The 56,465-nt window shown below is 72.3% G+C and carries 50 protein-coding genes (2 of these 50 only partly in view); 26 read left to right on the forward strand and 24 right to left on the reverse strand.

Features of this window, described 5'->3' with window-relative positions:
• Positions 1 to 462: the 5' portion of a beta-propeller fold lactonase family protein gene (locus ABT354_RS01390; RefSeq protein WP_351487340.1), read on the reverse strand. It extends 957 nt beyond the left edge of the window; 462 of the gene's 1,419 nt are visible here — the first part of the coding sequence; it begins with the start codon at positions 460 to 462; the stop codon falls past the left edge of the window.
• A gap of 748 nt (positions 463 to 1,210) precedes the next feature.
• Here ABT354_RS01390 and ABT354_RS01395 point away from each other — a divergent pair.
• The 6 genes from ABT354_RS01395 (at position 1,211) to ABT354_RS01420 (ending at position 7,011) form a co-directional block, all read left to right on the forward strand.
• A complete protein-coding gene (locus tag ABT354_RS01395) occupies positions 1,211 to 1,951 on the forward strand; it encodes a DUF1684 domain-containing protein (RefSeq protein ID WP_351487343.1) in 741 nt (246 codons plus the stop codon).
• Positions 1,952 to 2,056: 105 nt separating this feature from the next.
• A complete protein-coding gene (locus ABT354_RS01400; protein ID WP_351487346.1) occupies positions 2,057 to 3,580 on the forward strand; it encodes an ABC transporter substrate-binding protein in 1,524 nt (507 codons plus the stop codon).
• On the forward strand, positions 3,580 to 4,545 hold the full coding sequence (locus tag ABT354_RS01405) for an ABC transporter permease (RefSeq protein WP_351487348.1): 966 nt from the start codon (positions 3,580 to 3,582) through the stop codon (positions 4,543 to 4,545). Before ABT354_RS01400 ends, ABT354_RS01405 begins: the two co-directional genes overlap by 1 nt.
• On the forward strand, positions 4,542 to 5,438 hold the full coding sequence (locus ABT354_RS01410; protein ID WP_351487351.1) for an ABC transporter permease: 897 nt from the start codon (positions 4,542 to 4,544) through the stop codon (positions 5,436 to 5,438). The genes ABT354_RS01405 and ABT354_RS01410 overlap by 4 nt, the downstream gene beginning before the upstream one ends.
• Positions 5,435 to 6,235, forward strand: a complete 801-nt coding sequence (locus ABT354_RS01415; RefSeq protein WP_351487354.1) for an ATP-binding cassette domain-containing protein — start codon at positions 5,435 to 5,437, stop codon at positions 6,233 to 6,235. Before ABT354_RS01410 ends, ABT354_RS01415 begins: the two co-directional genes overlap by 4 nt.
• Positions 6,232 to 7,011: an ABC transporter ATP-binding protein gene (locus tag ABT354_RS01420; RefSeq protein ID WP_351487357.1), complete on the forward strand. Its 780-nt coding sequence runs from the start codon at positions 6,232 to 6,234 to the stop codon at positions 7,009 to 7,011. The genes ABT354_RS01415 and ABT354_RS01420 overlap by 4 nt, the downstream gene beginning before the upstream one ends.
• A gap of 23 nt (positions 7,012 to 7,034) precedes the next feature.
• Here ABT354_RS01420 and ABT354_RS01425 read toward each other — a convergent pair whose 3' ends face one another.
• Together ABT354_RS01425 and ABT354_RS01430 are read right to left on the reverse strand one after the other, a co-directional pair.
• A complete protein-coding gene (locus ABT354_RS01425) occupies positions 7,035 to 7,838 on the reverse strand; it encodes a DJ-1/PfpI family protein (protein ID WP_351487360.1) in 804 nt (267 codons plus the stop codon).
• 132 nt (positions 7,839 to 7,970) lie between these two features.
• Positions 7,971 to 8,288 (reverse strand): ArsR/SmtB family transcription factor, encoded by a 318-nt coding sequence (locus tag ABT354_RS01430; RefSeq protein WP_351487363.1) that lies wholly within the window; start codon positions 8,286 to 8,288, stop codon positions 7,971 to 7,973.
• 167 nt (positions 8,289 to 8,455) lie between these two features.
• Here ABT354_RS01430 and ABT354_RS01435 point away from each other — a divergent pair, with 167 nt between their 5' ends.
• The gene (locus ABT354_RS01435) at positions 8,456 to 9,415 is read left to right on the forward strand and encodes an alpha/beta fold hydrolase (RefSeq protein WP_351487364.1); all 960 of its coding nucleotides are present in this window, start codon (positions 8,456 to 8,458) and stop codon (positions 9,413 to 9,415) included.
• A gap of 40 nt (positions 9,416 to 9,455) precedes the next feature.
• Here the strand turns inward: ABT354_RS01435 and ABT354_RS01440 are convergent, their stop codons facing one another.
• Positions 9,456 to 10,217 (reverse strand): SDR family NAD(P)-dependent oxidoreductase, encoded by a 762-nt coding sequence (locus ABT354_RS01440; protein WP_351487367.1) that lies wholly within the window; start codon positions 10,215 to 10,217, stop codon positions 9,456 to 9,458.
• A gap of 79 nt (positions 10,218 to 10,296) precedes the next feature.
• On the opposite strand from ABT354_RS01440, the gene ABT354_RS01445 reads away from it, so the two are divergent.
• Positions 10,297 to 10,878, forward strand: a complete 582-nt coding sequence (locus ABT354_RS01445) for a MarR family winged helix-turn-helix transcriptional regulator (RefSeq protein ID WP_502983297.1) — start codon at positions 10,297 to 10,299, stop codon at positions 10,876 to 10,878.
• 182 nt (positions 10,879 to 11,060) lie between these two features.
• Here ABT354_RS01445 and ABT354_RS01450 read toward each other — a convergent pair whose 3' ends face one another.
• Together ABT354_RS01450 and ABT354_RS01455 are read right to left on the reverse strand one after the other, a co-directional pair.
• The gene (locus tag ABT354_RS01450) at positions 11,061 to 11,906 is read right to left on the reverse strand and encodes an SDR family NAD(P)-dependent oxidoreductase (protein ID WP_351487369.1); all 846 of its coding nucleotides are present in this window, start codon (positions 11,904 to 11,906) and stop codon (positions 11,061 to 11,063) included.
• A gap of 28 nt (positions 11,907 to 11,934) precedes the next feature.
• The gene (locus ABT354_RS01455) at positions 11,935 to 12,348 is read right to left on the reverse strand and encodes a PPOX class F420-dependent oxidoreductase (protein WP_351487371.1); all 414 of its coding nucleotides are present in this window, start codon (positions 12,346 to 12,348) and stop codon (positions 11,935 to 11,937) included.
• 150 nt (positions 12,349 to 12,498) lie between these two features.
• Between ABT354_RS01455 and ABT354_RS01460 the strand changes: the two genes are divergently transcribed.
• Positions 12,499 to 13,038 (forward strand): TetR family transcriptional regulator, encoded by a 540-nt coding sequence (locus tag ABT354_RS01460; RefSeq protein ID WP_351487373.1) that lies wholly within the window; start codon positions 12,499 to 12,501, stop codon positions 13,036 to 13,038.
• Between the two features lie 3 nt (positions 13,039 to 13,041).
• On the opposite strand, the gene ABT354_RS01465 is transcribed toward ABT354_RS01460, so the two are convergent.
• Both ABT354_RS01465 and ABT354_RS01470 read right to left on the reverse strand, forming a co-directional pair.
• Positions 13,042 to 14,313, reverse strand: coding sequence for a right-handed parallel beta-helix repeat-containing protein (locus ABT354_RS01465; protein WP_351487375.1), 1,272 nt, complete (start codon positions 14,311 to 14,313; stop codon positions 13,042 to 13,044).
• A gap of 255 nt (positions 14,314 to 14,568) precedes the next feature.
• Entirely contained in the window at positions 14,569 to 15,558 is a 990-nt protein-coding gene (locus ABT354_RS01470) for a helix-turn-helix transcriptional regulator (RefSeq protein WP_351487378.1), read from the reverse strand.
• 514 nt (positions 15,559 to 16,072) lie between these two features.
• Between ABT354_RS01470 and ABT354_RS01475 the strand changes: the two genes are divergently transcribed.
• The 12 genes from ABT354_RS01475 (at position 16,073) to ABT354_RS01530 (ending at position 29,429) form a co-directional block, all read left to right on the forward strand.
• Positions 16,073 to 16,441, forward strand: a complete 369-nt coding sequence (locus tag ABT354_RS01475) for a hypothetical protein (protein WP_351487380.1) — start codon at positions 16,073 to 16,075, stop codon at positions 16,439 to 16,441.
• Positions 16,438 to 17,469, forward strand: a complete 1,032-nt coding sequence (locus ABT354_RS01480) for a glycosyltransferase family 2 protein (protein WP_351488029.1) — start codon at positions 16,438 to 16,440, stop codon at positions 17,467 to 17,469. The genes ABT354_RS01475 and ABT354_RS01480 overlap by 4 nt, the downstream gene beginning before the upstream one ends.
• 113 nt (positions 17,470 to 17,582) lie before the next feature.
• A complete protein-coding gene (locus tag ABT354_RS01485) occupies positions 17,583 to 18,530 on the forward strand; it encodes a lysylphosphatidylglycerol synthase domain-containing protein (protein ID WP_351487382.1) in 948 nt (315 codons plus the stop codon).
• The gene (locus ABT354_RS01490; RefSeq protein WP_351487384.1) at positions 18,527 to 19,972 is read left to right on the forward strand and encodes an aspartate aminotransferase family protein; all 1,446 of its coding nucleotides are present in this window, start codon (positions 18,527 to 18,529) and stop codon (positions 19,970 to 19,972) included. The genes ABT354_RS01485 and ABT354_RS01490 overlap by 4 nt, the downstream gene beginning before the upstream one ends.
• Positions 19,963 to 21,000, forward strand: a complete 1,038-nt coding sequence (locus ABT354_RS01495; RefSeq protein ID WP_351487386.1) for an NAD-dependent epimerase/dehydratase family protein — start codon at positions 19,963 to 19,965, stop codon at positions 20,998 to 21,000. The genes ABT354_RS01490 and ABT354_RS01495 overlap by 10 nt, the downstream gene beginning before the upstream one ends.
• An 18-nt stretch (positions 21,001 to 21,018) precedes the next feature.
• Positions 21,019 to 22,014: a UbiA prenyltransferase family protein gene (locus ABT354_RS01500; RefSeq protein WP_351487389.1), complete on the forward strand. Its 996-nt coding sequence runs from the start codon at positions 21,019 to 21,021 to the stop codon at positions 22,012 to 22,014.
• A gap of 124 nt (positions 22,015 to 22,138) precedes the next feature.
• Positions 22,139 to 23,185, forward strand: a complete 1,047-nt coding sequence (locus ABT354_RS01505) for a glycosyltransferase family 2 protein (protein WP_351487391.1) — start codon at positions 22,139 to 22,141, stop codon at positions 23,183 to 23,185.
• Entirely contained in the window at positions 23,182 to 24,423 is a 1,242-nt protein-coding gene (locus tag ABT354_RS01510) for an endonuclease/exonuclease/phosphatase family protein (protein WP_351487393.1), read from the forward strand. The genes ABT354_RS01505 and ABT354_RS01510 overlap by 4 nt, the downstream gene beginning before the upstream one ends.
• A 116-nt stretch (positions 24,424 to 24,539) precedes the next feature.
• Complete coding sequence (locus ABT354_RS01515) at positions 24,540 to 25,697, forward strand: glycosyltransferase family 4 protein (RefSeq protein WP_351487395.1); 1,158 nt, start codon at positions 24,540 to 24,542, stop codon at positions 25,695 to 25,697.
• A complete protein-coding gene (locus tag ABT354_RS01520; RefSeq protein WP_351487398.1) occupies positions 25,694 to 26,728 on the forward strand; it encodes an endonuclease/exonuclease/phosphatase family protein in 1,035 nt (344 codons plus the stop codon). The genes ABT354_RS01515 and ABT354_RS01520 overlap by 4 nt, the downstream gene beginning before the upstream one ends.
• Positions 26,729 to 26,774: 46 nt before the next feature.
• Positions 26,775 to 27,782: an aldo/keto reductase gene (locus ABT354_RS01525; RefSeq protein ID WP_351487401.1), complete on the forward strand. Its 1,008-nt coding sequence runs from the start codon at positions 26,775 to 26,777 to the stop codon at positions 27,780 to 27,782.
• Between the two features lie 372 nt (positions 27,783 to 28,154).
• Positions 28,155 to 29,429, forward strand: a complete 1,275-nt coding sequence (locus ABT354_RS01530; RefSeq protein WP_351487404.1) for a phosphatase PAP2 family protein — start codon at positions 28,155 to 28,157, stop codon at positions 29,427 to 29,429.
• A 168-nt stretch (positions 29,430 to 29,597) separates the two neighbouring features.
• Here the strand turns inward: ABT354_RS01530 and ABT354_RS01535 are convergent, their stop codons facing one another.
• From ABT354_RS01535 to ABT354_RS01545, 3 genes are all read right to left on the reverse strand, one after another.
• On the reverse strand, positions 29,598 to 30,437 hold the full coding sequence (locus ABT354_RS01535) for an endonuclease/exonuclease/phosphatase family protein (protein ID WP_351487407.1): 840 nt from the start codon (positions 30,435 to 30,437) through the stop codon (positions 29,598 to 29,600).
• A gap of 175 nt (positions 30,438 to 30,612) precedes the next feature.
• Positions 30,613 to 31,248 (reverse strand): NADPH-dependent F420 reductase, encoded by a 636-nt coding sequence (locus ABT354_RS01540; RefSeq protein WP_351487409.1) that lies wholly within the window; start codon positions 31,246 to 31,248, stop codon positions 30,613 to 30,615.
• Between the two features lie 101 nt (positions 31,249 to 31,349).
• Positions 31,350 to 31,970 (reverse strand): TetR/AcrR family transcriptional regulator, encoded by a 621-nt coding sequence (locus ABT354_RS01545; protein ID WP_351487412.1) that lies wholly within the window; start codon positions 31,968 to 31,970, stop codon positions 31,350 to 31,352.
• A gap of 165 nt (positions 31,971 to 32,135) precedes the next feature.
• On the opposite strand from ABT354_RS01545, the gene ABT354_RS01550 reads away from it, so the two are divergent.
• The 3 genes from ABT354_RS01550 to ABT354_RS01560 all read left to right on the forward strand — a co-directional run bounded on the left by ABT354_RS01550 (position 32,136) and on the right by ABT354_RS01560 (position 35,072).
• The gene (locus ABT354_RS01550; protein ID WP_351487415.1) at positions 32,136 to 33,596 is read left to right on the forward strand and encodes an amidase; all 1,461 of its coding nucleotides are present in this window, start codon (positions 32,136 to 32,138) and stop codon (positions 33,594 to 33,596) included.
• A gap of 60 nt (positions 33,597 to 33,656) precedes the next feature.
• Positions 33,657 to 34,112 carry an ASCH domain-containing protein gene (locus tag ABT354_RS01555; RefSeq protein ID WP_351487417.1) on the forward strand — a complete coding sequence of 152 codons (456 nt, stop codon included), beginning with the start codon at positions 33,657 to 33,659 and terminating at the stop codon, positions 34,110 to 34,112.
• A gap of 318 nt (positions 34,113 to 34,430) precedes the next feature.
• A complete protein-coding gene (locus ABT354_RS01560) occupies positions 34,431 to 35,072 on the forward strand; it encodes a GNAT family N-acetyltransferase (RefSeq protein ID WP_351487420.1) in 642 nt (213 codons plus the stop codon).
• Here the strand turns inward: ABT354_RS01560 and ABT354_RS01565 are convergent.
• Genes ABT354_RS01565 through ABT354_RS01575 form a run of 3 tightly spaced genes read right to left on the reverse strand, consistent with a single transcriptional unit; the run spans position 35,069 to position 43,358 of the window.
• Positions 35,069 to 36,013, reverse strand: coding sequence for a hypothetical protein (locus ABT354_RS01565; protein ID WP_351487423.1), 945 nt, complete (start codon positions 36,011 to 36,013; stop codon positions 35,069 to 35,071). The two genes, ABT354_RS01560 and ABT354_RS01565, sit on opposite strands and share 4 nt — an antisense overlap.
• Before the next feature lie 2 nt (positions 36,014 to 36,015).
• On the reverse strand, positions 36,016 to 37,785 hold the full coding sequence (locus ABT354_RS01570) for a sulfite reductase subunit alpha (protein WP_351488031.1): 1,770 nt from the start codon (positions 37,783 to 37,785) through the stop codon (positions 36,016 to 36,018).
• A gap of 5 nt (positions 37,786 to 37,790) precedes the next feature.
• Entirely contained in the window at positions 37,791 to 43,358 is a 5,568-nt protein-coding gene (locus ABT354_RS01575; RefSeq protein ID WP_351487426.1) for a glutamate synthase-related protein, read from the reverse strand.
• 310 nt (positions 43,359 to 43,668) lie between these two features.
• Here ABT354_RS01575 and ABT354_RS01580 point away from each other — a divergent pair, with 310 nt between their 5' ends.
• Positions 43,669 to 44,274 carry a maleylpyruvate isomerase family mycothiol-dependent enzyme gene (locus ABT354_RS01580; protein ID WP_351488034.1) on the forward strand — a complete coding sequence of 202 codons (606 nt, stop codon included), beginning with the start codon at positions 43,669 to 43,671 and terminating at the stop codon, positions 44,272 to 44,274.
• Between the two features lie 76 nt (positions 44,275 to 44,350).
• On the opposite strand, the gene ABT354_RS01585 is transcribed toward ABT354_RS01580, so the two are convergent.
• On the reverse strand, positions 44,351 to 45,445 hold the full coding sequence (locus ABT354_RS01585) for an AraC family transcriptional regulator (protein WP_351487429.1): 1,095 nt from the start codon (positions 45,443 to 45,445) through the stop codon (positions 44,351 to 44,353).
• Between the two features lie 74 nt (positions 45,446 to 45,519).
• Between ABT354_RS01585 and ABT354_RS01590 the strand changes: the two genes are divergently transcribed.
• A complete protein-coding gene (locus ABT354_RS01590) occupies positions 45,520 to 46,347 on the forward strand; it encodes an NAD(P)H-binding protein (protein WP_351487432.1) in 828 nt (275 codons plus the stop codon).
• Positions 46,348 to 46,412: 65 nt separating this feature from the next.
• Here ABT354_RS01590 and ABT354_RS01595 read toward each other — a convergent pair whose 3' ends face one another.
• The 9 genes from ABT354_RS01595 to ABT354_RS01635 all read right to left on the reverse strand — a co-directional run.
• The gene (locus ABT354_RS01595; RefSeq protein ID WP_351487435.1) at positions 46,413 to 47,798 is read right to left on the reverse strand and encodes a cytochrome P450; all 1,386 of its coding nucleotides are present in this window, start codon (positions 47,796 to 47,798) and stop codon (positions 46,413 to 46,415) included.
• Between the two features lie 289 nt (positions 47,799 to 48,087).
• A complete protein-coding gene (locus ABT354_RS01600; RefSeq protein WP_351487437.1) occupies positions 48,088 to 49,533 on the reverse strand; it encodes an aldehyde dehydrogenase in 1,446 nt (481 codons plus the stop codon).
• Positions 49,533 to 50,468: an alpha/beta fold hydrolase gene (locus ABT354_RS01605; protein ID WP_351487439.1), complete on the reverse strand. Its 936-nt coding sequence runs from the start codon at positions 50,466 to 50,468 to the stop codon at positions 49,533 to 49,535. Before ABT354_RS01605 ends, ABT354_RS01600 begins: the two co-directional genes overlap by 1 nt.
• A 183-nt stretch (positions 50,469 to 50,651) precedes the next feature.
• Positions 50,652 to 52,334: a sigma-54-dependent Fis family transcriptional regulator gene (locus ABT354_RS01610; protein ID WP_351487442.1), complete on the reverse strand. Its 1,683-nt coding sequence runs from the start codon at positions 52,332 to 52,334 to the stop codon at positions 50,652 to 50,654.
• 67 nt (positions 52,335 to 52,401) lie between these two features.
• A complete protein-coding gene (locus tag ABT354_RS01615; protein WP_351487445.1) occupies positions 52,402 to 53,259 on the reverse strand; it encodes an alpha/beta fold hydrolase in 858 nt (285 codons plus the stop codon).
• 286 nt (positions 53,260 to 53,545) lie between these two features.
• Complete coding sequence (locus ABT354_RS01620; protein WP_351487448.1) at positions 53,546 to 54,745, reverse strand: thiolase family protein; 1,200 nt, start codon at positions 54,743 to 54,745, stop codon at positions 53,546 to 53,548.
• Positions 54,742 to 55,392 carry a CoA transferase subunit B gene (locus tag ABT354_RS01625; protein ID WP_351487451.1) on the reverse strand — a complete coding sequence of 217 codons (651 nt, stop codon included), beginning with the start codon at positions 55,390 to 55,392 and terminating at the stop codon, positions 54,742 to 54,744. Before ABT354_RS01625 ends, ABT354_RS01620 begins: the two co-directional genes overlap by 4 nt.
• Entirely contained in the window at positions 55,392 to 56,147 is a 756-nt protein-coding gene (locus ABT354_RS01630; protein ID WP_351488036.1) for a CoA transferase subunit A, read from the reverse strand. The genes ABT354_RS01625 and ABT354_RS01630 overlap by 1 nt, the downstream gene beginning before the upstream one ends.
• Before the next feature lie 47 nt (positions 56,148 to 56,194).
• Positions 56,195 to 56,465 carry the 3' portion of a muconolactone Delta-isomerase gene (locus tag ABT354_RS01635; RefSeq protein WP_351487454.1) on the reverse strand. The gene runs 14 nt beyond the window's last position, so the window shows 271 of its 285 coding nt (coding positions 15-285); its start codon lies off the right edge, out of view — the gene reads right to left on this strand; it ends in the stop codon at positions 56,195 to 56,197.

The raw sequence follows: 56,465 nt of genomic DNA on the forward strand, positions 1-56,465 counted from the left end.
GGTCGCGGTGTCGATCACCGAAACCGAGTCCGACTGGAAGTTGGTGACATAGACACTGCTCCCGCCGGGGGTCACCGCCACACCGAACGGGCCGTCGCCGACGGACACGGTGGCGGTGACGGCGGGGCCGGCGGTGTCGATCACCGACACCGAACCGGCGTTGCGGTTGGTGACATAGGCCCTGCTGCCGTCGGGGGTCACCGCCACTCCGGAGGGCCTGTCACCGACGGGTACGGTCGCGGTCACCGCGTCGGTGGCCGTGTCCACGACCGACACATTGTCCGACTCGCTGTTGGCGATGTACGCCGCCGGGGCGGCCGTGCGCGCCGGGGCGGCGGTCGCGGCCGGAGCGGCCACCGCCACGAAACCGGAGCAGAACAGTGCGCCCGTGGCCAGCAACGCGGTCAGCCGCCGGTGCGACCCGACCCGCGGCACGGGGCGTAAGGCGGAGCGTGAGGACATGATGATGGTGTTCCCCTTCCCTGATCCGCGCCGCGACGGCGGGGACCGGCGAGCCCCTCGGGAAACCGTGGCGGGGCGGCCAAAAGCCACGGACCGGGCCGCGGGGGCCGGTGACCAGGAGATGGGCCGTACGGCCCCGACCTGATCGGCGCCCCGGGACGGGTCCGCAACGGTCTGAACATGCCCGACAGCCGACGCGGCGCAAGATCCCGCATCAGCGCGTTCAGCATGGCACCGCCATGGCGCGCGCCGGGGCGGAATCGTCAACATCAGTACCCACCTTCGTGCCGTGGGCCCCTGATCCATCCCCGTGCCGGGCCGTCCGTGCCTGGCCATTCGCGCTCGACTGTCCTTGGACGCGCCGACGATCAGCCGCTCCAGAAGGGTGACCCTCTGTGATCGTACGGTCGCCAGAGGGATCGGCGTCGCGCCGGCGGCGGCGCCGCGCAGTGTGGCGACGGTCTCAGAGGGCGGCGGGTGCGGGCCGCGATGCCCGGGACCCCCGCCGGGGTCGCCCGAAGCCGGACCCGTCCTAAGTGGCCGCCGGGCGCAGGGCGTTGGGCGGTGGGCCGATAGGTGCCGGCATGCCGTCGGCGACCCGTACCGCCGTATACGCCGTCTCATGTCCTGTCTCGCCATTTGTCAGCACCTTGACATTAGTCCGACTTATGGAAGATAAAGATCAAGCTTTGGGTTGAACCTCACGCTGTGTGGTGTTTGGGCGTGATTCCATCGAACATCTATGTGAATGAGTGCTGCCGTGTCCCACCCCGCCGTTCCCGTGTCCCCGACCCCCGATCCCGTGGGGGAGTGGGAAGCGTGGTGTGCCGAGCGGCGGCGCGCGGTCACCTCCGCGACCGGGAACCTCGCCCTCGTCGAGACCCGTTGGCTCCCCGCGGGACAGCTCCCCGACCCGGCGGCCGAGCGGGCCGGGCAGCCGGCGACCGTCACGGTCACCACCGTCGAGCGCACCGACCTCGTCACCGGTGAACCGGAGCACGGGCTGCGCTTCTGGGACGCCGACGCCCCCGCGATCCGCGCCTTCGAGCACACCGAGGTCTTCCCCTACGACCCGGCGTGGGTGCTGGACGCCACGTACACCCCGGTCACCGGGGCCCGGAAGGTCGCCTTCGAGCACATCCGGGACAACGGCGGCACCCGCGACCTGGTCGTGCCCGGCGACATCCGGCTCACCGTCGACGGCCGCGACTACACCCTCGGCGCCTTCGACGACGACGGTGTGCTGCTGCTGGTCTTCGGCGACCCCACCAATGGGCTGAGCACCTACGGCGCCGGCCGCTTCCTCTTCGTGACCCGCACCGGTCAGGAAACCGTCCGCCTGGACTTCAACCGGGCCTTTGTGCCGCCCTGCGGATTCTCCGATCAGTACAACTGTCCGATGCCGCCGCGGCAGAACCGTTTCCACCTGCCGGTCGCGGCCGGTGAGAAGCGCCCCGTCTTCCGCGACGGCGTCCCCGCACAGCACTGATCCCACCCCGGCACCCCCGCCGGCCACCCCGGCACCCCCGCCAGTCGTCCCGCCAGTCGTCCCGGCACCCTCGATTGCCGCAGCACGAAAGCGCACTCTTCTGTCATGAGCACCAAGAGCCTTCGCAGGTCCTCCGCCGTCTCCGCCGCGACCGCCGCGGTCCTCGCCCTCACCCTCACCGCCTGCGCCGGCGACTCCACCGGCACCGCATCCGGCGGCAAGCACGACCCGGACGCCACCGTGAACATCGGCTCCCTCTACGAGCCGCAGAACCTCGACAACACCGGCGGCGGCGGGCAGGGAGTCACCGAAGCCCTCCACGGCAATGTCTACGAAGGGCTGTTCAAGCTCACCGACGGCGGCAAGGTCGAACCGCTCCTCGCCGAGTCCCACAAGATCAGCCCTGACGGCCTGACCTACACCTTCACCCTCCGTGACGGGGTCACCTTCCACAGCGGCAAGGCGCTCACCAGCAAGGACGTCAAGCACAGCCTGGAGCGGGTGCTCGCCCCCGACTCCCAGTCGGCACGGAAGAAGAACCTCTCCGTGGTGAAGACGATCGCCACCCCCGACCCGCGCACCGTCACCGTCACGCTCTCCCAGAAGTCGATCTCCTTCATCTACAACCTCACCTATGTGTGGATCGTCAACGCCGAGGCGAAGGACCTCAAGCAGCGCGAGGACGGCACCGGCCCCTACCGGCTCGACCGGTGGACCCGCGGCTCCGCCCTGAGCCTGGACCGCTTCGCCGACTACTGGAGCGACGCGGCGGCCAACAAGAAGGTCGTCTTCCGCTACTTCAAGGACGCGACCGCACTCAACAACGCCCTGCTGACCAACGCCGTCGACGTGGTCACCAGCGAGCAGTCGCCCGACGCCCTCGACCAGTTCAAGAACAACCCCGGCTACAAGGTCACCGAGGGCAACTCCACCACCAAGCTGCTGCTCGCCTTCAACGACAAGGCGAAGCCCTTTGACGACACCCGGGTCCGCCAGGCGGTCTCCTACGCCATCGACGACAAGAAGCTGCTGGAGTCCGTCTGGGGCGGCCACGGCAAGCTGATCGGCTCCATGGTCCCGCCCACCGACCCGTGGTACGAGGACCTCACCGCGATCGACGCCCACGACCCCGAGCGCGCCAAGAAGCTGCTGGCCGAAGCCGGTCACCCCAAGGGCTTCGACCTCACCCTCGACACCCCCAACTACGACCCGCACCCCACGGCCGCCACCTTCATCGCCTCCCAGCTCGCCAAGGTCGGCATCACCGTCAAGATCAACACGATCACCTCGGACGAGTGGTACACCAAGGTCTACAAGAACCGGGACTTCCAGGCCACGCTCCAGGAGCACGTCAACGACCGCGACCTGGTCTGGTACGGAAACCCGGACTTCTACTGGGGCTATGACAACCCGCAGGTCACCAAGTGGGTCGAGCAGGCCGAACAGTCCTCCACCGCCGCCGGACAGACCGAGCTGCTGAAGAAGGTCAACCGCAGGACCGCCGAGGACGCCGCCAGCGACTGGCTCTACCTCTACCCGCAGATCGTGGTGGCCAACAGCAGGCTCTCCGGATACCCGCTCAACGGCCTGAACTCGCAGTTCTACGCCTACGACATCAAGAAGGGCTGATGACGCGCTACCTCCTGCGGCGCTTCGCCTTCCTGCTGGTCTCGCTGGCACTGGCGAGCGTGGTGCTCTTCGTCCTGCTGCGGATGCTCCCCGGCGACCCGGCCAACGCGCTGACCGCCGTCGGAGCCACCGACGAGCAGATCGCCGCCGCCCGCGCGTCGATCGGTTCGGACCGCCCCCTGCCGGAGCAGTTCGTCCACTGGATCGGCCAGTTGGTCCGCGGTGACCTCGGCACCTCCTTCGTCAGCTCGCTGCCGGTGGGGCCCGAGGTCACCACCCGGCTCAGGGTCACCCTCCCGCTCACCCTCGCCGCGTTCGTCCTGGCCGTGCTGATCGCCGTCCCCGCCGGCTTCCTCGCCGCCCACAAGCGGCGCACCTGGTACGGGGCCCTGCTCAACGGCGTCTCCCAGCTCGGCATCGCCATCCCGGTGTTCTGGCTCGGCATGATCCTGATCGTGGTCCTCGCGGTGAACGCCCGCTGGTTCCCCGCCGGCGGCTTCCCGCCCGACGGCTGGGACCGGCCCGGCGAAGCGGTCCGCTCGCTCGTCCTCCCGGTGATCACCATCGCCCTGGTGATGAGCGCGTCCCTGATCCGGTACGTGCGCTCCGCCACCCTCGACGTCCTCGACAGCGACCATCTGCGCACCGCACGCGCGCTGGGGTCCTCCTTCGGCGGCGCGATGTGGCGGCACGGGCTGCGGAACGCCTCCGTACCGGTCATCGCGATCCTCGGCATCGAACTGGCCTCCACCCTGCTCGGCGCGGTCGTCGTGGAGTCCGTCTTCGCCCTGCCGGGGCTCGGCTCCCTGCTCACCACCGGCATCACCCAGCACGACTACCCCGTCATCCAGGGCGTGCTGTTCGTGTCCACCCTCGCGGTCCTGCTGATCGGCTTCGCCGCCGACATCGTCCAGCGGATCGTCGACCCGCGCCTGCGCGCCGGACTGTCGGGAGGCCCCCGGTGACGTCCCTCGAACCCGTGGCCACGAGCGCCACCCCGGCCGGGCCCCGGCGTGTCGAAGCAGACACGAAGCGCCGCACCGCGCGCCGCTCGTACACCCTGATCACCGGCTGCGCACTGGCCGGCTCGATCGCCCTGCTCGCCCTCGTCGCCCTCTTCTGGCTCCCGTACGCCACCGACGACACCTCCGGCGGACGGCTCACCGGGCCCGACGGGGACCACCTCCTCGGCACCGACAAGCTCGGCCGGGACCTGCTCACCCAGGTGATGAACGGCGCCACGATCGCCTTCCAGGCCGGACTCGGCTCCGTCCTGATCGCCGGGACCCTCGGACTGGTGCTCGGCCTGCTCGCCGCCTTCGCCCAGGGGTGGCTGGACGACACCCTCTCCGTCCTCCTCGACATCCTGATCGCCTTCCCGACCCTGCTGCTCGCGATGCTCGTCGTGGCCGCCCGCTCCGGCACCCTCGGCTCGGCGGTCCTCGCCATCGGCCTGGCCCAGAGCGCGGTCGTCGCACGGCTCGTACGCATCCTGGTCAAAAGGGTCCTGGCCCAGGAGTACATCACCGCCGCCCGCACCTCCGGCACCTCCTGGGGACGGATCGTGGCCGGTCATGTCCTGCCCAATATCTGGCCCACCCTCGCGGTGAACCTGGCCCTCCAGTTCGGCCTCGCGGTGCTCGCCGAAGCGGGCCTGTCCTACCTCGGGCTCGGCGCGCCGCCGCCCAACGCCTCCTGGGGCCGGCTGCTGCTGGAGGCCCAGGCCACCTTCACCACCGCCCCGATCGGGGCACTCGCCCCCGGGATCCTCCTGGTCGCCCTCGTCATCGGCGTCAACCTGACCGCCGACGGGCTCCGCGACACCCTCGACCCGACCACCCGCGAGAGGTCCGCATGAGCATCCTCGCCATCCGCGACCTGGTCGTCCGCACCGCCGACGGGCGTGTGCTCGTGGACCATCTCTCCCTGAGCGTCGCCCCCGGCGAACGCCTCGGCCTGATCGGCGAGTCGGGGTCGGGCAAGTCCCTGACCTCGCTCGCCGCCCTCGGGCTGCTGCCCGACGGGATGACCGCCACCGGCAGCGTCGAACTGGCCGGCACCCAGGTCATCGGCGCCACCGAGAAACAGCTCACCGCGGTACGGGGCCGACAGGCCGCGATCGTCTTCCAGGAGCCCCTGACCGCGCTCGACCCGCTGATGCGCGTCGGCCGTCAGATCGCCGGACCCCTCGCCCGCCACCAGGGTTTGAAGGGCACCGCGCTCCGCCGCGCCGTCCTCGAAGCCCTCCAGCAGGTCCGGCTGCCCGAACCCGAACGGCTGGCCCGCTCCTTCCCCCATGAGATCTCCGGCGGCCAGCGGCAGCGGGTCGCCCTCGCGATGGCCCTGGCCTGCGATCCCCGGCTCCTGATCGCCGACGAGCCGACGACCGCGCTCGATGTCACCGTCCAGTCCGACCTGCTCGACCTGCTCGGCACACTGGTACGGGAGCGGGCGATGGCGCTGCTGTTCATCAGCCACGACCTCGCGGTGGTGGCGCGGACCTCGGAGCGGGTCATCGTCCTCAAGGACGGCCGGGCGGTCGAGGAGGGGCCCGTGCGCGACGTGGTGCGCGCGCCCCGCGACCCGTACACCGCGGCCCTGGTGGACAGCGCCCGCCGACTGGAGCACGCCCTGGACCGACGGAGGACACGATGACACCCACCCCGACCGGTCCCGTACTGGAACTGGACGGCGTCTCCTACGCCTACCGGGGCGGCGCCGCGCCCGTCGTGAGCGACATCCACCTCGCCGTCGCCGCCGGGGAGAGCCTCGCGCTCGTCGGCGAGTCGGGCACCGGCAAGACCACGCTGCTCAGGCTGCTGCTCGGGCTCGCCCGGCCCACCACGGGCACGGTCCGCTTCGACGGCACCGAGCTGCGCCCGCGGGACCGCGAGCTGATGCGGCGCTTCCGGCGCGGTGTGCAGTGCGTCTTCCAGGATCCGTACTCCTCGCTCGACCCGCGCCGGCGCATCGGGTACACCGTGGCCGAGCCGCTGCGCTCGCTCGGCCTGGACGACCGTCGCAGCGCGGCGCCCAAGGTGGCCGCCGCGCTGGCCGCGGTCGGTCTCCCGGCGGACACGGCCGACCGCTATCCGCACGAGTTCTCCGGCGGCCAGCGGCAGCGGATCGCCATCGCCCGCGCGATCGTGTGCGATCCACGGGTGCTCCTCGCCGACGAGCCCGTCAGCGCGCTGGATGTCACCACCCGGGTCACGGTCGTGGACCTCCTCCACGAACTGCGCGAGGAACGCGGTCTGACCCTGGTGATGGTCTCCCACGACCTGTCGGTGGTGGCGTCGCTGTGCGAGCGTACGGCGGTCCTGGAGAAGGGGCGCGTGGTGGAGGAGGGGGCGACGGACCGGGTACTGGGCGCGCCGGAGCACCCGTACACCCAGCGCCTGATGGCGAGCGTGCCCCGCCTGCCGGCGTAGTCGCGTCGCCCCCGGCCGTGGGGTCAGACCGCCGCGCCCGCGATCAGCTTCAGCGCCAGGGCCCGGGTCTCCGCGTCCGCCGTATCCGGGTTGCCGGTCCCGAACGGGGGATCGGGGTCGTACTCCACCGCCAACTCCATGGCCCGGCCGATCTGTTCGTTCGAGAGGCGGGCGGCGAGGTGCAGACCCATGTCGATCCCGGCGGAGACCCCCGCCGCCGTGATGATCTTTCCGGCCTCGACGAACCGCCCCGGCGTGTAGATCGCCCCGACCTCTTTCAGATAGGGGCGGGAGGCCCAGTACGTGGTGGCGGGCACCCCGCGCAGCAGCCCGGCCGCGCCGAGGATCAGTGAACCGGTGCAGACCGAGGTGGTCCAGATGGTGTGCCGGTGGACCCGGCGGATCCAGTCGAGGACCTGGGTGTTGGACATCGAGGAGGTCGTCCCCAGCTCGCCGCCGCCGGGGATCAGCAGCACATCGGGACGCGGCATCTGGCGCAGGGATTTCGCCGCGGCGATTCCCAGCTCGCCGGTGTCCGTCCGGACCAGCCCGGCCTTGGCGGCCACCATGGTGACGCGAACGCCGGGTACCCGGCAGAGCGCCTCATAGGGCCCCACGGCGTCCAGCGCCGTGAACCCCTCGTACAGCAGTACGGCCACCTCCACCCGCTTCCGGTCACCGTCCGCGGCGCTCTCCGGCACCGGAATCGTCACCGGATCCGCTGCCGCCGGACCCGCCGCCGCGGTGGCCGCGATTCCCGCACCCAGCGTCGCCCCCACCATGGTCCGCAGCACTCCACGGCGGTCCTGCCCGTACCGATCACTCATCTTTCGGCCCCTCGCTTGTGTCGGCGTCCTGTGTGCCAGAAGTCGGCTGGAACCCCGGTCGGGTTCCCGGGAAACCGACGCCGGTCCACGCCGAGGGCCGCGCTTCCTGCTGGACCTGCTCCACGCAGCGCTTTACGAGGGCGAGGGCGCGGCCCGGTCGGTGAGGACGAGGTCCAGGAGGCCGGGGAAGCGGGCGTCGAGGTCGTCGCGGCGCAGGGTGAGGAAGAACTTCCGGCCGTCGCGCCGTTGGCGGATCACGCCGCTCTCCCGGAGCATGCGCCAGTGGTGGGTCATGCTCGACTTCGGTACATCGCGCAGGATTTCACCGCAGAACCGTTCCTCGCCGTTGGCCAGCGTACGCGCGGCCTCCAGGCGGACCGGGTGGCCCAGCGCCGCCAGGACGTCGACCAGGCGGATGTCCGAGGTGTCGGGGTGGTGCAGATCCTCCATGACCTCACTGTACGGGAGCCCTCTCCCGGATGAACCGCTCCCGTTGACAGCGACAGCCCAACTGTACGAAGATTTCGTACAGTTGATCGTACGAGAAAGTCGTACGGTTGCTCTCCGTCCCCGCGCGACCCTGCCGCCCTCGGCGGCTCATCCCTGGAGGACTTCCCATGCCCACACCTCTGACCCACCCCGCGAACGACGCGCCGAACACCCCCGCACACGAGGAGTTGGGCGACGAAGCCCTCGCCCGCCGGCTCGGCCCCGGGTTCGCCAGCCGCCATGCCGAGGTCAACGGAGTCCGGCTGCACTATGTGGAGGGTGGCACGGGCGAGCCGCTGATCCTGCTGGGCGGCTGGCCGCAGACCTGGTGGCAGTGGAACAAGGTCATGCCCGAACTCGCCCGCCGGTACCGGGTGATCGCCGTCGACCTGCGCGGCATGGGCGGCTCGGGCAAGCCCGACGGCGGCTACGACAAGAAGACGATGGCCCAGGACATCCGTGAACTCATCCGCCACCTCGGACTGACCTCCGCCAGTATCGCCGGACACGACATCGGCGCCATGGTGGCCTACGCCCACGCGGCCAACCACCCCGAGGCCACCACCCGCGCCGTCCTGCTGGACGTCCCGCACCCGGACGCGAGCTTCGCCGCGCTCACCCTGCTCCCCGGCCCGGACCAGGCCACCGGCCCGGTCATCGGCGGCCGGGTCCATCTGTGGTGGCTCGCCTTCAACCAGGTCAGGGGCCTGCCCGAGGAGCTGCTGGCCGGCCGCTCCCGGAGTCTGATCGACTGGCTCTTCACGTCCATGGCACACGACCCGGACACCCTGGACGACTTCTCCCGCCGGGTCTACGCGCACGCCTACGCCACCCCTGACGCCATCCGCGCCGGAAACGGCTGGTACCAGGCGTTCAACCGTGACATCGCCGACGAACGCGCCTACGGGCCGGTGACCGTGCCGCTCCTGGTCCTCGGCGGCGGCGACAGCAACTACCCCTATCTCCGCGATCTGATGCCCGCCAAGGGCACGGATGTGACCGTGCGGGAAGTCGCCGACTGCGGCCACTACATCCCCGAGGAGAAGCCCCGGGCCGTCATCGACGCCCTGACCGATTTCCTGGGCTGAGCCCGGCGGACCCCGGCTGCCACCGGCCTGCCGCAGGAGGTCAGCGGGTGCGGTGGGCGCCGCCGTTCACATGGAGGACCTGGCCGGTGATGTGGCGTGCGCCGGGGGAGGTGAGGAAGGCGACGGTCGCCGCGATGTCCTCGGGGGTGCCCGCGCGGCCGGTCGCGGTCGCGGACACCAGCTGCTCCCGGCGGGTGTCGGTGAGGCGGTCGCGGAAGAACTCCGTCTCCCGGGTGTATCCGGGGGACACCACGTTCGCGGTGATGTCCCGGGCGCCGAGTTCGGTGGCCAGGTCCAGGTTCCAGGAGGTCAGCGCGGCCTTCGCGGCGCCGTAGGAGCCGGCGCCCTGGTCGGCGGCGATGGAGCCGATCTGGACCACCGCGCCTCCGGGGGTGAGCCGTTCGCCGACCGCGAGGGTGGTCAGGACTGCGGTGAGCAGATTGGCGTCCAGATTGGCGCGGAAGGCGCGGGCGCGGGACGCCAGCTCCGCCGCCGTGCCCCGGAGGTCGGGACCGGGCCCGGTCCCGGCGTCGGCGTCGGCCTCGGTGAAGTCGGTATTGCCGCCCGCGTTGTTGACCAGGACGTCGAGTGTCGCGGGAAGCTCCGCCAGGAGTGCGGTGAGCGCCGCCGGGTCGGTGTGGTCGCACACCACGGCGCGGGCGCCGGTCTCCCGGGCGACAGCGGTCAGCGGGTCCTGGCGGCGGCCGGTGACGACGACCCGGTCGCCCGCCTCCGTGAAGTGCCGGGTGAGGGCGCGGCCGATGCCCGTGCCGCCGCCGGTGATCAGGATGTCGCGAGCCATGAGGAACCCCTTGTGCGGTATGGTCAGGTCTACGTTTAGGTCTTAATTTAGATCTGAATCTAACACCGGGGAGAGCGCTGTGACAGAGATTTCCGGCCCGGCGGCGGGAGCGCCGGGTGAGCGGGGCCCGGGAGTCCCCGACACCGCCGAGGACATCGCCGCAGCTTGGGAGCGTGAACGGCCCGGTACCCCGGTCTCCTCCATCGGGATCGTCACCCCCGTCTGGCAGCTGGCCAAACTCCTCGGTGACGACCGGCGCCGGGTGCTGGCCCAGGCGGGGGTGGACGCCGCCACCCTGGACCTGCTGAGCACGCTGCGGCGGAGCGGATCCCCGTACACCCTCAGCACCCGTGAGCTGTCGAGCCGTTCCCTGGTCACCGCCGGAGCGATCTCCCAGCGGGTCGCCCGCGCCGAGCACGAGGGGCTGGTCCGCCGGGTGCCCGGCGGGGGCCGGCCCCGTACCGTCCTGGTCTCCCTCACCCCTGCGGGCCATGAGCTGGTCGAGGCCACGGTCGACCAGGTGCTGCGCCGGGAGGCGGAACTGCTCGGCGGGCTCGGCCCGCAGGAGCAGCAGGACCTCGCCGCGCTGCTCAAGGTGCTGCTCCGCACGGTGCAGGACCGGGTGGGGGACCATGGGCTCACCCAGGTGGGTCAGGACTGAACGCCGCCGGGCGGGTGCGGGGCGGCCCGGTGAGCGGGAGCCGGCGCGGCACCCGTCGGCCGTGGAGGGCGAGCGTCCAGCGCGGCAGGATCCGCCCCCAGGGGCGGACCAGGCCCCAGAGCGGGAAGACGCCGAGTGCGGCCGGGCCGGCGCTGTCCCCGGCACCGCCTCGCCCGGGAGGGTCAACCGGTCCTGGTGGCCGGGGCGTGGGCCGTCAGCAGCTCCTCGGTGCGCAGACGCAGCCGGCGGGCCTCTTCGAGGGAGAAGGCGGGGCCGTGGGGGAGGAGGGGTGCGTCGCGGACAAAGGCGCTGAGCGGGGTGGCGGGCGGACTGTCGAGGACGCGGAGGACCGGGAGCACGGCTTCCCGGACCGGCCGGGCGGTTCGGCGGAGGGCGGCGATCAGGGACAGGGTGTCCGGGGTGTACTCCCCGGAGAAGCCGGTGCTGACCGTCCCCGGGTGGAACAGGACGTACCGCACGCGTGTCCCCGGCCGCAGGTCCGCGTAGGCCACGCCGAGCAGGTCGTTGAGGCGTCCGCCCTGGGCGAGCGCGGTATGGCCGTCGTAGTCGCGGGTGAGCTGGAGGTCGTCCCAGTGGATCCGTCCTGCGCCGCCGGGGCCCGCGACATTGAGGACGACCGGCCGGTCGGCGGAGTCGAGCAGGTCCGTCAGCCCGTGGCTCAGGACGAAGCGGCTCAGATAGAAGTGGGCGAAGGTGTTCTCGAAGCCTTCGGCGGTGACCAGGCGGGTGGTACGGAAGTGGCGGGCGCACAGCACCAGGGCATCGACCTTCGCGAAGGACGACCGGAGCGTGTCGAGCAGGGTGCCGGTCTCCGAGAGCAGGCTCAGATCGGCGCGGAGAAAGTGGGCCCGGGGGGCCGCGCCGTGTCGTCGCGCGGTCCTCAGCCATGCCTCGCCCTTCGCCGCGTCGCGCCCGACGACCACCACCTCGTCGCCCCGCTCCAGACAGGTGTGGGCGAGTGCCCTGCCGATGCCGTCCGTGCCTCCGGTGATGACATAGGTCCTCATCGCGGTCCTCCTCGCTCGTGTCGGGGGCTCACAGGAACCGCGCCGCGATCTTCTCGGGGGTGAGCCGGACGGTCACCAGCTCCGGCAGGACGGCGTGGGCCGCCGGGTTGTGCTCGGCATAGGTCCTGCCGGTGTACTTGACGGCCAGCCGGTCCATGCGCTCGCGGCTGCCCTGGCTCTCGAACCGGGCCGTGCCGCTGATCGAGGCGTACCCGTAGGGCTCGTCCGCCGGGTTCACCATCACATTCAGCCGTGGATCGCGCCGCAGATTGCGTACTTTGCGCATGTTGGCACCGGTCACGAAGAAGAGGTCGTCACCCTCCCTCCCGATCCAGACCACCGACTGGTGCGGGCTCCCGTCGGGCCGCAGGGTCGCCACGGTGGCGAAGACCCGGGTGTCGAGGGCTTCCTTGAGCTTCAGGGAGAGATGGACCGGGCTCATGCGTGACTCCTGACGGGGTACGGACGCCGTGCGGCGGGCATGTCGAACCAATCAAGTGTCACAACTATGTGGCAGTTGGCAAAGAATACGCAACAGGCATGGGGTGATTGAAGGGTGCGGCTGCCACGCCCCGCATAGACTTCGGTCACGATGAGAGCTGACGCGGAACGCAACCTGGACGCGGTCCTCCAGACCGGCGCGCGCCTGCTGGCGGCCGACCCCGGGGTGAGCATCGCGGTGATCGCGGCGGCGGCGGGGGTCGACCGGCGCACCGTCTACCGCCGTTTCACCACGCGGGAGGAGCTGCTGGCCGCTGTCCACACGGCCAAGCTCGATGCCTGTGAGCGGGTCGTCGCCGAGGCGCGATTGACCGAGGCGCCCGTGATGGTCGCCCTGCACCGCTACGCGGAAGGCATCATCGCCGTCAGCAGACGGTTGCCGGTGGATGTGCGGCAGGTGCAGGACGAGGCGGCGGCGGAGCGTCTTCGCGGATTGATCGGGCGGCTCGACGGTTTCCTGGACCGCGCGGTGCGCGAAGGCGTCATCCGCCCCGGGCTTCCCGACGGCTGGGCCCGCTCCCTGCTCGTCCATCTCACCGCCATGGCCGCGCATGAGATGCCGGAGCTGACGAGCGCCCAGGGGGCCGACATGGTGGTCCAGTCACTGATCACCGGACTCCGCCCCGTCTGAGCCTCAAGGGGTGCAGACGACGCCCGCGCACTGGGCGGGTTCGGCATTGCCGCTCGCCCGGTTGCCCCCGCCGTCGGCATTGCCCGGATCGGCGAGGATGCCCCAGCCGTCATTGCCCCGGGCGATGTTGTCCTGAAGGGTGTGGACGGCCTTCGAGACGAAGATGCCACCGCCCTGATTGGCGTCGGTGGTATTGCCGACCAGGCGGTTGCCGGTTCCGGGGGCCGCCTCTCCCTCGACAAGGATGCCCCGTGATCCGTTGTGGCCCGCCTGGTTGAGCCGCAGGGAGTTGTTGAGCGACAGCTCCAGACTGATGCCGTCCCCGGTGGTGTGGTCGGCGACATTGGACTCGATCAGATTGTCATGGGCCTGGCTCAGCTCGATGCCGCCGGTGTTCCTGCTGACGTCGTTCCCGGTGACCGTGTTGCCATGGGCCGACTGGAGGACGATCCCGCTGTCGCCGTTGTCCTGGAGCGTGTTGGACCGCAGATGGTTCCCGGCGGAATCGGAGACGGTCAGCCCGGCGTCCTGGTTCCGGGAGGACGTATTGGACCGGACGAGATTGCCGTTCGAGCCGAGCCGCAGGGCGATGGCGCCGTCGCTGCTGTCGCTGACGGTGTTGGTCAGCAGGGTGTTGCCACCGGAGCCCTCCAGGATCAGCCCGCCGTCCCCGCTGTCGGCGATCAGATTGCCCTCCAGACGGTTGTCGGTGGAGTCCTGGACGAGGACACCCTCACCCTGGTTGGCGGTGATCGTGTTGTCGGCGACCGCGTTGCCGCTCGATCCGCCGGTGATCAGGACACCCCGCTGGGCCTGCCGGTCGATGAGATTGTCGCGTACGTGGTTGTCCTCGGCGTTGTCGAGTTCGATACCGGCGAGTTCGTTGTCGTGCAGGGTGAGCCCCTTGACGACATTGCCCGAAGCGCCGGAGCCGAGCCGCACTCCGTGGTCGAACTGCTGGACGCGGGCGGACGTACCGCTCCCCTGGGTGAGAACGGTGTTGTCGAACCCGTTGTTGCGGATCCCGACGCCCAGGCCCACGCCGTCGACGGTGTGTCCATTGAGGTCGATGGTGATGCCGTCGGCGCCGAGGACCAGACCGTCGCCGGGGCAGTCGAGCAGATCGGCGGTGAGCACGATGTCGGCCGTGACCGTCTGGCCGCAGGAGAGCTGCGCGGCGTATGCCTCCGTCGGGTGGACCGACCAGCTGAACAGCGCGGCCGCTCCCGCCGCCGCGAACCATCCTGAAGAGAGCTTCCTGGAGAGGCGGATCATGCCGGGACCCCTTCTGCCATGGTGCCACCGGCCGCGCCTGCGGGGTCATGTGCGGACCCGTGGGCCGGAGACGGGACGGAGACGACCCGTCCTCCCGCACAGGGTCGGGCGAAGGCGGTCCGAGGGCCATGGAGCGGCGGAGAATGACCTGAGCCGGGCGAAGGTTGGCTGAATCATGGATATGAGTGGCATATCCACTCATCCATGCCTCCCGCCGTCCCCTCTCCGCTCGGCCGGCTCGGCCTCCGCCGGCCGTCAGATCCAGCCCCGGCGTACCGCCTCCACACCGGCCTGGAAGCGGCTGCGGGCGTCCAGCCTGCCGGTCAGCTCGGCGTTCATCCGCCGTACCGTACGCAGCGACACCCCGAGGCGGCGTGCGATGGTGTCGTCCGTATGGCCCTTGGCGAGCAGGCGCAGCAACTCCTTCTCCTGCGGACTGAGGCCATGGCGGTCGTGGGGCGGGGTGGGGCCGACCGGGTTGGCCCGCGCCCAGTACTCCTCGAAGAGCAGCCGGGCGACCGTGACGGCACCGATGCTGCGCAGCTCCAGCGCTCCGGCCCGCCCGTCCCTCGGATCGAGCGGTACGAGGGCCACTTCACGGTCGAAGATCACCATCGGGATCGCCAGGGACGGCAGGGTACGGGTCTCGCCGCCCATGTTGCCCAGCCAGTTGACGTAGCGCACGGTCTCCGGCGCGTTGCGGAAGCTGTCCTGGTAGATGCTGCGGATACGGACGCCACGGGCCAGCGCCCGCTGGTCGAGCGGGCGGTTGTCGGCGATGGCGTCGGGTGACTGGGCGCCGCCCGGCAGCAGGGAAAGGTATTCGAACCGGACCAGTTCGGCGAGTTCGGCCAGGCGCACCCGCATCTCGTTGCGGCCCTCCAGCCGCTTGACGACATCGTAGCCGCGCGGCAACTGGGCGGTGCGGCGGGCGGTGAGGGTGGAGACGGCGGTTCTCGCCTCCTCCAGGCCGCGCTGCTGTCTGGCGAGTTCGGCCTCTCTGCGGGAGAGCAGATAGGAGAGGCCGACATCGGGGTCGGTGGCGCGGAAGAGCTGTTCGCCGGCGGCGTGGACCTCCGCCTGGTCCAGTAAGCAGAGATCGGCGAGGCGATCGAGCGCGGAGCGTACCTCGCCCTCGCTCCAGCCGACTCTGGTCACGATCTGGTCGAGTCTGAGTTCCGGTTCCTCCAGGAAGAGCCGGTAGACAGCTTCTGTCTGCGGGTCCAGCCCGAGTGCGTCAAACATTACTTCCCCCCAAACCTCCGGTTACGCACACCACTTCGTCCGACTGCGCAGGGGTGGGCGCGAGTGCAGGATCCGACCGGGTGCTGCGGCCGGACCGGGCGGGGTGCCGCCGGTGAACATCCTCAGGCCTGCCTATGGTATGGACCAGTGGAGGGGCGTGGCCGAAAGGTGACGGGCATCTCACTGCCAGCGGATCGGTTACGGCAGCTCGGCGGCGATGCGCGGACCGGCTTCCGGTGGCAGCCGGTCGCGATGGAACTGCCTGCCACCCACCGGGGTGGCCGAGCCCCCGGCCGGCTGGCAAGAATCTGCGGGCGGGCCGAAGGAGAATCCGGCCCCACTGCCGAGGGGAGCAGCCACATGACGAATCCACCACGCGGACCGGCGGTCTGTCCGTCCCCCGTCCGAGGGCTTCCCCGGGCCGTGACGGGCGTGTCCCCGGGGCCGCCCGCCACCGTCCCGGGGAGGGCCCCGGGCGGGGCCGGCCGGGGATGAGCCCCGAGCGCGCCGCCGCATGCACCTCGTGACCGCGCTGCTGATCCTTGTCGGGACCCGAGAGTCCCACCGCACCCCCGAGCCCGGTGAATTGGCCGAGATCATGCGATCGTTCCGGCGGCCCCGGGCCGCCGGTGACGCCAGTGTCCCGGCACATCTGCACACCGTCGCGGGCTCGGACCGGGTCCATGCCGCGCTCTTCATGGAGACCGTCGACCCGGTCGACGCCGAAGGTGCCGCCTTCGGATTCCTCGCCGGGGTGCTCGCCTGTTGCCCGCCGCCCGTGGGCTGGGCGCTGGCGGCCTTCGGGCGGGTGGAGCTGACCAGTGACGCCGAACCGAGAAGTCAGGAAACGAAATGCCAGGGGAAAGACCCACCGTGTCCGTGATCATCCCCAACTACAACTACGAGAAGACCCTGAGGGTCGTCCTGGAGTCGGTGTACGCGCAGACCCTCGCCCCGCTGGATGTGGTGGTCGTCGACGACCACAGCACCGACAACTCTCCGGCGATAGCCGGGGAGTTCCCCTGCCTGCTGGTGTCCACACCGGTCAACCAGGGGGTCTCGGCGGCGAGGAACCTCGGGGTTCGGCACTCCCGGGGGGAGATCCTCTTCTTTCTGGACTCGGATGTCGCGCTCGCCCCCGACGCCCTCGCCAACGCCGTCGACCTGCTGATGAGCGACCCCGGTACGGGGTGTGTGCACGGCATCTACGATGTCGAACCGCTCTTCGACGACGGTCCGGTGGAGCGCTACCGCGTGCTCCACGCGCACTTCTGGCGGCGGCGCAGCGTCGGTGTGGTCGGCACCGCGATCTTCGCCCTGGCGGCGATGCCACGGGCGGTCTTCGAGGAGGTCGGCCCGTTCGACGAGAATCTTCGTGACTCGGAGGACGTGGAGTACAGCGACCGGCTCGGCGCGGCGTACCGGATCAGGATGACCGAGACGGTGGTGGGGCGCCATGACGATGTGGACCGCCTCGGGCCGATGCTCGTGGAGCAGTTCCGCCGCTCGCAGCTCCTGGTGCCGGTGGCGGCGGTGGAGCGCCGGGGCGGCGGGCTGAAGGCCAACCGGCCGGCCGGGGCGCTCGCCGCCGCCCTGGTGCCGGCCACCCTGCCGCTCGGCCTGGTGGCCCCCTGGCTGCTGGCGGTGCCGGTGGCCTGTCTGTTCTGGTTCGCGCTGGCCGACCCGGGGCTGGCCCGGTTCGCCGCCCGGCACCGGGGCGCGGGCTTTCTGTCGTGGTTCCTGCTGGCGCACTTCCTGGTGCATCTGGCGCTGGTGTCCGGCGCCCTGATCGGGGCGGTGCGCTGGGTGGTCGACCCCCGCTTCGGGCCCTCGGTCCGCCGGCGTGCGGACCGGGCCGGCGGCGGGGACGAGGGCCGGGGCCGTGAGGATCCGGCGGCGGTCGGCCGGTGAGTGATCCCCACCCGGCGCCGCCCCGTACGAGCGCCGACCCGTCCAGCCCGTCAGACCTGTCCGGCTCGCCCGTCCCGGAGCCTGCCCCGGCGCCCGTATCCGCCCCCCGCTCGATGCGCTCCCGGATCCTGCGCATCCTTGCCGCCGTTGTCCTGCTCGGTGCGACGGCCCTGGCGGTCGGCGGCTCGCTGGAGGCCGCCGGTGCGGAGGTCTCCGCCGCCGCCCGTGCCCCCGGCGGGCCCCTGCTGCTGGTCGCCGCCGTGTTGGCCAACGCGGCGGGCCTGACCCTGTCGATGCTCTCCTGGCGGGTGCTGGTCGTGGACGGCGGCAGCCGGCTGCCGATGCCCGTCGCCGCCCGGATCTTCTTCATCGGATTCATCAGCAAGTTCATCCCCGGCCGGATCTGGGGCGTGCTCGCCCACCTCCAGCTCGGCCGGGACGCGGGGGTGGCGCCCGAGCGGATGCTCTCCGGCTTCGGGCTCGGCCTGGTGATCGGCATCGCCACCGGCGCCGGTGCCGGACTGCTGGTGGCACCCACCGTCCTCGGCGGATACGCCTGGGCCCTCGCGCCGCTGGTGCTGCTGGCCGCCGCCGCCTACGCCCGCCCCGGATGGGTGAACCGGCTGGTGGCGCTGGCCATGAGGCTGGCCCGGCGGCCCGCCGTCGAGCCGGGTTCGCCGCGGGCCGTACGCCGCTCGATCCTGCTGGCGCTGGCCTCCTGGGCGGTGTCCGGTCTCCATCTCTGGGCGCTCGCCGTGCTCTTCGGCGCACCGGCCGTGCCCTCCCTGGCGGTGTCCGTCGGAGGGTTCGCCCTGGCCACCGTCGCGGGCAGCCTGGCCTTCGTCCTGCCCGACGGCATCGGCGCGCGGGAGCTGGTGCTGCTCGCCCCGCTGGCCGCCGTGATGCCGCTGTCCGCCGCGACCGCCGCGGTGATCGCGAGCCGTCTGGTCTGTGTCCTCAGCGAGGTCGCCACCACGGGTGCCGCCCTGCTCTGGGCCCGGCTCGCCCGCCCCGCTCCGCCCGCCCTGTCCCGTACCGCCGTTCCCGAAGGGGTCCGATGACCGCCGCCGCACCACTGATCAGCCTGGACGAGGCAGAGGAGTTGACGATCGGTCAAGTCCACGATCTGTACCGCTCGCACGTCAACAAGAGCCAGGTGGCCCTGATGACCTCCTTCGGCTTCGGCCGGGAGCTGGTCGACCGCGCCGAGGGCGCCTGGATCCACACCCGCGACGGCCGCCGCATCCTGGACTTCACCGGCGGCGTCGGCGTGCTCAACCACGGCCACAACCACCCCCGTATCCTGGCCGCCCGCAAGCGCTTCCAGGAGCGGCAGCGGATGGAGGTCCACAAGACCTACTTCTCCCCGTATGTCGCCGCGCTGGGCCACAACCTCGCCCGGCTGCTGCCGGGGGACCTCGGGATGTCCTTCTTCCCCAACTCCGGTGCGGAGGCCGTGGAGGGAGCGGTCAAACTCGCGTACAAGTACCACGCCGGACGCCGGGCGCGGATCCTCCACGCCGACATCAGCTTCCACGGCAAACTCCTCGGCTCCGGAAGCCTGACGGGCAGCGCCCAGTCCTCCGCCTTCACCTTCCCCGGCATCCCCGGGGTCGCCACCTTCACCTACGGCGACCTGGAATCGGTGCGCGCGGCCGTCGCCCGAGCCCGGGACGCCCAGGGGCGCTGCGACGTCTACGCGATCCTCATCGAACCCTTCTCGGCCTCCACCATGAACGAGTGCTCGGAGGAGTTCCTGCGCGGGCTGCGCCGGCTGTGCACCGCCGAGGACATCGTGCTGATCTTCGACGAGATCTACACCGGCTGGGGCAAGACCGGCAGCCTGTTCCACTTCATGCGCTACCCGGGCCTGGTGCCCGATGTGGTCACCACCTCCAAGGCCTTCGGCGGCGGCAAGTCCTCCATCTCCGCCTTCGTCGCCCGCGAGCCCGTCTTCAAGAAGGCCTACGACAACCTCGGCGACGCCATGCTCCAGTCCACGAGCACCACCTACTACGGCTTCGGCGAGGAGACCGCCACCGCCATCGAGGCCGTCAACATCGTGGTCGAGGACGACTACCCGGCCCGCGCCCGCGACCTCGAACGGGTGCTCCGCCCGGGTCTGGAACGGCTGCGCAAGCAGTTCCCCGACATCATCGCCGACATCCGGGGCGCCGGGGCGCTGCACGGGGTGTTCCTGGACGGCGGCCCGCGCATCCTCGACCTCGTCGCCAGGCTCGCCCCCGGCGGCCTCGCCCGCGACCCGCTGCTGCGCACCAAGCTGATCACCTGCGCGGTGATCCAGGCGATGTACCAGGAGCACCAGGTGTTCCTCTACTACACCCTCAACGGCCGCAGCCCGCTGGTCGTCGCCCCGCCGCTGGTCGCCGGGGTCGAAGAGGCGGAGATCTTCCTCGACGCCTTCGAGCAGACCCTCGCCAAGGGCCTCACCCGGCTGCTCACCTCCTTCGTCAAGGACAAGGCGGTCTCCCGATGGGCCTGAGCATCGCCGTCACCGGAGCCGCCGGCATGCTCGGCTCCCATCTGGTCGCCCGGCTGGCCGCCGACGGGCACGAGGTCACCGGGATCGATCTGCGCCCCGCCGACAGCACCCCGGAGGGCGCCCGCCATCTGCTCGCCGACATCCGCGACACCGCCGCCCTCGCCCGTGCCTTCACCGGGGCCGACGCCCTGGTGCACTGCGCCGCGGCGCTGCCCAGCTATCCCGTCGACCAGATCCGCTCCATCACGGTGGACGGCACCCGCAGCGTCCTCACCGCCGCCGAACGGACCCGTATCCCGCGCGTGGTGCACATCTCCTCCACCGCCGTCTACGGGCTGCCCAAGCGGGTGCCCACCCCCGAGGAGCACCCGCGCGAGCCCGTCGACCCGTACAGCGGCGCCAAGGCGGAGGCGGAGACGGTCTGCGAGGAGTTCCGCGCCCGGGGGATGTGCCTGCCGGTGCTGCGCCCCAAGACCTTTGTCGGGCCCGGCCGGATGGGCCTCTTCTCGATGCTCTTCGAATGGGCGGACGAGCGGCGGAACTTCCCGGTCCTCGGGCGCGGCGACGTCCGGATCCAGATGTTCGGCATGGCCGACCTGGTGGACGCGGTGGTACTCACCCTGGAGGCACCGCCGGAGATCGCCAACGATGTGTACAACGTCGGCGCCGCCGAGTTCGGCACCATCCGCGAGGACTTCCAGGCCGTCCTGGACGCCGCCGGGCATGGCAAGCGGGTCGTCCCGCTGCCCGCCGGACCCGCCCTCGCCGTGCTGCGGGGCCTGGAGCGCACGAAGCTCTCACCCGTCTACGGCAGGCTGCTGTACAAGCTGCTGGACGACAGTTACGTGGACATCAGCCGCGCCCGCGAACGGCTCGGCTTCCAGCCCCGGCAGTCCAACCGCGACGCCATCCTGCGCACCTACGCATGGTGGCGCACCCTGCCCGCCGCCCGCGCCGCCACCGGCGGCCGGACCAGCCGCGACCCCTGGAGACAGGGAGCGCTCGGGCTGGCCAAGGTCCTCTTCTGACCCCCTGGAGCCCCAGCAGTGGACAGCCATGCCGTGGACATCCCGAAGATCTCCGCCACGCCCCGGCGCGTGGCCGCCCCACCAGCCTCCACCACCCCTCCCGCACCTCAGGCGGAGGCCGCCGAACCGCGCCGCCGGCCCTGGGCGGACCTGCTGACCCTGATCCGCCCCGGCCAGTGGGTGAAGAACCTGGCCGTCGTACCGCTCGTCCTGCTCGACACCCGCCACTGGACCTCCTCCGGCGCGGGCCGGATCCTGCTGGCGCTGGTCGTCTTCACCCTCGCCTCCGCGATCGTCTATGTGGTCAACGACCTCGCCGACCGCGAACGCGACCGGCTCCACCCGGACAAGCGGGACCGCCCGCTCGCGGCCGGACGGATCGGCACCGGCGGAGCCCTCGCCCTCGCCGCCGTCCTGGCCACCGCCCTGACCGCCGCCGTCCTGGCCCGCCCGGTCGCCGAGTCCTGGCCGGTCGCCGTCTATCTGCTGATCAGCATCGGCTACAGCCGGGGACTCAAACACATCCCCCTGCTGGACGCGTTCATCGTGGCCACCGGCTTTGTGCTGCGCCTCGCCCAGGGCTGCGTCGCCCTGGGCAGGCCGGTGCCCTACTGGCTCGCCATCTGCGTCTTCTCCTTCTGCCTGCTGCTCTCGCTCGGCAAACGACGGCATGAACTCATCGCGGCCGAACTGGGCCACCGGCCCGCGCTGCGCGGCTACACGGTCGCCTTCGCCGATCATCTGATCGCCGTGACCGCCGGCCTGACCGCCGTCGCCTATCTGCTGTTCCTCCACGAGGAGGCGGCCTTCGCCGGTGCCGCCCACACCGCGGCACGGCTCTCCGCGCTCTGCGCGATCTTCGGCCTGGCCCGCTACCTCCAGGTGCTGCTGGTCGAGGAGGGCGGCGGCAACCCCGTCCGGGTCCTGCTGCGGGACCGCGCCACCCTGGTCAACTCCGCGCTGTGGGCCCTGCTCATCGGCACCGCGCTGCTCCTGGCGGCGTCCGCGGCCTGACCGCGTACCCCGCACGGGCGTACCCCTCACGGGCGTACCCGCACCCCGTGCCACGCACCTCCGCGCCGGTCCCGCCGGCCGACCCTCCGTGCCCTGCCCGCCTGCCCGAAAGGCATGCCCCGACATGACCCGCCCCACCGGAAACCCCCTGGTCTCGGTCGTCATCCCGAACTACAACTACGGCCGCGCCCTGGAACTCTGCCTGCGCGCCGCCCAGGCCCAGACCTACCGGCCCCTGGAGATCCTGCTCGTCGACGACTGCAGTACCGACGACTCGGTGGCCGTCGCGCAGTCCCTCGGTGTACGGGTCGTCAGCACCGGGGTCAACAGCGGAGTCGCCATCACCCGCAACACCGGAGCCGCCCACGCCGGCGGCGAGATCGTGGTCTTCGTCGACTCCGATGTGGCCATGGAACCCGACGCCGTCGCCCACGCCGTCGCCATGCTCCGGGAGAACCCCCGTATCGGCGCGGTCTGCGGCACCTACGACGCGGAACCACTGATCCGTGACAGCCTCATCGAGGAGTACCGCTGTCTGCACCAGTACTACTGGCTCGCCGAGCACGAAGGGCGGATCGGCACCCTGCACACCGCCATCTGCGCGATGCCGGCCGAGGTCTTCGCCGAGATCGGCCCCTTCAACCCCAAGCTGCGCCACACCGAGGACGGCGACTACGCCGCCCGGATCTGCCGCCACTACGAGGTGCACAGCTCCACCACCGTACGCGGACGCCACGACCACGACGACACCTGGCGGGTGGTGCTGCGCAAGGTCTTCCACCGCACCCGGCTGCACATCCCGCTCTATGTCCGCCGCCGCGACCTGCCCGGCGGCATCGCCACCGGCCCCCGCGCCGGAGCCAGCGCCGCCGCCCTGCTGGCCCTGGCCACCGTACCCACCCTGCTGCTCGGCGCCCTCTGGCCGCTGCTGCCGGCCGGGCTGGCCCTGATGTCGCTGCTCGCCGACAGCTCCCTGTACGCCTTCGTGTTCCGGCGCAGGGGGTTCTGGTTCACCGCCTACTTCGCCTTCGCGCACTTCGTCGTCAACGCCGCCATCGCCCTCGGCGCGGGCATCGGCGTCCTCCAGTGGCTCACCTCCCGGCGCTTCCGCGGTCTGTACGACCCGCCGGTGCCGCAGGACGCCGGGCGGACCACCGGAGCGACGGCGTGAGCGCACCCGCCGAACCCGTCCCGGCCACCGCACCCGCCGACGGCCCGCCCGCCGCGCCTCCCGGCGGGCCCGCCGCCGCGTCCGCCGCCGGGGCGGCCACCGCACCACCCGCCCGGCCGGACCGCCGGACCCGCGCGGCCCGTACCACCGGCACCCTGCTCTTCGCCCTCGCCGCCCTCTGGGCACTCAACACCGTCCTGCGCACCGCGTTCAGCGGCCGGTGGTGGCTCTGGAACGGTGTCGACCTCGCACCGCCCCTCGCCTATCTGGCCGTCCCCCTCGTCCTGCTGGTACCCGCCCTGCCGCTCCGCCGACTGCGCCGGACCACCCTGCTCCTGCTCGCCCTCGCCCTGCTCCTGGGCGCCGGGCAGGCGGGCGTCCACCCCGGAGCCCTGCTGCGCGACCGGCCGCCGGTACCCGCCGGAGCCCTGCACGTGGTCACCTGGAACACCTTCTTCTGGCACCAGGACAGCGACCCCGAGCGCTTCTACACCTATCTGCGCGACCAGAACGCCGACATCTATCTGCTCCAGGAGTACCAGAACGCCCGAGGGGACCGGCCCGCCCCGATCGACGACCTCGCCCGGATCAGGGCCGCCTTCCCCGGCTACCGGATCGCGACCGAGGGAGCCTTCCTCACCCTCTCCCGCCACCCCATCACCCTCACCCGCGCACTGCGCCCGGCGGGGCTGCCGGAACCGGACACCGACTGGCCCGACTACTGGAACATCCGGGCGCTGCGCACCGATGTCAGCGTCGGCGGACGCACCCTGTCGCTCTACAACACCCACCTGCCCGACCTGCTCAATGTCGACCGCAACCCGCTGACCCCGGCCTACTACCACGCCCTCGACGAGCACGCCCACCGCCGACTGCTGCACTTCCGCGAACTCCGCGCCGATCTGGACGCCAACAGCCACCCGGTGGTGCTCGGCGGCGATCTCAACACCCTGCCGGGCAGCGAGGACCTGCGCTGGTTCCGGGGCCTGCGCGACACCGCCGAGTCCGGCACCGATCTCTACCCGGCGACCTTCCCGGCCGGGCCCGCCGCGGCGTGGCGGCTCGACTGGACCTTCGCATCGCCGGACATCGACATCCACCGCCAGACGCTGGACGACCCGCCCGGGGGCCTCTCCACCCACCGGCTGATCGACCTCCGGCTCTCCCTGCCCCCACCGCCGTCCGCCCGTCCGGACGGCGCCCGTCCGGCCCCCGCGCACCCGAAGGCCCAGCCATGAACCCCAAGGCCCAGCCATGAACCCCAAGGCCCAGCCATGAACCCCAAGGCCCAGCCATGGACCCCAAGGCGCAACCATGAACCCGAAGGCACAGCCATGAACCCGAAGGTCCAGCCATGACCACCGCCCGCGCCACGCGCCCGTACCGCTTCGACCTGACCGTCGTCCTCACCTACTACCTGCCGTACACCAGCGGGCTGACCGAGGTCGCCCGGACGCTCGCCGAAGGGCTGGCCGCACGGGGCCGGCGGGTCGCGGTGGTCGCCTCCCGCCACGATCCGTCCTCGCCGGTACGGGAGCGGGTGAACGGGGTGGAGGTGTTCCGCGCGCCCGTCGCCGCCCGGATCGGACGCGGCGTGCTCAGCCCCGGCTTCCTCCCGCTCGCCGCCCGGCTCGCCCGCGCCTCCCGGGCCGTCAACATCCATCTGCCGATGCTGGAGGCGGGCCCGCTGGCCGTCCTCGCGGGCCGTACCCCGGTGATCACCACCCACCACGACGACGTCTGGCTGCCCCCCGGCCGCCTCGCCGGACTCCAGGTCCCCGTCGTGGACGCCTCGGTCGCCACCGCGCTGCGCCGCTCCGCCGCCGTCGTGGTCAACAACACCGACCATGCCGAACACTCCCGCCACTGGCCGCTGATGCGCGACCGCCTCGCCGTGATCCCCCCGCCCTGCCGGGTTCGGGAGCCGGCCCCCGCCACCTTCCGGGACGGGCCGGGCCCGCACTTCGGGTTCCTCGGGCGGATCGCCCCCGAGAAGGGCCTGCACCATCTGGTCGACGCCTTCCGCACCATCGAGGACCCCACCGCCCGGCTGCTGATCGCGGGCGACTACTCCCAGGTGGCCGGCGGCAGTGTGGTCGGCGCGCTGCGCGAGCGCTCCACGGGGGACCGGCGGATCCGCTTCACCGGATTCCTCACCGACCGGCAGGTGTCCGAGTTCTACACCTCCCTGGATGTCTTCGCGCTGCCGTCGGTGGCCGAGGAGTCCTTCGGCATCTCGCAGACCGAGGCGATGATGATGGGCGTCCCCTCGGTCGCCGCCGACGCCCCCGGCATGCGGGTACCGGTCACCAGCACCGGATTCGGCCGGCTCTTCCCGCCCGGAGACGCCGCCGCGCTCGCCGCCGCCCTGCTGGAGGCCGCCGCCTTCCCGTCCGGGCAGCGGGCCGATGGCGGTCGGGCCACCCGGGCCCGCTACGGCGCCGACGGCTGCCTGGACAGTTACGACACCCTCCTGGACACGCTCGGTGCGGCCGGCCGGGTGGCCGTATGACGCTCGGTCGGTTCGCCCTGGTGGCAGCCGTCCTGTGGGCCGTCTTCCTCCTGGCCCATCTGCTGCTCAACGGGCGCTGGTGGGGCTGGCTGCTGCCCTCGCTGGCCCCGCCGCCGCTCTTCGCGGCGGTGCCCGTCCTCCTCGGCGCGCTCGGTCTCATCGCGGGCGGGCCACCGGGCCTGGCCGCCACCGCGCTGGCCGCCGCAGCCCTGGCCGCCGGTGCCGGTCAGAGCGGACTGAGGCCCGGGGCACGGCTGCCCGGGGCGCTGCGCGGCCGACGCCCCGCCCCGCCCGCCGGGGCGCTGCGCCTGGTCTGCTGGAACACCCAGCACTGGTGCCAGCGGACCGACCCGGAGCGGTTCTACGCCTTTCTGCGCCGACTCGACGCCGATATCTATCTGTTGCAGGAATATCACCACGACCGGCTCGACGGCACCTATGAGTTGATCGACGACCGGACCCGGCTGCGCGCCGCCTTCCCCGGGTACGGGATGGTCGTCGCCCGGGGTCTGGTCACCCTGTCCCGGCTGCCGGTGGCCGAGGTCGTCGAGACCGCTGCCCGTCGCACCCTGCGGGTCGATCTGCGGCTGCCGGACGGGGGAGTGCTCGCCACCTTCAATGTGCATATCCCCGTACAGATGCGGCTGATCAGCCCGGCGCGGGCCGCGTTCTACCGGGCGGTACGGGCCCGGGCGGCCGACCGCGAACGGGAGTACCGGGGGCTGGCCGCCGATGTCGCCGACTGCCCCCATCCCGCCGTGATCGCGGGCGACTTCAACACCACCCCGGCCATCGGGGACGCCCGCAGGATCGCCCGGCTCGGCACGGACGCGGCGCGGGTGATGGATCGTCTGTACCCCGCGTCCTGGCAGCCGCGCCCGGGTGTGCGATGGTGGCGGCTGGACTGGGTGCTGACCACGCCGGGCGCCCGGGTGCACACGTACCGGTTCCGCGACCCCGGGGACCTGTCCGACCACTGTGTCCAGGAGGTGACCGTCTCCCTGGACGGTGAACGCCGCCCGTCCCGCTGATCCGCGCCCCTTTGTGCCCTGTAGCGAACTACCGAGGAGACTTGAGATGCGTCACCGCTTCCTGGGGAACACCGGCTTGGTGGTCAGTGAACTCTGCCTGGGTGCCATGACGTTCGGGCGGGAGAGCGCCGAACCGGAGTCCCATGCCGTCCTGAACCGCTTCACGGAGGCGGGCGGCAACTTCATCGACACCGCCGACATCTACTCGGCGGGCGCCTCCGAGGAGATCATCGGCCGCTGGCTGAAGCAGCGCCGCCGTGATGACGTGGTGATAGCCACCAAGGTCCGCTACGGCACCGGCGACAGCCCCAACGACCGTGGCCTGGGCCGCAACCATCTGATCGCCGGGGTGGAGGCCAGCCTGCGCCGGCTCGGCACCGACCACATCGATCTGTACCAGGTGCACGCCTGGGATCCGGCGACACCGCTGGAGGAGACCCTCTCCACCCTCGACACCCTGGTGAAGTCCGGCAAGGTCCGCTACCTGGGGGCCAGCAACTTCACCGGCTGGCAGCTCCAGAAGGCCCTCGACCTCAGCCGGCTGCACGGCTGGGAGCGCTTCACCGCCCTCCAGCCGCTGTACAACCTGCTCGACCGCTCCACCGAGTGGGAGCTGATCGAGGTGGCCCGGAACGAAGGTCTCGGCGTCATCCCGTGGAGCCCGCTGCGGGGCGGCTGGCTCAGCGGCTCGATCCGGCCGGGCGACACCGCCCCGCCGGCCGGCAGCCGGGTCGAGACCGCCGAGCGGCTGGGCTGGGGCGAGTCCTGGAGCGCGTACCAGGACGAGCGGACCTGGCGCGTCCTGGAGGCCCTCTTCGCGGTGTCGGAGCGGAGCGGGCTGACCCCGGCCCAGGTCGCCGTCGCCTGGCTCGGCGGGCGCCCCACCGTGACCGCCCCGATCATCGGCGCCCGCACCCTCGACCAGCTGGAGAACCTCCTCGGCGTGGCCGGCGTCGACCTCGACCCGGCCGATGCGGCGCTGCTCACCGAGGCCGGTGACCAGCCCCTGCCGTACCCGTACAGCGTCATCGCCACCGACCCGGCCCAGCGCTGATCCATCCGGCGGCCCGCCCCCTCGCACCGGGCGGGCCGCCCCTCGGCGATCTCTGAACCGACCACACCTAGCGGGGAATTGTAATTATTTGCCCCTATATGCCCCATTTTTAATGATGGAGGCGTCGGGCTTTCGGTGATATCCGTGTGAGGTCGGGCTCGGTCGGCGGGGCCCGCTGGACCGCTTCGATAACATGATCTGATGAACGGTGATCGCCCTGATCGCCTGTCCCGTGCGTGCAGCGTGCCCCATGGCGCGAAGGACGACCTTCCGGTCAAGATCAAGTAATTGGCTAAACAATTGATACGTATAACAGGGTGGTTCTCGCAGGAAAGGCGCGGAGCCGCGTTCGCCGCGTTGCGTCAGCCCCGGGTGAGGCTATGGGCGGCTGCGGCTGTGGTGGCCCTCGCGTTCCTGATCGCGCTGGAGATCGCCGCACGTAACTATCATCTGCCGGGGCCGATCGTCCATCAGGCACGGGAGGCGATATTCGTCCCCGCGTCGGGGCCCCTGCTCTACGCCAGCATGGCGTTGATGATGGTGGTGCTCACCTGGCGGCAGCGGTTCATCGCGGTCGGCGCCGCGGTCGGCATCGACATCGTGTTCGCGCTCGTACGGTGGGCCGCTGACGCCGAGCAAGGCTATGGCAACGGTGCGTTGTGGGTGATTCTAGGCGTCGCGGTCATCGCCGTGACGCGACGCGCCGGTCAGGACCGCGTTCTGTGGCTGAAGGGCGTCGCCCTGGGCCTGCTGCTGGTGGCGGGCCGCAAGACCGGCGACACCTGGCTGCTGATCACCTCCAAGACCCGCCCCGAGGTGCTCGACCAGTATGTGCTGACCGCCGATCAGGCCCTGGGCAGCCCGTCGTGGCTGGTGGGCCGGATGGTCAACGCCACCGGCCCGGTCGGTGCCCACATCCTCGACTGGGTCTATGTCAAGCTGGCGGTGGCCGCGGTCGTCTTCGCGGTGTACCAGCTGCGTCATGTGGCCACCGAGCGCCGGTTCCCGGCCCATCATCTGGTGCGCACCTTCCTGGTCATCGGTCTGCTCGGACCGGGCATCTACATGATCTTCCCCGTGGTCGGCCCGATCTTCGCCTATGGCGCCGACGGCGGGCAGTGGGCGGTGGCCAATCTCTGGCCGGAGACCCAGCCGCAGATCACCACCCCGCAACTCATGCCCTTCGACGAGATCACCCCGCGCAACTGCATGCCCAGCCTGCATACGGCCTGGGCTGTGGCGATCTTCATCCACTCCCGGAAGGCCCCGCGCCTGCTGCGGCTCGGAGGCACGTTCTGGCTGATCGCCACGCTCGCGGCGACGCTGGGATTCGGCTACCACTACGGGGTGGATCTTGTCGCCGGAGTGGTGTTCACCCTCACGATCGAGGCGGCGCTGCGCTCGCTCGCCCGTGGCTGGGACCGGTCGGGCACGCTGATCGTCGCCTACGGCGCGACGGTCTTCACCGCGTTCCTGGTGTCGTACCGCTATCTGTCGATGGAGATGGCCGAGTATCCGTGGCTGTTCGGGCCCCTTCTCCTGCTGGCGATGGCCTCGGTGATCTACGGCTATGTACGGACCACCAAGCGGTGGGAGGCCCAGCCCGTACCGGCTCAGCCGTCGGCGACAGCGCTCGAACCGGCCTGACGGCCGTCCGGCCGGTGGCTGTCGTGACGGTCTGATCCTCGGGTCGGAGCAGCGGGGGAGAGCCCGGCGTGGGCCGGGACTCTCCCCCGTGGCATGTCCGGCGCCGGTGAGGGCGCCGTCCGGCCGGTGTCCCGGCACGCGAGCCCGGCAGGATCCGAACGAGAGGCGTCAGGTGGCGCCGGAGGACGCCGTGCGGGCGGTGCGCAGGTCGGCCTGGACCAGATGGTGGTCCGAGTGCGGGCTGGGACGTACATCGTGCTTGAGCGGGGCGATACCGCGCACGAAGATGTAGTCGAACTTGCTGTTCCAGTCGGTGGTCGAGCCGCAGGAGCCGGTGTACGAGGGGCGGCACTGCGGGTCCGTGTCCTCGGCCAGTTTCCAGATCCCGGTGAGTTCGGACGCCTCCGACACGGCGTTGAAGTCGCCGAGGACGATCGCGCGGTCGTGGCGGGCGACGGCCGCGGCGAGGACACCGACCTGGTCGGCCCGGAAGGTCTCCTGGTCCCGCTGGGCGAGGTGGGTGTTGAAGACCCGGACGGCCCGGCCGTCCACTTCGGTGGTGACCGCCATGTATCCGCGGTCCTCGGATCCGCCGTCGGGATACTCCCGGTGCACGCGGTCCGTCATCGGTGCCGCCGAGAGAATCGCCTGGCCGAAGGAGCCCGGATTCCACGGCAGCCCACCGCAGCGGCCCCGGTGCTGGAGCACCGTGCCGTACTCGACGTGGTAGACCAGCCCGTAGAGGTTCTCCAGATAGTCCCGGATCATCTCGACATCGCGTACGCAGGCTTCCTGCAGGCCGATGACCTGGGGTGCGGACGCGGCGATCTCCGCCGCGCGGTGGACGTTGCCCTCGTCGCAGGGGTTGCAGATGTTCCAGGTCATGACCCGGTTCGGTATGACATCCCGGACGGCTTCGGCGGGCAGTGGCCTGGCGAAGACGGCGTTGCTCGGCACACTGGGCCCGACCACCACCAAGCAGGCCACGGTCACGGCCCCCGCGAGCAACCGCGTGCCCCTTGCGAGCACTATCGCCTCCCCAAGACAAGTGGATGCCCAGGCCAGGGCAGGGGCATCCGACGGCTTCCCGCCCAAGGTTATGGGACATAGCTGTGAGCGATGCGGGCGGTGTGCCGATCTTGTCGCGCCCGGGCGGGGCCGGTGCCGCCGGGGAGGCTTCCGCTCAGAGGAGGCCTCTGGCCTCGTCCGCCGTGGGAACGGTCCCGAGGGTGCCCTCGTGCAGATCGCCGAAGACCTCGATCCGCAGCGACTGGTCGATCCCGCCGACGCTCAGCGGGTCGAAGCCCGCGGCGCTGATGAGCCGGGCCACCGTCTCGCCCGCCCCGGTGTCGTCGGTCGCGTAGAAGCCGACCGCGCGCCGGGGGGTGCGGTTGGCCGCGGTGATCAGGGACTCGGCCATCAGGGTGCCGAAGGCCTTGACGGGCCGGGCGCCCGGGGGCAGCAGTCCGGCGATGATCTGTCCGGACGATTCGCCCGCCGGGATGATCTTGGTGAATCCGCCCTTGCCGTCCGGGGCGATGGGGTTGGAGGGGTCGACCACGATCGTGCCGCTGAGGCGGTCGCCGTACTGGGCGATGAGTTCCTTGATGGTCTCGAACCACACCGCGAGGATGAGGACGTCCGCGCGGTCGACCGCTTCGTCCACACTCACCGCGGTGGCCCGCTCGCCGAGCCGCCCGGCCAGCTCCTTGGTCCCCGGGAGGTCGCGGCCCGCGAGCAGAACGGACTCACCGCCCTCCACCAGGCCGGTGGCCAGGCGCGATCCGATGTTGCCGAGGCCAACGATGGCTGTCGTCACGGTGTCTCCTGACGCGGATGGGAGGGCTGCCGCCCGTCAGCCAGTAGACCGGCACCCCGGGCGGCGGGCATGCGGGCGGTGGCCGTCCGGGTGAGGCGGGCTCAGCCGGTGTCCGAGGGCGGGGCCGGTCGCTCCCAGAGCCCGGCCAGGTGGGCATGGAGGACCTCGTGTGCCTGCCGCGGGGTGAGATGGCCGATGAGCACATGCGCGGTGAGGCCGTCCGCGAGGGCGAGGAGGGCGCGGGCCGCACGTCGCGGATCGGGGGCCGTGGCGCGGTCGGCGTCCTCGCCGGCCTCCGAGACAAGGCGGGTGAAGGTCTCCTCGAGGGCCGCGTAGTTCGCCGTCAGTGTCCTGGCGAGTGCCTCGCTGACGGCCGCCTGCGCGACAAAGGCGAGCCAGACCCTGGCCTCGGCGCGGTGCTCCTCCCGGAGCAGTGAGATCTCGGTGGCCGCGTGGCCCAGGGCGGTCCCGGCCGACTGCGCCGGGCTGCTGACGAGACGGGCCCGGACGCGCTCACCGATCCGCTCGCCGATATGCCCCAGGGCGAATACGAGCATCTCCTCCTTGGTGCGGAAGCACCGCTGGACGGCGCCCATCGACACCTGCGCGCGGGCGGCGACGTCGCGGAGGGTCACACCCTCCAGTCCGCTCTCGTCGGCGAGCCGGCAGACGGCCTCGGCGATGAGGCGCCGCCGGCCCGCGTGATCCACCTGCCGGGGCATCTGTCGATCGCCTCCCGATTCCGCCGTGTCCACCCTCGTGGCGCGGTTCATTCCTCGCGGCGCAGTTTATTCTTCGCGGCGCAGTTTATTCGATGCGCCCGTATCGGTTCCAGCGGTACGGTTCCGATGCAAGCGCATCGGAACATGGGTGAGGAAGGTGGGGCCATGCGGGATGTCCTGTGGAAGATGCCGGCCGCCGCGCTGGCGGCGGCGGTGCGCGGTGCCGAGGTCTCGGCCGTCGAGGTGGTCGAGAGCCATCTGGACCGGATCGCCGAGGTCGATCCCCGGGTGAACGCGGTCACCCAGCTCCTCGCGGAGCGCGCACGGGAGGCCGCGGTACGGCTGGACCGCCGCCGGGCCGCCGGTGAGACGCTGGGACCGCTCGCGGGTGTGCCCTTCACGGTGAAGGAGAGCACCCCCGTCGAAGGCGTCCCGACCACCTTCGGCGTGGAGCGCTTCCGCGACCTGGTGGCACCGGCCGACGCACCCCCGGTGGCCCGGCTGCGCGCGGCCGGTGGCATCCCCATCGGGCACAGCAACATCCCCACCCTGATCCTGGCGGGGATGCACACACGCAGCGAACTGTTCGGCGACACGGTCAACCCGTGGGACAGCGGCCGGACCCCGGGCGGCTCCAGCGGGGGCGACGCGGTGGCCGTCGCCACGGGCATGGCGGCGCTCGGGCTGGGCAACGACTCCGGCGGGTCGGTGCGTATCCCGGCCCAGTTCTGCGGTGTGGCCGGGCTGAAGCCGTCCACCGGCCGGTTCCCCGCCGACCACCGGGTCCTCGGCCCGGACGACCCCGGCCCCGCCTCCCAGCTCCTGGTCACCGACGGCCCGCTGGCCCGGAGCGTGGGCGATCTGCGGCTGGCCTGCGAAGTGCTGGCCGGGACCGATCCGCAGGACCCGCGCGCCGTACCGGTGCCCCTGTACGGCGAACCGCTCGCCGGGCCGGTGCGGGTCGCGGTCGTGGCCGACCCCGGCGGGCACGGCGTCCACCCCACGATCCGCGGAGCCGTCGCCACCGCCGCCGACGCCCTCCGCGACGCCGGATACGACGTGCGCGAGGTGGCGGACGTACCGAGGATGGACGAGGCCCTGGAGGCGTACGGCCGGATCATCGCGACCGAGTTCGCCCCGAACTGGCCGGTGGTGCGCGGGCTGCTGGGCGAGGGCGGGGACCGCTATCTCGCGATGGCGATGGAACGGACCCCGCCCGTGAGCGCGCAGGAGCTGATGAGGCTGATGGGTGTGTGGATGAACATCCGCCGCTCCTGGGCCGCGTTCCTCGACGCCTACCCGCTGTTGCTCGGCCCGGTCTTCACCGAGCCGCCGGTCGAGCCGGGGCTGGAGTCGCGTGACCGGGCGGGTCGGGACCGTGTCGGGTCGGGGATGCGCCTGTGCACCGTGACCAGCTTCGTGGGCGTACCCGGTGTGGCGGTACCGACCGGGACGGCCGACGGGCTCCCCACCGGAGTGCAGATCGTCGGGCGCGCGTTCCGGGAGGACCTGTGCCTGGACGCGGCCCAGGCGATCGAGGACCGGCTCGGGGTCCTCACACCGGTCGACCCGCGCGGAGGAGAGCGTCTGCCGGGACCCGAAGGGCTTCCTGCGGTTCGCCGATGACCTCATCCGGGCCGGGGCACCGCCGCCGGCGCGGAACCCGGTGTCCTCTACGATCGTCGGATGATCAGTGACCCCGGTGTGCCGATGGATCCGCTGTCCCTGCCCCGGTCGGAGTTCGCCTTTCCCGGTCCCCTGCGCGACCGGCTGGTCGCCGCGATTCTCGACGGCTCCAAGACGGCGACGACCTCGCTGCTCATCGAGTACGAGCGGGAGCGGGAGCCGCTGCCCGAGGCCGGTGACCGCTCGGTGGTGATCGACTCCGAGGACTGCCCGGTCGCCGTCATCGAGGTGACGGCGGTACGGGTGGTGCCCCTCGGCGAGGTCGGCCTCGACCATGCCGTGGCGGAGGGGGAGGGGTTCGCCACGGTCGCCGGGTGGCGGACGGCGCATGAGACGTTCTGGCACGGTGAGGGAATCCGCGAGGCCCTGGGCGACCCCGGCTTCACGGTGGACGACACGACGGCCGTGGTGCTGGAGCACTTCCAGGTCGTCGGCGACCTCCGGCCGGGCCGCTGAACGCGCCGCCCCTCTCCCGCTCTTGGCCGGCGGCGGCCGATGGACGGGTGAGAAGCACGCTTCTTATGCGATAGAGTGACTGTGTGCTCGCGACCGGGAAACACCGGTCGAGGGACGCGCGTTGGTGGTCCAAGGAAAGACACCCCACTTCCCGTGGGGGGATGCAGGTGCAAGGCCTGCCCAGCGCTCCGATCACACCGGCCCCGGCCTCCTTCATGGAGGTCGGGGCCTTGTGCTGTGCCGCTCCACCGATGACTGTCACCCCCCTTGTGTAACATCCACACTCATATGTCGGTCGTTACTCGGAGGGGTGTTCGCATGGGGGAGCCGGAGCGTTCATGGGTCGAGGGGTGGGCCGTCTCACGGCGGACACCGAAGCCGGTGGACGCGCCGTGGGGGCTGACCGTCCATGTCGGGCTGCCGACCCAGACGGTCCGTCATGTCCTGCTCGACGCCGACGCCGACGCCGACGCCGACGCCGACGCCGTGCGCGGGCTCGTCGGCTCGATCACCGAACCGGCCGTCTGGATCAAGGGCTTTCTGGCACCGGATGTCATGGAGCCCTGGTTCCCACCCGCGTGGGAGCCGACCGAGGCCGGTTTTCTGATGGCCACTGACCTGCGTCCGTCCGCCGTACGCCCGCCTGACGGCTACACAGCCACCGTTGGGACCGACGGAGATGTCATCCATGCGAGTGTTCTCGCCGCCGACGGGAGGCTCGCCGCGAGCGGTCGGATCGGTCTGGCCGATGGTGCCGGTGTCTTCGACCAGATCGTCACCGAGGAGGCCCACCGGCGCTGCGGCCTCGGGACGGTGGTGATGGGCGCCCTCACCGAGGCGGCCGTGGAGCGCGGCGCGGCCACCGGCGTCCTGGGCGCGACCCTCCCCGGCCGAGCGCTCTACGAAACGCTCGGCTGGAAGGTCCTCGCACCGCTGACCGGCTTCATCCACCGGCCCTAGGCGTCGGGCAGGGACGCCGCGAGATGTTCCCACGCCGTGTGCACCGGCTCGCCGACGATCCCGAACTGGGTGATGACCGCCACGCAGCGCCCGTCCTCGTCGTCCAGCTCGATCGCCGAGGTCGGGCCGTGCGCGGCCAGGGAGCGGACCAGGTGGCACGCGCGGACACCCGGCAGGTCGAGCTGGAAGGAGCTGTCCGCCATCGCCGCGAAGACCTGCCCGCCGACGGTCCGGTCGGTGACATGGAGCCGGCCGCCGCACGCCTGCATGGCCGCCGGGGCGAAGACCGCGACACCGATCGGCAGCCCGGTGGAACAGACATGGTCCAGCACCTCGGGCACCACGGTGACATCGATCGCCCGGTGCTCGCCCCGGTACCGGTTGAACTCCCCCCGCCGGGCGATCCCGCCGTCCACCAGGATCGCGTCGAGCTGGGCGAGCTGGTCGCCGCTCTCCCACGCGGGCACCTCGGGGACCGGGGACGCCCCGGCGGCCGGCGTCCCCGTGTCGACCAGGGTCCCGGCGTCGGCCGTACGGGCCAGTCCGACCAGCAGGCGGTCGCCGTCGGAGAGCAGCCGCCCCTGGTGCATGGTCCGGCCGTCCGCGTCGAGCAGGCGCAGGGCGACCGTGCCGATGCCGCCCTCGTCCCGTACGACCACGGCCGAGGCGACGGCGCCGCCGTCGACGCGCAGCGCGATCGAGCCCGGCTGGACGGCGAACGCCTCACCGCGCAGGCTCGGCAGGGCGTAACCGCCGGTCTGCTCGATCCGTGCGACCGGCCCGCCGGTGACCGCCTGGACATACTGGAAGAGCGTCAGACAGCGCGCCAGCTCCGGCATCCGCGCGTCGATCAGCCGCGCGGTGCCGTTCCGCCGGTCGCAGTGCTTCTCGAACGCGCGCAGGCCGTCGGCGTCCCGCCGCTCGGGATGGTGGTCCGTCATGCTCAGTACACATCCCGTACATAGCGTTTCGCCCGGCGCAGATCCGCCAGATACTGTGCGGCATCCTCGTCACCGCGCCCGCGCTGCTCGGCGATGACACCCAGCAGCGCCGCCTCGACATCCTTGGCCATCCGGGAGGCGTCGCCGCAGACATAGAAGTGCGCGCCGTCCTCCAGCCAGCCGTACAGCTCGCGCGCGTGTTCCCGCATCCGGGTCTGGACGTAGATCTTCTCCGCCTGGTCACGGGAGAAGGCGAGGTCGAGCCGGGTGAGGACGCCCTCCTTGCCCAGCTGGGTCAGTTCGTCCTCGTACACGAAGTCCGTCGTGCGGTGCTGGTCGCCGAAGAACAGCCAGTTGCGGCCGGTGGCGCCCCGGGCGGCGCGCTCGTGGAGGAAGCCCCGGAAGGGCGCGATGCCGGTACCGGGGCCGATCATGATCATCGGGGCGTCGTCGTCCGCCGGGACGCCGAAGGAGGTGTTCGGGTGGAGGTAGATCCCGGCCGAGGAATCCGCCGTGTCCCCGGCGCCGCCGCCGACCCGGTCCGCGAGGTAGGTCGAGGCGACACCCCCGTACCGGCGGTCCGCAGTCCCGTACCGGATGGAGGCGATGGTGAGATGGATACGGTCCGGGTGCGCGAGCGGGCTCGACGAGATCGAGTACTGCCGCGCCTGGAGCGGCCGGAGGAACGGCAGCAGCTCGTCGAGGCCGGGTGCGGCGGACCCGGCGTCCCGCAGCAGGTCGAGCACGTCCCGGCCCCAGAGCCAGGAGTCGAGATCGGACCGGTCGCCATGGGTGACGACCGAGGCCAGCTCGCTCGACGGAGCCCGCTCCACCAGGTCGGCGATCAGCTCCTTCGACGGGGTGCGGATCTCACGCCCGGTGCGCAGCACCTCGGCGAGCGGCCGGCCGTCGATCTCCTCGTCGCCGCCGGCCCCGAGGTGTTCGAGGAGCGTGCCGACGAGCGCGTCGTCATTGACCGGTACGACGGCGAGCGCGTCACCGGCCGCGTAGGTGATGCCGCTGTCGCCGAGGTCGAACTCGTAGTGGCGGATCTCCTTCGCGCTCTCCGGCGAGGAGAGCAGCCGGTTCACCGCGAGCCGGGACCGGTAGGGGTTGCGCTTGTTCCACGGGGAGCGGGTCTGGGGGGCCGCGCCCGTCGGCTGTGCCGCCGCCGGGGTGCTCGCGGCCGTCGCGCCGGTCTCGGCGACCAGCCGGTCCAGGACCTCGGCCGTCCACGCCGCCGCGGGCTCCTCGTAGTCGACATCGCAGTCGACACGGTCGTGCAGCCGGACCGCCCCGAGCTGCTCCAGACGAGTGTCGAGGACCTTCGCCGCCTGGCAGAAGTCGTCGTACCCGCGGTCGCCGAGCCCGAGGACCGAGTAGCGCAGACCCTCCAGCCGGGGTGCCCCCTCGGCCTGGAGCGCCTCCCAGAACAGCCCGGCGTTGTCGGGCATCTCGCCCTCGCCATAGGTGGAGACGACGATGAGCAGATGGGACATGGTGGCGAGCCGCTCGGGCGGGACGTCGTCGAGCGCGGTGGCCTTTCCGCCGAGTCCCCGGGCGCGGGCCCCGGTGACCAGTTCCCCGGCGAGGAACTCGGCGGTCCCGGTCTGGGTGCCGAAGAGGACGTCGACGGTGGCCGTGGGCGCTTCGCCGGTGGTGGCGTCCCGGCGTCCGGCCGCCGCGATACCGGCGAAGAACCCGGCGAGCCAGGACTCCTGTTCGGCGGAGAACGGAGCGTCGGCCAGGATGAGGGATCCCGTCGGGGGCATGAGGGTCACGCGGTCACCGCCTCGGTGGGAGCCTGCGGGGTGTGCCGGGCCGCCGTCTCGGCGATATCGGTGAGGGCGGCGGTCGCCAGCAGCTCATCGAAGCGGGCGGCCCGGACCCGGCCGGCGTTCTTGGTGTTCTGGTGGAGGATCCAGCCGTAGGTGCCGGGAGCGTCCACACTCAGATTGTTCCGCTGCCGCAGCGCGCTCTTGTAGTCGTCGAGGCGCTTGATCGCGATGAGGGTGGCCAGCTCGTCGTCACCGAACCGGTCCAGTGCGCCGCGCAGATACCTCACGACGCGCTGCTTGACGAAGAAGTCCTCGGTGAGGACGAGATTCCGGACCGCGTCGGCGACCCTCGGGTCGTCGAGCCCGGTCGCTCCGGGCACCCGCTGGAGCGCCAGCTCCTGGGCCACACCGAGCACCGTGTACGAGGACAGCAGCGAGAACATGCCGTCACCGCCCTGGTCGCCCAGGGCCGGGGCCCGGCCGCCGAGCACGGTACGGCGGTCGCGGTAGTCGAGCTTGAAGGCCCGGAGCTTCTCCGTCGCGATCGAGGTCGCCAGCTCGTCCAGCAGCTCCGACCGGGTCGCGGCGGCGAGGATCTCGGAGGCGTCCTGGTAGAGCAGGAGCGACCGGGGCATTCCGCAGTACACATGCCGCCGCTCGGTGTCCCACTCCGCCAGCAGCCGGGCGGCGAGCCGGGAGCCGGTGGCCTCGTGGTGCCACTCCAGGAGCAGCCGGACGGCCTCCTCGTGGAAGGAGCCGTGCGCGGTGTCGGTCACCGGGAACACCAGGAGCGAGTCGGCGCTCACCCGCCCCGCCAGCTCGCCCGAGGGGTCGTACTGGTAGAGGAAGCCGCCGCTCATGCCATTGCCGAGGCCCTTGCCGAAGCCGCCGAGGTTGAGCACGGTGCCGCCGGTCATGTACTCGCAGCCGAAGTCGCCGACGCCCTCCACGACCGCGGTCGCGCCGGAGTTCCGCACGGCGAACCGGTCGCCGGCCTCGCCCTGGACGAAGGTCCGGCCGCCGGTCGCGCCGAAGAGCGCGAAGTTCCCGATCAGCACATTGCCGCCGCGTTCGGCGCTGCCGCCGCCCGGGGCGCGGACGATGATCCGGCCGCCGCTCTGGCTCTTGCCGACGCCGTCGTTGGCGGTGCCGGTGTGTTCGAGGGTGATGCCGTCGTTGCAGAACACTCCGTACGACTGACCGGCGGAGCCATGGGTACGGACCTGGACGGCCCCGTCGACCAGCCGGCGCCGGCCCCGGTCGTCGATGGCCACCGCGGGCACGCCGGCGAGGTCGTCGGCGGAGAGCCCATGGTTGAGGAGCCGCTCCACATCGATGCCGAGCTGTCCGCCGACCGACTTGTCGCTGTTGCCGAGGCGGATGCCCTCGATGAGCACGGACGGCTCGCGCCGCTGGAGGAGCGCGGCACGGATGTGCTCGATGAGGGCGTCGTCGGTGGTGAAGTCCTTCTCCAGGTACTCCGGGTCCCGGACGACCTTCTCGGCCACGGGCGCGAGCAGCCGGCGGACGTCGAGCCGCCCGATGCTCGCCGGATGGTCGAGCAGCTGCAACAGGTCGGTACGGCCCCGGGCGTCGCGCAGGGAGCGCAGACCGAGACGGGCGAGGATCTGCCGGACATCGTGCGCGATGTTGAGGAGATACTGCGCCAGCGCGCGCGGGTCGCCCTCGAAGACCTCGGGGTTGGTGGTGAGCCCGGCGGGGCACTTCACATTGCAGTTCTTCGCCATGACACAGCCGAGCATCATCAGCGCGGTCGTACCGAACTCGAAGCTGTCCGCCCCGAGCAGCGCCGAGGTGACGACATCGCCGCCGGTCTGGTGGGCGCCGGAGCAGCGCAGGGTGACCTTCTGCCGGAGCCCGTTGGCGAGGAGCGCCTGGTGGACCTCGGCGACACCGATCTCGGCCGACCGTCCCGCGTACTTGAGGCTGGTGACGGCCGCGGCGCCGGTGCCGCCGGTGTTCCCGGCGACATTGATGACATCCGCGCCGGCCTTGGCGACGCCGACCGCGATGGTGCCGATGCCCTCCGAGGAGACCAGCTTCACCACGACCCGGACCCGCGCGGCCTTGCAGTCGTGGATGAGCTGCGCGAGATCCTCGATCGAGTAGGTGTCGTGGTGCGGCGGCGGCGAGATCAGCTCGATGCCCGGGGTACCGCCGCGCGCCGCCGCGATGTCGACGGTGACCTTGGGCGCGGGCAGCTGACCGCCCTCGCCCGGCTTGGCGCCCTGGCCGATCTTGATCTCCAGCTCCTCCAGCATCGGATCGGCGAGATAGCCCGCCCAGATCCCGAACCGGCCGGACGCGAACTGCTTGATCCGGGAGCCGCGGATGGTGCCGTACCGGGAGTGGTGCTCGCCGCCCTCGCCGCTGTTGGACATCGAGCCGACCATATTGGTGCCGTGCGCGACGGCCTCGTGCGCGGTCGCCACGAGCGCGCCATGGCTCATCGCGCCGGAGGCGAGGGAACGGGTGATCTCGTGGGCGGGCTGCACCCGGTCGAGCGGCAGGCTCTCCGGCGCGCCCGTGAGCAGGGTGAGCAGCCGGGCCGCGGTGCCGACGGCGACGACGACGGCGCTGTCGGCGTCCACCTCCAGCGTCTCGACCTCGCCCGGATGCGCGAGCGTGAGCCCATCGGCGAGGGCGGCGTGCCGTTCGGTACCGGCGGGCGCGATATACGCCCCGTCGGGTCCGGGGGAGGTGAGGCAGAGCCGGGCGGTCACCACTCCGGCGGCCGGGTCGGAGACGGAGACGACCACACCGCGGACGGTGACGCTGGCGTTGCCGTCGGTGGAGAACCGGCCCAGCTCGCGGGCGAAGTCCTCCGGGGTACGCAGCCCCGTGACATCGGCGGGCAGCGCGAGCACATCGCGGAGGGCGGAGGGGCGGCGCGACCGCTCCTCGCGGGTGGTCCGCAGAAAGGCCCGGTAACCGGGGGTGATCCGGAACGCGTCGATCTCGTCGTCGCTGAGCGCGTCGTACCCGGTGTTCCGGTACGCGGTGTCGGTGATGCCGAACGCGTCGTCCAGCTGGCCGAGGGTGAGCAGGCGGAGCGCGTCCGAGTCGTCGGGCCGGCCGAACTCCTGCGGCTCCTCGGTCATCCCGCCGAAGCCGCGGACGGCGGTGACGCCGAAGGAGTGCCCGGCGCCGTCCGACCGCTCCTTGAAGAGTCCGAGCAGCGGGATCTCCTGCTCGGTCCCGACGGTACGGGCCCGCTCGTGCCACTCCGTCGCGGTCTGCGCGATCCGGGCGAAGCCGACACCGCCGACCGGGGCCTCCATATGCGGGAAGATCCGCGCGAACACATCGTCGCGGGTGTCGAGGTAGTTCGGTTCGAAGAACTCGCCGCCGATATAGCTCTCGGCGGTGCACAGCCCGACCCGGCCCATGGTCTTGGCGAGCGACTTCTCGGCGGCCTTGCGGAACTTCGCCAGCGCCCGGTCGGTCTCGGTGACCTCGCCGGCGGGCGCCGGCGCGCTGGGGTACTTCTCCTCGGCGCGCAGCCGGGCGCTGAGGCTGTAGACCGCCGACGCGCCGAAGCCGAGCGCGGTCGCGACATGGTGGGAGGAGGCCAGCTGGCCGCTCTCGGCCACGATCGAGACACGGAGCCGCAGCCCGGTCTCGATGAGGCGCTGATTCACCGCCGCGACGGCGTGGATCACCGGCAGCGGCGCGTGCGTGGACGAGATCGCGCGGTCGGTGAGGAGCGCGATGCCGCCCCGCTCCTGGGCGAACCGCTCGACGTCGTCGCAGAGCCGGTCGAGCGCGGAGCGGAGGGCGTCGGCGTTGGCCGTCTCGTCGCCGTACACCGGGGCGTAGAGCATGGGGAACCGCTCCAGCGGAACGATCCGCTGGTCGCGCAGGCGGACCATGTCGAGATGGCCGAGGACCGGCGAGGACAGGACCAGCTGGCGGCCGTTGGTGTTCCCGGTGCCATCGGGTTTGGGGCCGAGGGCGACCCGCATGCTCATGCCGTCGGCCTCGCGGATGCTGTCCAGCGGCGGGTTGGTCACCTGGGCGAACCGCTGCGAGAAGTACTTCGCCATGCCGCCCTCGGTGTCGCTGAGCGCGTTGATGGCATTGCCGTACCCCATCGCCGAGATCCGCTCCGACCCGGTGGCGAGCATCGGGTCGAGCATGAAGCGGAAGCTCTCCTGGTTCAGCGAGTACGCCACATACCGGCCGGCAAGCGTCAGATCCCCGTCGTAGCCGAGGGTCGTCGTGCCGCGCTGGTACCCGGGGGCCGGCAGATCGTCCAGGTTCACCCGGGCCGAGGTGAGCAGCTCGGAGTAGGGGCGGCGGGCGGCGAGGGCGTCGAGCACCTCACGGGTGCGCATCCGGCGGCCGGTGCGGTGGTCGACCACCAGCATGCCGCCGGCCTCGATCCGGCCCCGGTGCACGACCTCGTCGTCGGGGAAGGCGACCTGGCCGGCCTCCGACGCCACCATGACGTACTCGGCGGTCTCGACGGTGCGCAGCGGGCGCAGCCCGAGCCGGTCGAGGCGGGCGCCGATGACATCCCCGTCGCTGAAGATCACGGCGGCCGGGCCGTCGTTCTTCTCCTCGTACAGCGAGAAGTACTCCAGCATGTCCCGCACGGCGGTGGGCAGGGTGCTGTCGTTCTCCCAGGCGGGCGGCATCAGGGAGACGACCGCCTCGACGATGTCCAGACCGTCGTCGAAGACCCGGCTCTGGAGGGTCTGGTCGAGCCGGCTGGAGTCCGACTGGCCCGGCGGGCGCACGATGCTCCGGGTCCGGGCGCGTGCCAGGGCCTCGTCGGAGAGCCGGTTCTTGCGGTCGGTGTTCAGCTCGCCGTTGTGCGCCATGAGCCGGAAGGGCTGCGCCATGGTGGGGTGCGGCTCGGTGTTGGTGGAGAACCGGGTGTGGAAGTAGAGCGAGCGGACCGAGTGCCGCGGGTCGCCGAGGTCACGGAAGTAGGCGATGACCTCGCCGGAGTTCAGCCGCCCCTTGAGGACCTGGGTCCGTGCGCTCAGGGAGAGCGGGTACAGCCCGGCGAAGGTGTCACCGGCGTAGGCGCCGGCCTCGACGGCGAGCAGCGCGCGGTTGGCGGCCGTGTCGACCTCGCCGCGCTCCCAGCTCGCGGGGGCGCGGAAGACCCACTGCACGATCGGCAGCTGGTACCGCTCGGCGGCGGGGCGGGCGACGGTGTGGTCCACCGGGACGTCGCGGACCAGCAGCAGCTCGAAGCCCTGTTCGGCGATGGTCCGGCCGACCAGCTCCACCGCGCTGTCGCGGCGGTCGGGGTCGGTCGGGACGAAGCAGTTCGCGACGCCGAAGTGTCCGGCGCGCAGCTCCTCGCCGGTGATCGCGCCGAAGAACTCCACCGACAGGTCGACGCTCACGCCCGCGCCGTCGCCGACGCCCTCGGCGGAGGTGCCGCCGCGGTGCGGGATGGCACAGAGCGCTTCCTCGCCCTTGCGGATGACCTCATGGCTCGGTGTCCCGTCGAGACGGGTGATGAAACCGACGCCGCAGTCACTGTGATCGCGGGCAGGGCTGTACAGCCCAAAGGGGGAGTGATTCACGTGCGTCCTGTCAGCGAGGATCCGGCAGCGGACGGCCAGGCTGCGTCGGTGAAGCGCTCGCCGCGGGCGGACCGGTGCGACGGTCGAGCCCTGAGTGTGGGAGTACGGTAAGGCTTGCCTAATAGTTACCGCAAGTGTCTGTCCGTGGCGATGTACCCCGTGACCTGCCCCGGGGCGTCCCCGGGCGGGCCGGACGGGTCCCTCTCCGGGCGGGTGCGGAGCGATGGTTTCCGGACACGGGAAGGGTCTTCTCCACGGCACCCGGCCGGAGTGAAGGGAGACACCCGTGAGGAACAGTGATGTGTGGGCGATGGTGCACACGGAGCGTGCGGCGCTGATCGACGATCTCGCCCGCCTCGACGAGGGCCGGTGGGAGGAGCCGTCCCTGTGCGCGGGGTGGACCGTCCACGATGTGGTCGCCCATCTGATCGACACGGCCCGGACCACCCGTCTCGGTTTTGTGGCCGGTATGGTCCGGGCGCGGTTCGACTTCGACCGTCAGAACGCGCGCGGTGTGGAGCGTGAGCGCGGTGCCTCGGCCCAGGAGACGCTGGAGCGGCTCCGCCGGGTGGCCCCGCGGACCTCCACCCCGCCGGCGCCGCTCGACAGCCGGCTGGTCGAGGAGGTCGTCCACGGCGAGGACATCCGCCGGCCGCTGGGCCTGGTGCGCTCCTATCCGCAGGAGGCCGTGGTGCGGGCCCTCCGGTCGCAGACCCGTACCTCCGCGTCGTTCGGCGGCGCCAGGGAACTCATGGACCGGGTCCGGCTGACGGCGACGGACGCCGGTCTGTCGCTGGGGAGCGGCCCGGAGGCCGCCGGGACCGCTCTCGCGCTGCTGCTGGCCGTCTCCGGGCGGCGGCTCGCGCCCGGCGAACTCGAAGGGCCGGGGGTTCCCGTACTGACCACGGCCCGGTGACGCCCCGCGCCGCCGCCCCGGGCCGCCGCGCCGTACTGCTCCGGCGGGCGGAGCGGCCAGCCGGGACCCGGCGCGGTCAGCCCGCCCGTACCCCGGAAGCCTCCGTGACCACGGCGGTCGCGGCGGTCGTGGCGTTCACGGTGGTTGCGGTCGTCGCGGTGGTCGCGGCGTTCACAGCGGTGCGATGGGCGGACGGGCTGATGCCCCGGACCCGCTTGAAGGCCGTGCTGAAGGCGAAGCCGTCGAGATAGCCGACCGTCCGGGCCACCGTGGTGACGGTGGCGCCGGGCGCCCGGAGCCGTTCGGCGGCGAGCGTCATGCGCCACTCGGTGAGATAGGTCAGCGGCGGCCGTCCCACCAGGGCGGTGAAGCGGCGGGCGAAGGCGGTACGGGACAACCCCGCCTCGCCCGCCAGCAGGGCCACCGTCCAGGGGTGGGCGGGGTCCTCGTGGAGCCGGCGCAGGACATGCCCGATCTCCGGGTCGGCGAGGGCCCGGTAGCCCGGTGGCGGGGTGGCGTCCGCCCGTGCGAACCACGAGCGCAGCACCCGGACGAGGAGCAGATCGAGAGAGCGGTCCAGGACCACCTGCTGGCCCGGCTCCTCGTGTTCCACCTCGGCGGCGATCAGATCGAGCAGCGCCGCCAGGCCGGGGTCCGGACGGACGACCGCGACCGGTGGCAGCGCCGCGAGCAGCGGCCCGCTCAGATCGCTGCCGACCCGGTAACCCGCCGTCAGCAGCAGGTCCGTACCGGCCGGATCCGTGGTCTCGCCGACGGTACGCCCGGTGATCCGCCAGCTCCGCCCGGCCCCGGCCCCGGCCCTGTCCCCGGCCCCGGCCGTACGGTCGGTGCCGTCGGTGCCGCTGGTGTCACCGGTGCCGTTCGTGAGCACGCACCGGTTGGCGCCGTCGACGTACACCCGTGGCTCGCTGTCCCGCCGGTCGGCGATGGTGAACGGAGACCGGGTACGGACCAGGGCGATGTCCCCCCGCTCCAGCCGCACCGGTTCCGTCTCCTCGGTCATCAGCCAGCCGCTGCCGCGTGCCACGGCGGCGAGGGCGAGCGGCGCGGGGTCGGTGAACCGCAGCCCCCAGGGAGGGGTGCTCACCGCGTTGCAGAAGGCCGCGCCCTGGGCCCGTACACCGGTCAGATAGTCATCGAGGAGATCCACTTCGGGACGATCGCACAGGCAATCGGTCTTTTCAACCATGGAACGTCCAGCTCCGTATGGCTTGACTGGTGCCCATGACAGAGATCCTTGTTCTGGGCGCCACCGGTAAGACCGGCCGCGCCGTCGTTCCCCGCCTCCGGGCCCTCGGCCACACCGTCCGCTCCGCCTCCCGTACCGGCACCACCCGCTTCGACTGGGACGACCGCACCACCTGGGACCCGGCCCTCGCCGGGGTCGACGCCGTCTATCTGGTGCCGACCGAGACCCTGGGGCTCGCGGAGCGCGCCGCGTTCGTCGCACGGGCCGAGGCCGCCGGGGTCCGCCGGATCGTCCAGCTCTCCGTACGCGGCATCGACACCGACGGGGGAGTGCCGGAGACGGAGGCCGCCGTCCGCTCGTCCGGGATGGCGTGGACCGTGCTGCGGCCCTGCTGGTTCTCGCAGGACTTCGAGGCGCCGGACTTCTTTCTCGCGGGGGTGGCCGAGGGCGTTCTGACGACCCCGGCGGGCGACGGCCGTGAGCCGTTCATCGATGTGGCCGACATCGCCGACACGGCGGTCGCCGCGCTCACCGGCGAGGGCCACCACGGCAGGGTGTACGAGCTGTCCGGCCCGCGCGCGCTGACCTTCGCGGAGGCCCTCGCGCTCATCGGCGACGCCATCGGCCGCCCGGTCGTCCACCGCCACCGGGACCCCCGGGCGTACGCGGCCGACCTGGTCGCCGACGGGTACACCGCGCCGGACGCCGAGGCGATAGCCGGTTTCCTCGACGGCATCGCCCGGGGTGCGGACGACTTCCTCAGTACCGGGGTACGGGAGTGCCTGGGCCGGGAGCCCCGCTCCTTCGAGGAGTATGTGAAGGAGGCGGCGGCCACCGGGGTGTGGGGACGCGCCGACGGGTGACCGCGTCGGCGGGTGACGGAGCGGGCGGGGGGTGACGGGGCCGAGGGGGACCGGCGGGCAGGGGGTCAGGGCCGTTCCGCCCGGCCCTCCTCGGATCTCGCCACCCAGGGTTGCCGGACGACCCGGGCGCGCAGCCTCCCCGGGTTCAGTGTGAGCTGGGGCCGCCGGGGGATGGCGACACCGCTGTGCTCGATCCGGATGTCCCACCGGGAGACAAGGCCCGCCAGCAGCAGAACGCCCTCCACCCAGGCGAACTCCTCACCCATGCACTTCCGGGCGCCGCCGCCGAAGGCCGTGACGGGCGGCGGCGCCGGGGTGGTGCGGTCCGTACGGGGGCACCAGCGGTCGGGGTCGAAGCTCTCCGGATCGGGGTGGTGCGCCGGCAACTGGCCCATGAGGTAGGGGCTGTAGGCGAGGGTGGTGCCCTCGGGGATGACATGGTCCCCGAGACGGGTGTCGGCGGTCGCCCGGCGGGTCAGGAACCAGGCCGGGGGACGGAGCCGCAGCGCCTCCGTGAAGGTCTGCCGGGTGTATCCGAGCCGGGGCAGATCCTCCCAGGTCGCGAGCCGGCCCCCGAGGACGGTCCGGGCCTCGTCGGTCAGCCGGGCGCGGATCACCGGATGGAGCGAGCTGAGGTGGATCGCCCAGCAGACGGCCCATGCCGTGGTCTCGGTGCCGCCGTTGTAGAAGGTGATCGCCTGGTCGACCAGTTCCGCGTCGCTGAACGCCTCCTCGCCGTCCGGGTCACAGGCCGACAGCATCATCGGTACGAGACCGTGGCCGCCGTGGATCTCCTTCCCCCGGAAGCCCTCGATCAGCTCGGTCATGATCCGGCGGGAGCGCACCGAGGCCCGCTGGAAGCGCAGGTTGGCGGGGAGGGGGAGCCGGCGGAGCGGCTCCGGCAGGACGGTGCGCCGGAGTGTGCCGTCGGTCAGCGTCCGCAGATCGGCCGAGAGCCAGGCGTGCGTGGAACGGTCGAGATCCGCGCCGAAGAGGGTGGAGACCACGACATCGGCGGTGATGCGGCGGACCTCGTCGCTGAGGTCGATCAGCTCATGGTCCCGCCAGCCGCCCGCGACGGCGCCGACGCGGTCGGTCATGATCCGCGCGTACCCCGGGAGCAGCTCCCGGCGGAAGAGCGGCTGGAGCAGCCGCCGCTGCCGCCGGTGCTCCGACGCGGGACAGGTGGCGACGCCGTTCCCGCCGACGTCCCGGAGCCGGTCGTAGAGGGCGCCGCCCTTGTCGAAGGCCCGGTCGTCGAGGAGGAGGGCCCGGGTCAGCTCCGGGTCGCAGACCATGACCAGGTGCTGTCCGCCGAGCCGTATCCCCACCAGGTCGCCGTGGGCGGGCAGTCCGCGCAGAAACGCCAGCGGCGACCTGGTGAAGCGGGCCAGATGCCCGAGCCCCGGCAGGGCGCCCGGAGCCATCGCCACGGTGGGACCGCTTCCCATGGGACCCTCCCCGAAGGATGCCCGGTCCGGTACCGGCGCGGGCGTGGTGGGTGAGCAGGTGCACGGTGGTGCGTGCGTGCGTGCGTGCGTGCGGCGTGCGCGCGGCGGGGCCGGGCCGGGGGCGGTACGGGGGCAGTACGGGCACAGGTCGACTCGGCGAACATCCGCTCCGGGAACGGATGTTCGCACTTCGACCGGGCCCGCACAACCGTCCCGAACGAGACAGCGGGACGGCCTCCGGAGGTGTCTCGGAGCTATCTCGGAGGTACCTCCGGAGGTACCTCGGGTATCAGAGATAGATGCTCTGGAGCCGCTGGTACGCCGTCAGCCCCTCGGGCCCCAGCTCCCGTCCGAGCCCGCTCGACTTGATGCCGCCGAACGGCGCCGCCGGGTCCGGGATATAGCGGTTGACGCCGATGGTGCCGGTGTGGACCCGGCGGGCGACGGCGGCCCCCCGCTCCGGGTCGGCCGTCCAGACGGTGCCGCCCAGACCGAAGTCGGAGTCATTGGCGATCCGCACCGCGTCGTCGACCCCGTCATAGGGGATCAGCGACAGCACCGGGCCGAAGACCTCCTCCCGGGCGATGAAGGAGCCGTTGTCCACATCGGCGAAGACCGTCGGCTCGAAGAACCAGCCCCGGTCCAGCCCCTTCGGCCGGGACCCGCCGGTGGTCACCCTCGCCCCCGAGGCACGCCCCGCCGCGACGGCGGACTCGACGCGCTCCCGCTGACGGGCGGTGGCCAGCGGGCCTATCCGGGTCTCCGGGTCGGCCGCCGGGCCCACCGGGAGCGACTCGGCCAGCGCGGTGAAGGCGTCCACCACCTCGGCGTACCGGGCGCGCGGGGCGAGCACCCGGGTGCCCAGGAAACAGGTCTGGCCGTTGTTGAGCAGGGTGGCGCCGAACAGACCCGCCCCGATCGCCGACAGATCCAGCTCCGCGTCGTCCAGGACGATCGCCGCCGACTTGCCGCCCAGCTCCAGGGTGACCGGGCGCAGCAGCCGCCCGCAGGTCTCGGCGATGGCCCGGCCGGCGGGGGTGGAGCCGGTGAAGGCGACCTTGTCCACCGAGGGGTGGGCGACGAGATACGCGCCGACCTCCCGCCCGGCGGGGACGATATTGACGACCCCGGCCGGGACCCCGGCCGCCTCCACGGCCTCCGCCAGCAGATAGGCGTCGAGCACCGTCTCCGGCGAGGGCTTGATCACCAGCGTGCACCCCGCCGCCAGTGCGGGCGCGATCTTGAACATGGCCAGCGCCTGCGGGAAGTTCCACGGCACGATGGCCGCGACCACCCCGACCGGCTGCCTGCGGACCTCCACCGAACCACCGAGCAGACCGGGCCGGGTGTCCGCGAGGACGGCCTCCCGGGCCAGCCCCGCGAAGTACCGCAGCACGGTGCTCGGATACCCGGTCTCCAGCTGCCGCGCCACCGCCACCGGCATACCGTTCTGGGCGCTCACCCGCGCCACGAAACCGTCGGCCCGCCGGTCGATCTCCTCGGCCAGCCGCTCCATCACCCCGGCGCGGCGCGCGGGTTCCCAGGAGGCCCAGCCCGTGGGCGCGTCGAAGGCCCGGCGCGCGGCGGCCACCGCCGCGTCGATATCGGCCTCGGCGCCCTCGGGGACCCGGCCCAGCGGCTCCTCCGTACTGGCGTCGATGGGGACGATCACCCGGTCGGTGCTGGGGCGCACCCAGGCGCCGCCGATGAAGAAGGTGTCGTAACGGAGATCCATCAGGAGGCTCCCTGGTCTTTCTGGACGTACGGGGGGACAGTCCGGTCGTGCGGGAGGACCGGAGGGGCGGCCGGCGCGGTGGCCCGCAGCACGGCGGCGGTAAAGGCTTCCGGGGCGTCGAGATGCACCAGATGGCCGGCTCCGGGGATCACCTCGGAGCGGATCGCGGGCACCGCGCGGACCAGCCGCCGATGCGCCAGACGGAACAGCGGATCGCTGTTCGCGCCGATCAGGAAGGTGACGGGGAGACGGATGCCGCTGATCCGCCGCAGCGGCAGATGCTCGAACATCACGCCGTACGGATGCGGGTCCAACTCCGCCAGCACCACCCGTGCATGGGCCAGCAGACGGTTCCGCTCCCCGGCCGGCGCGGCGTCGAAGGAGGGGCCCGCCGCCCAGCGGAAGAAGTGCGCCGCGCCCTCCTCGGGGCGGCCCCGCAGCTGGCACCACTTGGCCCGGGCCACGGCGGCCAGCATCGCGGGTGTCGCCAGCCGGGTGCCGTGCAGCGGCGGCTCCACCAGGATCAGCCGGCGGACCAGATCGGGCCGGGCGACGGCCAGCGCCAGCGCGATATTGCCGCCCGCGCTCCAGCCGACCACCGTCGCCGGGGACCCGGCCACCCTTTCGAGGACGGCCACCGCGTCGGCGACATGGCGGCGGTGGTCCCGTACCGGAGGGTGTGCCGACGCGCCGTAGCCGCGCCGGTCGTAGGCGATGACCCGATGACCGGCCGCCGCGAGGCCGCCGCTGACACCGTCCCAGGTCGCCGCCTCGGCACCGCTGCCATGGATGAGCAGGAGCGGGTCGCCCGTACCGCGCTCCTCATAGGCGAGGTCCGCGCCCTCGCACGCGAGGAACATCGTCTCCGCCTTCAGTGGGACGGGCCGGCGGACCCGGCCGTCCCGGGCGGAACCCATGACGTGGGCGGAACCCATGACGCGGGGGGAACCCATGACGCGGGCGGAAAGAAGGCGCTGTGACGCATGGGACGGCTCCTTTGCCGAGGGAATCTCCTGGCAGGCTAGAGCCGTGGGAACACCGCGAAGTGTTCAACAACTGGACACTTCCGGGCCATGGTCAGCCGGGCACGCGCTCGGACTGTGGTCCGCCGGACCGGCTCAGGCCGTGATCCGCAGCGCCCGCAGTCGGCTGTAGAGCGTGGTCCGGCTGATGCCCAGCTGCCGCGCCGTCCGCAGCTTGTTGCCGCCGCAGGCGCTCAGCGCCGCCGTGATCGTGTCGTGCTCGGCCCGCTCCAGCGGGGTCATCCCGCGCAGCCGGGGACTCACCCGATACCCATCGGGCAGATCGGCCGGGGTCACATCCCCCGCCGAGCGGCGCTCCAGCACCGTACGGACGACCGTGTCCAGCTCCCGCAGATTCCCCGGCCAGGGATGCCCGGCCAGCGCGGCGAGGGCCGTCGGGGTGAAGCGCACCCGGCCCTCCGAGCCCGCGCTCCGGACCATCGCCCGCACCAGGGACGGCAACTCCTCCGTGCGCTCCCGCAGGGGCCGAAGCCCGATCCGCTCCGGGCAGCCGGCCGCGAGGGCCGCCGCCCCGCCCGCGAGCTCCCCGGCGGGCGGGCCGGTCAGCGCGGTCCACGGCCGGTCCGGCCGCTCCAGCAGCCGCCGGACCCGTACCGCACAGGCATCGGGGAGCAGCCGCACCTCCTCCACCAGCAGCAGACCCCCGCCCGACCGGGCCGCCCCGGCCGCCTCGTCGAGCGCGGCGAGCCACCCGGCCGTGCCCAGCGCCGCCGCCTCCGACCCGTCCACGGCGATCAGCGGCACCCCGGCCCCGGCGGCCAGCTCGCGCGCCCTGGCGGTGCGGCCCGTCCCCGGGGCACCGCCGATGTAGACCGGAGTCCCCGGGGCGGCCACCGGCGGCCGTACGGAGACCCCGGCGGTCCCGGCGGTCCCGCGCCGCCGGGACCCCTCCGGATCGTCGAAGGTGAAGAGCGCGCCCTCCGCCCCCGCCTCCAGCGCCCGGAACCGCACGGACGCGGTACGCCCCGACGCGAGCGCGACCTCCTCCGTCCGGCCCTCCCCGGCCCGCCCCCCACCGCGCCGGGAAAGCCCGGCCGCCAGCTCCCGCAGCCGCAGATGGTCGACCGGATCGAGCAGCTCCACCGCCGCCGGATTCGCCAGCACCACCCCCTCGCCCAGCACCAGCACCGGCCCCCTCCGCCCGGCCGACGCCACCTGGAACGCGGCCAGCAGCCGCTGCTCCGTGACGCGCGCCGACCGCAGCAGCCGCTCCTCGACATCCCGCGCCGCCCGGGCGAGGAACGGGCCGAGCAGCGGGGAGTCGTCCCGGCTGAGGCAGGTGATGTCCAGGACACCCTCCAGCCGCCGGGTCACCGGATGGGTGATGGGATGCCCGTAGCAGCTGAACCGCTTGAACGGCTCCAGATAGTGCTCGTCCCCGTGCACCGCGAGACCCCGGCGCACCTCGTGCACCGTCGCTATCGAGTTCGTCCCCGTCGTCTCCTCCAGGAACACCCCGCCCGCGACCACACCCAGCCCCTCCAGCCGCGCCCGCAGCCCTCCGCCGCCGCCGACCACCGGGGCCACGATCCGGGACGCCCGGTCCGCGAGGACCACACAGAACGCCGCGTCCCCGAGCTGCGCCGCCAGCTCCGCCAGCACCGGCCGTGCGGCGGTCGCCAGCCTGCCTCCCGTGTCGACCGCGTCCGGATCCACCCGGACCTCGGGGGCGGCGGGGCTGAGCCCGCTCATCCGGGAGCGCCGCCACGAGAGGGCGATCTCCGGGCGCGGCGGCGATGGGGTGGCGCTGTGGTGCACGGCGGCCTCCGGCGGGTGGGTACGGGGGTGTGTCCGCGCGTCCGTACGGGGTCGTACGGTCCCGTGGTCACCGGGACGGTGCGGTGCTCCGGTCCAGATGGGCGAGGAGCAGCTCCGTCACGGCCCGGGGCTCCTCCAGGGCGAGATGCCCGGTGCCGATGGTCTCCACCGTAGCCCGGGGGATTCCCGTACCCAGCTCGCGGGCGTGCTCCCCGGGGGTGGCCGTGTCCCGGGAGCCGCCCACGACCAGGGTGGGGGCCGTGATCCGCCCCAGAACCGGCCGCAGATCACAGGTGGCGAGGGCGTCGCAGCAGGCCGCGTACCCGGCGGGGTCGGCGGTGGCGAGATCCCGCAGCAGCGCCCGCCCCAGGGGTGTGCCGGCCGTTTCCGGCCCGGCGAACCACCGTCCGGGGGCGGTCGCCACCACCGGCTCCATCCCGCGCGACCGCACCAGCGAGGCCCGCTCCCGCCAGGGCTCGGGAGGCCCGAAGCGGGCGGAGGAGCAGATCAGGGCGAGGGAGGAGACCCGCCCGGGGTGGTCGGCCGCGAGCCGGGCGCCGATGGCCCCGCCGAGGGAGATCCCCGCGTAGTGGAAACGCTCGTAGCCGAGTCGGTCGGCCAGGGCGAGCACCGGTCCGGCGAGATCCTCCACCGTCGTCGCACCCGCCCCGGTGTCCGTCCCCGTGTCCGCCCCGGTGTCCGTCCCGGTGTCTGTCCCGGTGTCCGCCCCGGCGGTGGGCGGTGGCGTGGTCGCGGAGCCCCCGTGGCCCGGGAGGTCGAAGCACGCCACCCGGAACGTCCGCGCGAGCGAGGGCAGCTGCGCCGACCAGACCCGGGTCGAGGTGCCGAGGGAGGGGCCCAGGACGAGCAGCGGCGCACCGGCCGGGCCGGAGAGGATGTGGTGCGGGGGGACGGGGTGGGACATCGAGGCTCCTGAGTGATCGGGGGAGGGTGGGGCGCCCCTCCTCGTCGCCGGTGGGTGTCCCGGGTGTTCCGGGTGCCCCGGGTGCTCCCGGTGCCCCGGGTGTTCCGGCGTGCGGATTCCGCGTGGCGGCGGTCGCGGGGGACGGGGCGCGGGGTGTGCCGGGGCGGGGACATCTCGGTGTCCGTCCGGCGGGGCCGGGGCGGAGCGGCCGTGTCCCGCGTCGGGTGTGGGGTACGGGCCGCCGCGAGCGCCCAGGGCCCGCACCCCGGCCGGAACCGGCCGCCCGTCAGCGCTCCAGGACCAGCGCCAGGCCCTGGCCGACGCCGATACAGAGCGCCGCGACCCCGGTGCCCGAGCCCGCCGCCTTGAGCTGGTGGGCCACCGCGCCCGCCAGCCGGGCCCCGGACGCGCCCAGCGGATGGCCGATCGCGAGGGCCCCGCCGCGCGGGTTGAGGATCTCCGGATCGAGTTCGGGCCACTCGGCGACACACCCCAGGGCCTGGGCGGCGAACGCCTCGTTCAGCTCCAGCACGGAGAGGTCGCCGAAGCCCCGCCCGGCCCGTGCCAGCGCCCGGCGCACCGCCTCCACCGGGGCCAGCCCGAACCACTGCGGCTCCACGGCGGTCACCGCCGCCGGGCCGATCCGGGCCAGCGGCTCCCGGCCGGTCGCCCGCAGCCCCTCCTCGTCGGCGAGGAGCAGCGCCGCCGCACCGTCGTTGAGCGGAGAGGCGTTGCCGGCCGTCACCGTCCCACCGGTCGTCCGGAAGGACGGCTTCAGCTTCGCCATCGCCTCCAGCGAGGCGTCCTCCCGTACGCACTCGTCCCGCGCGAAGGTCACCGCGCCCCCACGGCCGGGCACCTCGACCGGCACGACCTCCGCCGTGTACGCCCCCTGCCGCCAGGCCCGTGCCGCCTTCTCATGGCTGGCCAGCGCGAAGGCGTCCTGCCGGGCCCGGGTGATGCCGTGCCGCTCGGCGATCAGCTCGGCGCTCTCGCCCAGCGGTACGGTCCACTGGGGGTCCATCGCCGGGTTGACCATCCGCCAGCCGAGCGTGGTCGAGTACAGCTCCTGATGGCCCGCCGGGAAGGCCCGTTCTGGCTTGGGCAGCACCCAGGGAGCCCTGCTCATCGACTCCACACCGCCCGCCACCGCCAGGGACACATCACCGAGCGCGATGGCCCGCGCCGCCTGGACGACGGCCTCCAGACCGGAGGCGCAGAGCCGGTTGACGGTCACCCCCGGCACGGTCACGGGCAGCCCCGCCAGCAGGACCGCCATCCGCGCCACATCGCGGTTCTCCTCGCCCGCCCCATTGGCGTTGCCGAGGAACACATCACCGATCCGTGCCGGGTCCAGCTCCGGCACCCGGTCGAGGAGCGCCCGCAGGGCATGGGCGGCGAGGTCGTCGGGGCGGACACCGGAGAGCGCGCCCCCGTAACGGCCGACCGGGGTACGGACGGCGTCGACGACATAGACATCCTTCATCGGGGGCTCCCAGCGGAGGGGGTGTGGACGGGTGCGGCGGTCGCCGCCCGGATCTCCTCGGCCGTGACACCGGGGGCGGTCTCGACCAGTTCCAGGCCCCGTGCGGTGATGTCGAGGACACCGAGATCGGTGATCACCCGGTCGACGCAGGCCCGGCCGGTGAGCGGCAGCGAGCACTCCGCGACGATCTTCGGGCTGCCGTCCCGGGCGGTGTGGGTCATGGTCACCACCACCCGGCGGGCCCCGTGGACCAGGTCCATCGCCCCGCCGATGCCGGTGACCAGCTTCCCCGGGACGGTCCAGTTGGCGAGGTCGCCCGTGGCCGAGACCTGCATCGCGCCCAGGACGGCGGTGTCGATATGGCCGCCCCGGATCATCCCGAAGGAGAGCGCGGAGTCGAAGAACGCGGCCCCGGGCAGGACGGTGACCGTCTCCTTGCCCGCGTTGATCAGATCGGGGTCCACCTCGCCCTCGGTGGGGTACGGGCCGGTGCCGAGGATTCCGTTCTCCGATTCGAGCACCACCCGTATCCCCTCGGGGAGATGATCCGGGATCAGGGTCGGCAGTCCGATGCCGAGATTGACGTACTCCCCGTCGCGCAGCTCCCGTGCCGCGCGGGCGGCGATCTCCTCCCGTGTCCAGGCCATCAGCCGCGCACCGTCCTCTGCTCGATCCGCTTGTCGGCCGCCTGTGCGGGGGTGAGGGCGACCACGCGCTGGACGAAGACGCCCGGTACATGGATCGCGTCGGGGTCCAGCGCGCCGGGCTCGACCAGCTCCTCCACCTCCGCGACGGTGATCCGGCCCGCCATGGCCGCCAGGGGGTTGAAGTTACGGGCCGCCCTGCGGAAGACCAGATTGCCGTGACGGTCCCCCCGGGCGGCGCGGACCAGCGCGAAGTCGGTGCGGATGCCGTGTTCCAGGACATGGTCGACTCCGTCGAAGCTCCGCACCTCCTTGGGCGGCGAGGCCAGCGCGACCCCGCCCGCCCCGTCGTACCGCCAGGGCAGTCCGCCGTCGGCGACCAGGGTTCCGACGCCGGCCGGGGTGTAGAAGGCGGGGATGCCGCAGCCGCCGGCCCGCAGCCGCTCGGCGAGGGTGCCCTGCGGGATCAGCTCCACCTCCAGCTCACCGCTGAGGTACTGGCGGGCGAACTCCTTGTTCGCGCCGATGTACGAGCCGGTGACCCGGGCTATCCGGCCCGCCGCGAGCAGCACCGCGAGACCCGAATCCAGCGCCCCGCAGTTGTTGGAGACCACGCGCAGCCCACCGGTGCCCTGTGCGTGGACCGCCGCGATCAGGACATTCGGCACCCCGCTGAGGCCGAAGCCGCCCACCGCGAGCGAGGCGCCCTCGGGGAGATCGGCCAGGGCCTCGGCGGCCGACGCGACCACCTTGTCCAGCTTATCTGTCCCGTTCGGCTTGTTCGGTTCATAAGGATTCATGGCGCTCAGTCCGCCGCCAGTGCGGAGGGGTGGGCGGCCAGCGGGGTGACCGCGACCGTCATATAGGGGAAGAGCGGCAGATTCCACAGGATCTCGTGGAGCCGGTCGTTGTCCGGGGCGTCGAAGACGCTGAGGTTGGCGTACTGTCCGGCGCGCCGCCAGATGTGCAGCCAGACGCCCTCGCGCTGGAGGCGATGGCAGTAGCTCCGCTCCCGCTCGATCAGCTCCGCGCGGAGCCCGGGGTCGAGGTCGTGCGGGAGCGCGACCTCCATCGTC

It is taken from the genome of Streptomyces sp. NPDC000594, from assembly GCF_040299965.1.
Classification (GTDB): Bacteria; Actinomycetota; Actinomycetes; order Streptomycetales; family Streptomycetaceae; genus Streptomyces.

Excerpts from the sequence above, each read along its gene's own strand:
- ABT354_RS01395 (WP_351487343.1), top strand. The coding sequence starts at position 1,211 with ATGAGTGCTGCCGTGTCCCACCCCGCCGTTCCCGTGTCCCCGACCCCC.
- ABT354_RS01400 (WP_351487346.1), top strand. The coding sequence starts at position 2,057 with ATGAGCACCAAGAGCCTTCGCAGGTCCTCCGCCGTCTCCGCCGCGACC.
- ABT354_RS01405 (WP_351487348.1), top strand. The coding sequence starts at position 3,580 with ATGACGCGCTACCTCCTGCGGCGCTTCGCCTTCCTGCTGGTCTCGCTG.
- ABT354_RS01415 (WP_351487354.1), top strand. The coding sequence starts at position 5,435 with ATGAGCATCCTCGCCATCCGCGACCTGGTCGTCCGCACCGCCGACGGG.
- ABT354_RS01420 (WP_351487357.1), top strand. The coding sequence starts at position 6,232 with ATGACACCCACCCCGACCGGTCCCGTACTGGAACTGGACGGCGTCTCC.
- ABT354_RS01425 (WP_351487360.1), bottom strand. The coding sequence starts at position 7,838 with ATGAGTGATCGGTACGGGCAGGACCGCCGTGGAGTGCTGCGGACCATG.
- ABT354_RS01430 (WP_351487363.1), bottom strand. The coding sequence starts at position 8,288 with ATGGAGGATCTGCACCACCCCGACACCTCGGACATCCGCCTGGTCGAC.
- ABT354_RS01435 (WP_351487364.1), top strand. The coding sequence starts at position 8,456 with ATGCCCACACCTCTGACCCACCCCGCGAACGACGCGCCGAACACCCCC.
- ABT354_RS01440 (WP_351487367.1), bottom strand. The coding sequence starts at position 10,217 with ATGGCTCGCGACATCCTGATCACCGGCGGCGGCACGGGCATCGGCCGC.
- ABT354_RS01450 (WP_351487369.1), bottom strand. The coding sequence starts at position 11,906 with ATGAGGACCTATGTCATCACCGGAGGCACGGACGGCATCGGCAGGGCA.
- ABT354_RS01455 (WP_351487371.1), bottom strand. The coding sequence starts at position 12,348 with ATGAGCCCGGTCCATCTCTCCCTGAAGCTCAAGGAAGCCCTCGACACC.
- ABT354_RS01460 (WP_351487373.1), top strand. The coding sequence starts at position 12,499 with ATGAGAGCTGACGCGGAACGCAACCTGGACGCGGTCCTCCAGACCGGC.
- ABT354_RS01465 (WP_351487375.1), bottom strand. The coding sequence starts at position 14,313 with ATGATCCGCCTCTCCAGGAAGCTCTCTTCAGGATGGTTCGCGGCGGCG.
- ABT354_RS01470 (WP_351487378.1), bottom strand. The coding sequence starts at position 15,558 with ATGTTTGACGCACTCGGGCTGGACCCGCAGACAGAAGCTGTCTACCGG.
- ABT354_RS01475 (WP_351487380.1), top strand. The coding sequence starts at position 16,073 with ATGCACCTCGTGACCGCGCTGCTGATCCTTGTCGGGACCCGAGAGTCC.
- ABT354_RS01485 (WP_351487382.1), top strand. The coding sequence starts at position 17,583 with ATGCGCTCCCGGATCCTGCGCATCCTTGCCGCCGTTGTCCTGCTCGGT.
- ABT354_RS01490 (WP_351487384.1), top strand. The coding sequence starts at position 18,527 with ATGACCGCCGCCGCACCACTGATCAGCCTGGACGAGGCAGAGGAGTTG.
- ABT354_RS01495 (WP_351487386.1), top strand. The coding sequence starts at position 19,963 with ATGGGCCTGAGCATCGCCGTCACCGGAGCCGCCGGCATGCTCGGCTCC.
- ABT354_RS01505 (WP_351487391.1), top strand. The coding sequence starts at position 22,139 with ATGACCCGCCCCACCGGAAACCCCCTGGTCTCGGTCGTCATCCCGAAC.
- ABT354_RS01515 (WP_351487395.1), top strand. The coding sequence starts at position 24,540 with ATGACCACCGCCCGCGCCACGCGCCCGTACCGCTTCGACCTGACCGTC.
- ABT354_RS01520 (WP_351487398.1), top strand. The coding sequence starts at position 25,694 with ATGACGCTCGGTCGGTTCGCCCTGGTGGCAGCCGTCCTGTGGGCCGTC.
- ABT354_RS01525 (WP_351487401.1), top strand. The coding sequence starts at position 26,775 with ATGCGTCACCGCTTCCTGGGGAACACCGGCTTGGTGGTCAGTGAACTC.
- ABT354_RS01545 (WP_351487412.1), bottom strand. The coding sequence starts at position 31,970 with ATGCCCCGGCAGGTGGATCACGCGGGCCGGCGGCGCCTCATCGCCGAG.
- ABT354_RS01550 (WP_351487415.1), top strand. The coding sequence starts at position 32,136 with ATGCGGGATGTCCTGTGGAAGATGCCGGCCGCCGCGCTGGCGGCGGCG.
- ABT354_RS01555 (WP_351487417.1), top strand. The coding sequence starts at position 33,657 with ATGATCAGTGACCCCGGTGTGCCGATGGATCCGCTGTCCCTGCCCCGG.
- ABT354_RS01560 (WP_351487420.1), top strand. The coding sequence starts at position 34,431 with ATGGGGGAGCCGGAGCGTTCATGGGTCGAGGGGTGGGCCGTCTCACGG.
- ABT354_RS01565 (WP_351487423.1), bottom strand. The coding sequence starts at position 36,013 with ATGACGGACCACCATCCCGAGCGGCGGGACGCCGACGGCCTGCGCGCG.
- ABT354_RS01570 (WP_351488031.1), bottom strand. The coding sequence starts at position 37,785 with ATGCCCCCGACGGGATCCCTCATCCTGGCCGACGCTCCGTTCTCCGCC.
- ABT354_RS01580 (WP_351488034.1), top strand. The coding sequence starts at position 43,669 with ATGGTGCACACGGAGCGTGCGGCGCTGATCGACGATCTCGCCCGCCTC.
- ABT354_RS01590 (WP_351487432.1), top strand. The coding sequence starts at position 45,520 with ATGACAGAGATCCTTGTTCTGGGCGCCACCGGTAAGACCGGCCGCGCC.
- ABT354_RS01595 (WP_351487435.1), bottom strand. The coding sequence starts at position 47,798 with ATGGGAAGCGGTCCCACCGTGGCGATGGCTCCGGGCGCCCTGCCGGGG.
- ABT354_RS01600 (WP_351487437.1), bottom strand. The coding sequence starts at position 49,533 with ATGGATCTCCGTTACGACACCTTCTTCATCGGCGGCGCCTGGGTGCGC.
- ABT354_RS01605 (WP_351487439.1), bottom strand. The coding sequence starts at position 50,468 with ATGGGTTCCGCCCACGTCATGGGTTCCGCCCGGGACGGCCGGGTCCGC.
- ABT354_RS01615 (WP_351487445.1), bottom strand. The coding sequence starts at position 53,259 with ATGTCCCACCCCGTCCCCCCGCACCACATCCTCTCCGGCCCGGCCGGT.
- ABT354_RS01620 (WP_351487448.1), bottom strand. The coding sequence starts at position 54,745 with ATGAAGGATGTCTATGTCGTCGACGCCGTCCGTACCCCGGTCGGCCGT.
- ABT354_RS01625 (WP_351487451.1), bottom strand. The coding sequence starts at position 55,392 with ATGGCCTGGACACGGGAGGAGATCGCCGCCCGCGCGGCACGGGAGCTG.